General features: G+C 50.4%; 51 protein-coding genes (1 of these 51 cut by a window edge). 44 read left to right on the top strand and 7 right to left on the bottom strand.

The genetic code is table 11. From position 1 onward, the window contains the following. Positions 1-168 precede the first annotated feature (168 nt). The 3 genes from QOL74_RS18470 to QOL74_RS09180 are packed head-to-tail and all read left to right on the top strand — an operon-like array spanning position 169 to position 906. The gene (locus tag QOL74_RS18470; protein ID WP_430383867.1) at positions 169-351 is read left to right on the top strand and encodes an IS3 family transposase; all 183 of its coding nucleotides are present in this window, start codon (positions 169-171) and stop codon (positions 349-351) included. Continuing rightward, the gene (locus tag QOL74_RS09185) at positions 281-508 is read left to right on the top strand and encodes a hypothetical protein (RefSeq protein ID WP_283409165.1); all 228 of its coding nucleotides are present in this window, start codon (positions 281-283) and stop codon (positions 506-508) included. The genes QOL74_RS18470 and QOL74_RS09185 overlap by 71 nt, the downstream gene beginning before the upstream one ends. Beyond that, a complete protein-coding gene (locus QOL74_RS09180) occupies positions 505-906 on the top strand; it encodes an integrase core domain-containing protein (RefSeq protein ID WP_283409164.1) in 402 nt (133 codons plus the stop codon). Before QOL74_RS09185 ends, QOL74_RS09180 begins: the two co-directional genes overlap by 4 nt. Positions 907-1,384: 478 nt before the next feature. Here QOL74_RS09180 and QOL74_RS09175 read toward each other — a convergent pair whose 3' ends face one another. Beyond that, positions 1,385-2,536: a copper amine oxidase N-terminal domain-containing protein gene (locus QOL74_RS09175; RefSeq protein ID WP_283409163.1), complete on the bottom strand. Its 1,152-nt coding sequence runs from the start codon at positions 2,534-2,536 to the stop codon at positions 1,385-1,387. Between the two features lie 484 nt (positions 2,537-3,020). Between QOL74_RS09175 and pyrR the strand changes: the two genes are divergently transcribed. The 3 genes from pyrR to pyrE all read left to right on the top strand — a co-directional run bounded on the left by pyrR (position 3,021) and on the right by pyrE (position 5,176). After that, positions 3,021-3,566: a bifunctional pyr operon transcriptional regulator/uracil phosphoribosyltransferase PyrR gene (gene pyrR / locus QOL74_RS09170; protein WP_283409162.1), complete on the top strand. Its 546-nt coding sequence runs from the start codon at positions 3,021-3,023 to the stop codon at positions 3,564-3,566. Positions 3,567-3,747: 181 nt separating this feature from the next. Then, the gene (pyrF, locus tag QOL74_RS09165) at positions 3,748-4,503 is read left to right on the top strand and encodes an orotidine-5'-phosphate decarboxylase (RefSeq protein ID WP_283409161.1); all 756 of its coding nucleotides are present in this window, start codon (positions 3,748-3,750) and stop codon (positions 4,501-4,503) included. A gap of 46 nt (positions 4,504-4,549) precedes the next feature. Further along, complete coding sequence (gene pyrE, locus QOL74_RS09160; RefSeq protein WP_283409160.1) at positions 4,550-5,176, top strand: orotate phosphoribosyltransferase; 627 nt, start codon at positions 4,550-4,552, stop codon at positions 5,174-5,176. 234 nt (positions 5,177-5,410) lie between these two features. Here the strand turns inward: pyrE and QOL74_RS09155 are convergent, their stop codons facing one another. Then, complete coding sequence (locus QOL74_RS09155; RefSeq protein WP_283409159.1) at positions 5,411-6,340, bottom strand: LysR substrate-binding domain-containing protein; 930 nt, start codon at positions 6,338-6,340, stop codon at positions 5,411-5,413. Between the two features lie 221 nt (positions 6,341-6,561). On the opposite strand from QOL74_RS09155, the gene QOL74_RS09150 reads away from it, so the two are divergent. The 5 genes from QOL74_RS09150 (at position 6,562) to QOL74_RS09130 (ending at position 12,924) form a co-directional block, all read left to right on the top strand. After that, a complete protein-coding gene (locus QOL74_RS09150; protein WP_283409158.1) occupies positions 6,562-7,539 on the top strand; it encodes an ABC transporter ATP-binding protein in 978 nt (325 codons plus the stop codon). A 52-nt stretch (positions 7,540-7,591) separates the two neighbouring features. Then, a complete protein-coding gene (locus QOL74_RS09145) occupies positions 7,592-8,677 on the top strand; it encodes an ABC transporter substrate-binding protein (protein ID WP_283409157.1) in 1,086 nt (361 codons plus the stop codon). Between the two features lie 129 nt (positions 8,678-8,806). Beyond that, positions 8,807-10,465, top strand: coding sequence for an ABC transporter permease (locus tag QOL74_RS09140; protein ID WP_283409156.1), 1,659 nt, complete (start codon positions 8,807-8,809; stop codon positions 10,463-10,465). Between the two features lie 5 nt (positions 10,466-10,470). Further along, positions 10,471-11,730 carry an MBL fold metallo-hydrolase gene (locus QOL74_RS09135; protein ID WP_283409155.1) on the top strand — a complete coding sequence of 420 codons (1,260 nt, stop codon included), beginning with the start codon at positions 10,471-10,473 and terminating at the stop codon, positions 11,728-11,730. A 345-nt stretch (positions 11,731-12,075) separates the two neighbouring features. Continuing rightward, on the top strand, positions 12,076-12,924 hold the full coding sequence (locus QOL74_RS09130; RefSeq protein WP_283409154.1) for a right-handed parallel beta-helix repeat-containing protein: 849 nt from the start codon (positions 12,076-12,078) through the stop codon (positions 12,922-12,924). 318 nt (positions 12,925-13,242) lie between these two features. Here QOL74_RS09130 and QOL74_RS09125 read toward each other — a convergent pair whose 3' ends face one another. Further along, positions 13,243-14,307 carry an Rpn family recombination-promoting nuclease/putative transposase gene (locus QOL74_RS09125; protein WP_283409153.1) on the bottom strand — a complete coding sequence of 355 codons (1,065 nt, stop codon included), beginning with the start codon at positions 14,305-14,307 and terminating at the stop codon, positions 13,243-13,245. 638 nt (positions 14,308-14,945) lie between these two features. Here QOL74_RS09125 and QOL74_RS09120 point away from each other — a divergent pair. Further along, on the top strand, positions 14,946-15,935 hold the full coding sequence (locus QOL74_RS09120) for a hypothetical protein (protein WP_283409152.1): 990 nt from the start codon (positions 14,946-14,948) through the stop codon (positions 15,933-15,935). Continuing rightward, positions 15,928-16,575, top strand: coding sequence for a response regulator (locus QOL74_RS09115; RefSeq protein ID WP_283409151.1), 648 nt, complete (start codon positions 15,928-15,930; stop codon positions 16,573-16,575). The genes QOL74_RS09120 and QOL74_RS09115 overlap by 8 nt, the downstream gene beginning before the upstream one ends. Positions 16,576-16,625: 50 nt before the next feature. Here the strand turns inward: QOL74_RS09115 and QOL74_RS09110 are convergent, their stop codons facing one another. Continuing rightward, positions 16,626-18,380, bottom strand: coding sequence for a sensor histidine kinase (locus QOL74_RS09110; protein WP_283409150.1), 1,755 nt, complete (start codon positions 18,378-18,380; stop codon positions 16,626-16,628). Positions 18,381-18,739: 359 nt separating this feature from the next. Here QOL74_RS09110 and QOL74_RS09105 point away from each other — a divergent pair, with 359 nt between their 5' ends. From QOL74_RS09105 to QOL74_RS09075, 7 genes are all read left to right on the top strand, one after another. Next, the gene (locus QOL74_RS09105; RefSeq protein WP_283409149.1) at positions 18,740-19,117 is read left to right on the top strand and encodes a hypothetical protein; all 378 of its coding nucleotides are present in this window, start codon (positions 18,740-18,742) and stop codon (positions 19,115-19,117) included. 395 nt (positions 19,118-19,512) lie between these two features. Further along, positions 19,513-20,274, top strand: a complete 762-nt coding sequence (locus QOL74_RS09100; protein WP_283409148.1) for a hypothetical protein — start codon at positions 19,513-19,515, stop codon at positions 20,272-20,274. Positions 20,275-20,491: 217 nt separating this feature from the next. Next, the gene (locus QOL74_RS09095) at positions 20,492-20,851 is read left to right on the top strand and encodes a DUF4870 domain-containing protein (protein ID WP_283409147.1); all 360 of its coding nucleotides are present in this window, start codon (positions 20,492-20,494) and stop codon (positions 20,849-20,851) included. Positions 20,852-20,975: 124 nt separating this feature from the next. Further along, positions 20,976-22,247 (top strand): copper amine oxidase N-terminal domain-containing protein, encoded by a 1,272-nt coding sequence (locus QOL74_RS09090; protein ID WP_283409146.1) that lies wholly within the window; start codon positions 20,976-20,978, stop codon positions 22,245-22,247. Between the two features lie 191 nt (positions 22,248-22,438). After that, positions 22,439-22,918, top strand: a complete 480-nt coding sequence (locus tag QOL74_RS09085; protein WP_283409145.1) for a COG2426 family protein — start codon at positions 22,439-22,441, stop codon at positions 22,916-22,918. A gap of 268 nt (positions 22,919-23,186) precedes the next feature. Next, entirely contained in the window at positions 23,187-24,077 is an 891-nt protein-coding gene (gene galU, locus QOL74_RS09080) for a UTP--glucose-1-phosphate uridylyltransferase GalU (RefSeq protein ID WP_283409144.1), read from the top strand. Between the two features lie 71 nt (positions 24,078-24,148). Then, a complete protein-coding gene (locus tag QOL74_RS09075; RefSeq protein WP_283409143.1) occupies positions 24,149-25,894 on the top strand; it encodes an ArnT family glycosyltransferase in 1,746 nt (581 codons plus the stop codon). 161 nt (positions 25,895-26,055) lie between these two features. Here the strand turns inward: QOL74_RS09075 and QOL74_RS09070 are convergent, their stop codons facing one another. The 3 genes from QOL74_RS09070 to QOL74_RS09060 form a co-directional block, all read right to left on the bottom strand. Continuing rightward, positions 26,056-28,596 carry an S-layer homology domain-containing protein gene (locus QOL74_RS09070; protein ID WP_283409142.1) on the bottom strand — a complete coding sequence of 847 codons (2,541 nt, stop codon included), beginning with the start codon at positions 28,594-28,596 and terminating at the stop codon, positions 26,056-26,058. Between the two features lie 57 nt (positions 28,597-28,653). Further along, positions 28,654-28,914, bottom strand: coding sequence for a DUF2442 domain-containing protein (locus tag QOL74_RS09065; protein WP_283409141.1), 261 nt, complete (start codon positions 28,912-28,914; stop codon positions 28,654-28,656). Positions 28,915-28,980: 66 nt separating this feature from the next. Then, positions 28,981-31,440 (bottom strand): LuxR C-terminal-related transcriptional regulator, encoded by a 2,460-nt coding sequence (locus QOL74_RS09060; RefSeq protein ID WP_283409140.1) that lies wholly within the window; start codon positions 31,438-31,440, stop codon positions 28,981-28,983. A gap of 406 nt (positions 31,441-31,846) precedes the next feature. On the opposite strand from QOL74_RS09060, the gene QOL74_RS09055 reads away from it, so the two are divergent. The 24 genes from QOL74_RS09055 to fsa form a co-directional block, all read left to right on the top strand. Beyond that, complete coding sequence (locus QOL74_RS09055) at positions 31,847-32,851, top strand: glycosyltransferase family 2 protein (RefSeq protein WP_283409139.1); 1,005 nt, start codon at positions 31,847-31,849, stop codon at positions 32,849-32,851. Beyond that, complete coding sequence (locus QOL74_RS09050) at positions 32,848-33,246, top strand: GtrA family protein (RefSeq protein ID WP_283409138.1); 399 nt, start codon at positions 32,848-32,850, stop codon at positions 33,244-33,246. The genes QOL74_RS09055 and QOL74_RS09050 overlap by 4 nt, the downstream gene beginning before the upstream one ends. A 164-nt stretch (positions 33,247-33,410) precedes the next feature. After that, complete coding sequence (locus tag QOL74_RS09045; protein WP_283409137.1) at positions 33,411-34,904, top strand: sensor histidine kinase; 1,494 nt, start codon at positions 33,411-33,413, stop codon at positions 34,902-34,904. A gap of 5 nt (positions 34,905-34,909) precedes the next feature. Next, the gene (locus QOL74_RS09040) at positions 34,910-35,602 is read left to right on the top strand and encodes a response regulator (protein ID WP_283409136.1); all 693 of its coding nucleotides are present in this window, start codon (positions 34,910-34,912) and stop codon (positions 35,600-35,602) included. Positions 35,603-35,751: 149 nt separating this feature from the next. Continuing rightward, complete coding sequence (locus QOL74_RS09035) at positions 35,752-36,198, top strand: NAD-binding protein (protein ID WP_283409135.1); 447 nt, start codon at positions 35,752-35,754, stop codon at positions 36,196-36,198. Positions 36,199-36,293: 95 nt separating this feature from the next. Next, positions 36,294-36,944, top strand: coding sequence for a potassium channel family protein (locus tag QOL74_RS09030; protein ID WP_430383864.1), 651 nt, complete (start codon positions 36,294-36,296; stop codon positions 36,942-36,944). Between the two features lie 38 nt (positions 36,945-36,982). Further along, a complete protein-coding gene (locus QOL74_RS09025; RefSeq protein WP_283409133.1) occupies positions 36,983-38,839 on the top strand; it encodes a sensor histidine kinase in 1,857 nt (618 codons plus the stop codon). Between the two features lie 24 nt (positions 38,840-38,863). Next, positions 38,864-39,238, top strand: a complete 375-nt coding sequence (locus QOL74_RS09020) for a response regulator (RefSeq protein ID WP_283409132.1) — start codon at positions 38,864-38,866, stop codon at positions 39,236-39,238. Then, positions 39,235-39,924 (top strand): sigma-54-dependent transcriptional regulator, encoded by a 690-nt coding sequence (locus QOL74_RS09015; RefSeq protein WP_283409131.1) that lies wholly within the window; start codon positions 39,235-39,237, stop codon positions 39,922-39,924. The genes QOL74_RS09020 and QOL74_RS09015 overlap by 4 nt, the downstream gene beginning before the upstream one ends. Further along, positions 39,914-40,342, top strand: coding sequence for a potassium channel family protein (locus tag QOL74_RS09010; protein WP_283409130.1), 429 nt, complete (start codon positions 39,914-39,916; stop codon positions 40,340-40,342). The genes QOL74_RS09015 and QOL74_RS09010 overlap by 11 nt, the downstream gene beginning before the upstream one ends. Continuing rightward, a complete protein-coding gene (locus QOL74_RS09005; RefSeq protein ID WP_283409129.1) occupies positions 40,339-41,004 on the top strand; it encodes a potassium channel family protein in 666 nt (221 codons plus the stop codon). The genes QOL74_RS09010 and QOL74_RS09005 overlap by 4 nt, the downstream gene beginning before the upstream one ends. A gap of 1 nt (position 41,005) precedes the next feature. After that, positions 41,006-42,490: a TrkH family potassium uptake protein gene (locus QOL74_RS09000; RefSeq protein WP_283409128.1), complete on the top strand. Its 1,485-nt coding sequence runs from the start codon at positions 41,006-41,008 to the stop codon at positions 42,488-42,490. 313 nt (positions 42,491-42,803) lie between these two features. Further along, positions 42,804-44,051, top strand: a complete 1,248-nt coding sequence (hisZ, locus tag QOL74_RS08995) for an ATP phosphoribosyltransferase regulatory subunit (RefSeq protein ID WP_283409127.1) — start codon at positions 42,804-42,806, stop codon at positions 44,049-44,051. Then, the gene (gene hisG, locus QOL74_RS08990) at positions 44,048-44,683 is read left to right on the top strand and encodes an ATP phosphoribosyltransferase (RefSeq protein WP_283409126.1); all 636 of its coding nucleotides are present in this window, start codon (positions 44,048-44,050) and stop codon (positions 44,681-44,683) included. The genes hisZ and hisG overlap by 4 nt, the downstream gene beginning before the upstream one ends. Before the next feature lie 138 nt (positions 44,684-44,821). After that, positions 44,822-46,132, top strand: a complete 1,311-nt coding sequence (hisD, locus tag QOL74_RS08985) for a histidinol dehydrogenase (RefSeq protein ID WP_283409125.1) — start codon at positions 44,822-44,824, stop codon at positions 46,130-46,132. 41 nt (positions 46,133-46,173) lie between these two features. Beyond that, positions 46,174-47,331 (top strand): histidinol-phosphate transaminase, encoded by a 1,158-nt coding sequence (gene hisC, locus QOL74_RS08980; protein ID WP_283409124.1) that lies wholly within the window; start codon positions 46,174-46,176, stop codon positions 47,329-47,331. A gap of 41 nt (positions 47,332-47,372) precedes the next feature. Further along, entirely contained in the window at positions 47,373-47,966 is a 594-nt protein-coding gene (gene hisB, locus QOL74_RS08975; protein ID WP_283409123.1) for an imidazoleglycerol-phosphate dehydratase HisB, read from the top strand. Between the two features lie 100 nt (positions 47,967-48,066). Then, positions 48,067-48,675 (top strand): imidazole glycerol phosphate synthase subunit HisH, encoded by a 609-nt coding sequence (gene hisH, locus QOL74_RS08970; RefSeq protein ID WP_283409122.1) that lies wholly within the window; start codon positions 48,067-48,069, stop codon positions 48,673-48,675. Further along, on the top strand, positions 48,669-49,385 hold the full coding sequence (gene hisA / locus QOL74_RS08965; RefSeq protein WP_283409121.1) for a 1-(5-phosphoribosyl)-5-[(5-phosphoribosylamino)methylideneamino]imidazole-4-carboxamide isomerase: 717 nt from the start codon (positions 48,669-48,671) through the stop codon (positions 49,383-49,385). The genes hisH and hisA overlap by 7 nt, the downstream gene beginning before the upstream one ends. After that, complete coding sequence (gene hisF, locus QOL74_RS08960) at positions 49,382-50,140, top strand: imidazole glycerol phosphate synthase subunit HisF (RefSeq protein ID WP_283409120.1); 759 nt, start codon at positions 49,382-49,384, stop codon at positions 50,138-50,140. Before hisA ends, hisF begins: the two co-directional genes overlap by 4 nt. 28 nt (positions 50,141-50,168) lie before the next feature. Beyond that, complete coding sequence (gene hisIE / locus QOL74_RS08955; RefSeq protein ID WP_488153923.1) at positions 50,169-50,855, top strand: bifunctional phosphoribosyl-AMP cyclohydrolase/phosphoribosyl-ATP diphosphatase HisIE; 687 nt, start codon at positions 50,169-50,171, stop codon at positions 50,853-50,855. A gap of 249 nt (positions 50,856-51,104) precedes the next feature. Then, positions 51,105-52,511 carry a sodium-dependent transporter gene (locus QOL74_RS08950; protein ID WP_283409118.1) on the top strand — a complete coding sequence of 469 codons (1,407 nt, stop codon included), beginning with the start codon at positions 51,105-51,107 and terminating at the stop codon, positions 52,509-52,511. Between the two features lie 431 nt (positions 52,512-52,942). Next, a complete protein-coding gene (gene kce / locus QOL74_RS08945; RefSeq protein ID WP_283409117.1) occupies positions 52,943-53,758 on the top strand; it encodes a 3-keto-5-aminohexanoate cleavage enzyme in 816 nt (271 codons plus the stop codon). 36 nt (positions 53,759-53,794) lie between these two features. Beyond that, positions 53,795-54,434 carry the 5' portion of a fructose-6-phosphate aldolase gene (gene fsa / locus QOL74_RS08940; protein WP_283409116.1) on the top strand. It continues 5 nt past the right edge of the window, so the window shows 640 of its 645 coding nt (coding positions 1-640); its start codon is at positions 53,795-53,797; its stop codon lies beyond the right edge, outside the window.

Genomic DNA, 54,434 nt, shown 5'->3' with positions numbered 1-54,434 from the left:
CATGAGCATACTGAACGACTAACAAAAGGTTTCTACACCCTTGTAGAAGAGACTTCCAGGAAACGCCCTCTTTCTGTTAGCAGTGTGCTCAAACTTCTAGGCGTTTCAACATCAGGCTACTATCAATTTCGAAATAGAAAGCCATCAGATCAGGAACGGCGGAAAAAAATGATCCAAGCAAAAATCGTCCAGATCTACAATGAATCCTACCAAGTATATGGTGCTCCTAAAATCACTGAAATGCTCATAAAGCAAGGAATACACGTGGCAGAAAAATTACATGAGAGAAGAAGGCATTCGTGCCATTTGGGTATCACCCTATCGACAAACCACCATCGATCCAGACTTTGACAACCAGTTGAAAAACATACTGAAGCGAAACTTCACACCAGCAGCACCCAACACCGTATGGGTAACAGACATCACCTATTGCTATACCACCAGCGGCTTTGTGTACCTCACCTCTGTCATGGATCTATTTTCAAGAAAATCATCGGATGGCATGTGACAGATCATTTAAGAACAGAAGGCGTCCTGGTTGCTGTTCAAAAAGCGAAACAGCATCGAAGCACCGACAGCCCCACTATCATTCACAGCGACAGAGGTTGCCAGGATGTCTCGAAGGCATACCTTGAAGCCACCCCAGCCAAAAGCTTTATACGGAGCTATTCCAACAAAGCCACCCCCTGGGACAACGCTCCCATCGAATCATTTCATGCCCTTATTAAACGCGAGTGGCTCAACAGGTACATCATCAAAAATGCAGCGCATGCCCACGAATTGATTTTCCGATATATAGAAACATTCTACAATACCACACGAATCCACAGTCATTGTGAGATGAACTCACCCCATGACTACGAAAAGCAGGCAAAAGAACGGTTTATGCCGCCGAAAGCTTCTTGACAGCGAGTGGCGGCATGATAGGCTGGCCGCCAGGCATCACTTCCCCCGAAGCGCTTTTCTTCTCTGACCAAAGGGGATGCCTTCGATGCCAGCATTCATGCCACCAGAGGCTCGCTGTCAAGAAGACCGTGGAATAAAAAGTGATTTGACTCAGAAAAACTCATTTTTAGTTGTCCTTTTTCTTGACTGAAGACCACTCAGTGCCAAAACGTTATCCACACTTATTGTACGTATGCTGTTTCCTATACCACAAAGAAACCGCCTGCGGTTTTGAGTCAGTTAACTCACCGCAGGCGGTATTATTCTGATAGATCTGCAAGCAGGATTCTTTTCTCGCTGGTTTTGATTGATAGCTGGTATTTCTACTTAATATGTCTATTTTTCGTTTTTTCTTGTTCACCATTCCCTATCAACTATTCACTGCAGTCTTAGCGTATGGTTTCTATACACTATTCCCTATTAACTATTCCCTGCAGTTCTAGTGCATAATCTCCTGATTATCAATGACAATCTGGTTTTCAAACACATAGGCGTTGTTCATGGGAATCACATCCCTGAAAAAAGTGAGGGGCACAAAAGTACGGCCTTCCCGCAGTGCCGGTGGTGTTCCCAGTCGAATGGGAGAATCCTGGCTCATATCCACATAAGCGTCAGCGCCAATGGTGAGAGAATAACTGTCAGAAAGAGTGATGGTGCGGGTTTCAGCCAGCCAGTGCACCCGGTAGCCCAGGGCCTCAGCAATGGTTTTAAGGGGAACCATCACCACGCGATTGTCGGTGGCCCAGGCGGCGGGAGCATCGGGAAGAATGGTATTTTCCACCACCAGATCCATGCCATCAAGGGCAGGCATCCAGTCGGGCTCATGGGTGATGGGACGGGAAGATGCATTGCCATTTTCTTCCGGCTTTGCAGGTTCATTTTCGTGTTCATCTTCTCCGTCAATCTCATCGGTGGCTTCATTTTCATCATTTTCATCCTCGGTAACATCAGCATCATTCAGTTCTGCCGACAGTACCACCACGCGCTGGGGGCGTGTTTGAGCGGGAATACTGCGGGTGGAGGTGCTGTATTCCACTGCCAGGGTATGACCGGTCAGGGGCTCCGCAAAAGGCTGGCCGTCAGGGGTTTCCACCCGGGTGTCTTCGGTGATTACCAGCATCAGGGTTTCGGTGGCATCCACCAGATCGCTGCCAAATTCTCCAACAAACAGGTGGGTGTCTCCTGGGTTCACTGCCAGGGCCACAATGGGATACTGGGGCGGATAGATGAGAATCATGGGAGCGTTCAGGTCATAAAAGCCGGTGACGGTGTCGCCGGGTTCGGGAGCTTCATCACTGAAGAGGAACGTATCGGCGGTGATGGTGAACCAGGTGGGGCTCTCTTCGTCCTCCAAAAGAATGTAATAGGCATTGGGGAGTGACTGCATGGGCCGTATTTCTGCCACGGTGCCGGTAATAGAGCCAAAGGCGGGAACAGGCTCTTTCTGCCTGAGAGCGGCAAAACCGTCGCCGGGCAGGTTCTCTCCGAAGGCGGTTAAGGCGCCAAGGGGCAACAGCAGGGCCAGTGCCAGTAAAACGGCCAGGGGTTGAAGCGATTTTTTTCGGTGCTGAAGATTGGAAATCAAAAACATGTGAATAGCTCCTTTCCATATGATCGCAAGGATGACATTTCGTGTTGAAATCAATGTAAATTGCGATGATGATTGGGGTGGTGTTGTATTTCACCCGACACTCTCTAAGACGGGGCATCAAAGGAAAAAGTTGCATCATTTATCATTTAATGACTTTCTTTCTGCATTATTTCTGCATTCTTCCCGGCAGAAAGTTTGAAAAGAATGGTTCAAAGAAACTGTTCGGGAGAGGACTCCAATGCAGGCAAGTCATGGAAGTACTGGCGGAGCGGGGGACAACCTTGGACATCCTTGACACCAGAAGTGAACCCTGATAGAATGAGGTAGTTTATCTTTTAAAGTGATTCCGTGAGATCACAAAAGAGCCATCATTGCATTGGCTGGCAGGCTTGCCTGGCAGCACCGGAAAAGTGTTTCCCGGAATAAGATGACAACGGCTTGCCTCACGGTAAGTCGTTTTTTTATGGCAAAGGAGGAAGCGTTAATGGAATGGCAGACGAAGTCGGTGATTTTGGATGGCGAAAAAATAGGGCGCTCTTTGACGCGAATGGCCCATGAGATTATTGAAAAAAACCGGGGGATTGAAGAAGTGGTACTGGTGGGCATTCATACCCGGGGGGTACCCCTGGCCCGGCGTCTGCAGGAAAAAATAAGCCAAATCGAAGGCGTCACCGTTCCTCTGGGAGAGTTGGATATCACCTTTTACCGGGATGATCTTACCACCCGTTCAGACATGCCGGTGGTGAAACCCGCTGAACTACCCTTCTCCATCACGGGTAAGGTGGTGGTGCTGGTGGATGATGTGCTGTATACCGGCCGCACCATTCGGGCCGCCATGGATGCCCTCATGGATTTGGGACGGGCACAGAAAATACAGGCGGCGGTGCTGGTGGACCGGGGGCACCGGGAACTGCCCATTCGGGCAGACTACGTGGGGAAAAATGTGCCCACCTCCCATCAGGAAATGGTCGCTGTTCAGCTGGCAGAAATCGACGGCACCGACCAGGTAACCATTAAAACCGCGCCATAAGGCGATAAAGAACTTCAACGTGCATCCCTTTAAACCAAGTCCTGTGAGGCTGGAAAGGCGATGGTATGTGACCGGCGATCATCCGGCCCGTGCCCCTTTCAGCCGCAGGAATGCCAACTGCCCGTGAAAGGGGTTTTGTTTATGAAAATGAAGGCGGCAGCGCAGAAAGGAGCATTTATCAATGTCATCAAATGTCATGAATGAACTAACAACAAAACAAAACAGTGCCCGGGAAAAACTAATTGTTGCTTTGGATAAGTCAGAAGCCGGGGAGGTGAACCAGCTGGTGAGCGCCCTGGGAGAAGAAATCATCTGGTACAAAGTGGGGATGGAACTGTATTACAATGAAGGCAACGCCATGGTAAAGCGCCTGCTGAATCAGGGAAAACAGGTATTTCTTGACCTGAAGTTTCATGACATTCCCAATACCGTGGGCCAGGCGGCACGGGCTGCCACCCGACTGGGTGTGGGCATGTTCAATGTGCATGCCGGGGGCGGCCGGGAAATGATGCGGCAGGCAGCGCTTTGCAGCCGGGAAGAAGCAGCGCGTTTGGGGCTGAAGCCGCCGGTGGTGCTGGGAGTCACTGTGCTCACCAGCATGAATCAGGAAGCCTTTGAAACTGATCTGGGTTTCACGGGCACCATTGAAGACAAGGTGGTGGCATGGGCAGTGCTGGCTCAGGAAGCCGGGCTGGACGGTGTGGTGGCTTCTGCCCGTGAAGCCGCCCTCATCAGAAAACAGTGTGGCGCCGGTTTTAAAATCGTCACCCCGGGAATACGGCCTGCCGGAAGCGACCTGAACGACCAGGCGCGGGTAATGACACCTGAAATGGCCCTTGATGCCGGGGCAGACTATCTGGTGGTGGGGCGCCCCATCACCGCCGCTCCTCAGCCCGCTGATGCGGCCCGAAGCATTTTACAAACCATGGCCAGGTAAGCAATCCTGATACCATTCACTATTTTGAAACCAGGGAGGCATATTAATGAAAGAACACATGAATCAGAAGCCTATGAATCAACAGCCTGTGAATCAGGAACAAATCAATCAGGAAGCCGTTAAAGCCATCTTTATCGAATCTCAGGCATTGCTGGAAGGGCATTTTCGACTCACCTCCGGCAAACACAGCCGCCAATACGTTCAGTGCGCCCAGGTGCTGAAATATCCCTGGCACACTGAAACCCTGGTAGGTGCTTTAAAAGCAAAGCTGACAGGCACCTGTGATCTGGTGGTGGGACCAGCCATGGGCGGCGTCATTGTGGCCTATGAAATGGGACGTCAGCTGGGGGTACCGGCCCTCTTCACTGAACGGGAAGACGGCAAGATGAAACTGCGCCGGGGATTCACCATCCAACCAGGACAACGGGTATTGGTGGTGGAAGATGTGATCACCACCGGCGGTTCGGTGCAGGAAGCCATTGAATGCGTGCAGGAAGCCGGGGGGATTGTGGAAGCCGCCGCCGTGCTGGTGGACCGCAGCGGCGGCAGTCATGTGCTGCAGGTGCCGGTCACCTCACTGCTTCAACTGACCATCGAAACCTTTGACCCCGAAACCTGCCCCCTCTGCCGGCACAGCCAACCGGTGAAACCGGGAAGCCGTCAACTGACATAACAAAAGTGCCATTTAATCACATCAGACTGGATTTGATTTCTGATGCCCTGGCCAAAGTCCTTTGTCCTCAACCTCTAGCCGCCCTGGGCGGCTTTTTTGTTATAGAAAATAGCATGCGCAAAAAGGCTGTGGATAAAGTTATTTAAGGTTTTGCTTTTCTATCCACTATTCCTTATTACCTATCCACTGAAAACCCGTCGCAGGCAGTTTTGTTCTGGATCAGCGGGTTTGATCTTAGAAGGACTGCCGGCAAACCATTTCGATAAAGGCGTTGAAGGCTGGGCTTCGGGGCATGTGTTTCAGGTACACCAGACAGATAGCGTGTTTTTTAATGGGTTTTGGCAAAGGCCGTGTCACCAGCCGCCGGGCCTTCACTTCCCGTTTCACTGCCGAACTGGACAGCACTGAAATTCCCAGACCTGCCTCCACTGCTTCTTTTAGAGCCTCGGCGGATCCCAGCTCCAATGATCCCTGTAGCAAAAGGTGATGCTCTTTCATCCATTCATCAAAGAGAATTCGAGTGGTGGAAGAAGTGTCGTGAAGAATCAGCGTTTCTTTCTGAAGATCGGCGACAGTGATGACGGGTTTTTGGACCAGCGCATGAGACGGCGGCAGAATCAACATCAGTTCATCTTCAAGAATGCTGATCCCCTCAAGATCAGCATCGTCTATTTTTTGAGCCATCAAAAAAGCCAGGTCCACTTGATTTTCCCTGAGCATTGACAGAATAACCGCACTGGTTTTCACCTTCAGCTGCAAATAGATATCAGGGTGAACGTTTCGAAAGCTGCCAATAAGATGCGGCAGGATATATGCGGCAGGCACATGACTGGAGCCAATGGTCAGCTGCCCGCGAGACAGGTTTTTGAATTGCTGAACATAACGAATGGTCTGATCTGAAAGTGCCGACATTTTCTGGGCGTATACCGCCAGTCCCTTTCCTGCGTCTGTCAGCAGCACCCGCTGATGCACCCGGTGATAAAGTTCCAGCCCGGTTTCTTCCTCCAGCTTTTTCATATGAAAACTGACCGCCGGCTGAGTCATACTCAAATGATCTGCTATTTCCGACAGACGGCACCCTTCTTCAATGAGTGTTAATACGCGCAATCTCACCAAATTCAAACCATTACTCCGTTCTTTTGACCTCGTCATTTCCTCCGGCACGGGTTTCCTCCCTTTCTGCTGATTCTCATCCTTTCTGCTGATTCTCATCTTTTCGCTGAACAAACACACTTTCATCATTCTCGCCAACTTTCTTCTGCATTATAAACAAAATTGATGGGATAGATAAGTTTCTTTACTATTATTTAACGTCTTTTTTACATGGACTTCATATGGAGATAACTTTTCACCGTTACAATGGGTACCACAAAGGAGGTGGCCATGTGAAACTTCTGGTAAAAGATCTCTGCAAATCATATGACGGCAGATTACTTGCCCTGAAACCTTCCAGCTTTGCGATTCATTCCGGTGAGTTCATTTCACTCCTTGGTCCTTCGGGCTGTGGAAAAACCACGTTGCTTCGGCTGTTGGCCGGGCTGGAAACGCCTGACGGCGGATTCATTCAATTTGGCGATCAAGTGGTTTATTCCAGTGAAGCAGCTCATGAACTACCGGCAGAAAAGCGGAATATCGGAATGGTCTTTCAGGATTTTGCCCTCTGGCCACATATGACCGTTTTCGAGAACATCGCTTTTGGGCTGCGCGCCCGCAGGCAAACCACTCATTTAAACGACCAGGTGTACTGGGCATTGGAGAAAGTCCGGTTATCTGGATTCGAGACCCGTTATCCCCGCCAGCTCTCTGGAGGCCAGCAGCAACGGGTTTCTTTTGCCCGGGCTATTGTGACGAAGCCGCAGCTGATTCTTCTGGACGAACCACTCAGTGCGCTGGATGCCATGTTGCGCGATGAACTGCGGGTGGAGTTGGTGAGTATCGTGAAAGAACTGGGACTGACCGCCATTTATGTCACCCACGACCAGAGCGAATCCATGTCCATGTCCGACCGTATTTTTGTCATGAATGCGGGTGCCATTTTACAGAGTGGTGCACCGGAAGATCTGTATAACCGTCCTCAACATTCATTTGTCGCCCATTTTATTGGTAAAAGCAATGAGCTGGAAGATGATCAGCATCAGCTGAAGGGAATGGTGCGGCCTGAAAAGCTGCGCACGCAGCCGCATCATCCTGATGACCTCACCTTTTCCGGCATTGTCAGCCACGTTGCTTTTTTAGGTGATCGTTACGAGGTGTTCGTTCGATTCAAAGACCGTCTCTGGACTTCTTACCTGCCGTTCAGACCCGCTGTGGGCGATGACATCACGCTGTATCTTGCCCCGGGTGATGTTCAGAGCATCCCCTGAAGAAAGCATCTGTGCCATCCACCCGTTACCCCAAACTGAAAGGAGCATTTTTATGACAACAACCAAACGTTTGCTTCTCTGCCTCACTCTTTGCATGGTCCTGTTTTTGGGTGCCTGTGCACCCGCTGCCCCGGCCCCGGTGACTGAACCGGCCACTGACACGCCTGCGCCCGAGGCATCGGCAGAAGCCCCTTCTGACCCTGCGCCTCTGGCAGTACGGGAACCAACCGGCGAACCGCTGGTGGTTTATTCAGCAGGGCCGGGAGGTCTTGCCGAGTCATTGGCCAACGGCTTAACTGCCGCCACCGGCATTGAGGTGGAAATGTTTCAGGGAACCACTGGTGCCGTCATGGGACGCCTGGAGGCTGAAATGGCCAATCCGCTGGCGGATGTGGTGGTGCTGGCTTCCTGGCCATCCGGTATGGACCTGAAAGAGCGGGGGCTTCTCCATCAGTACAATGATGCTGTGAATGCAGATCTGCTTTTTCCCGAACTGAACGACGAATATTTTCTCTTCGGTTACAGTGCTTCAGCCCTGGGGGTTACCTATAACACGCTGCTGGTGGACGTTCCCGGAGAAGATTGGGATGATTATGCCGAAGCCCTGTTTGATGGGGTCGTGTCGATGCCTGACCCAAGTGAATCCGGTTCGGCCCTTGACTTCATTGCCGGTTACATCAGCCATCATCCCGACAATGGCTGGGATCTTTTTGAAGCCTTGAAAAATAACGGGATTCAGGTAGCCGGAGCAAACCGCCCTGCCCTTGATGCGGTGGTCAGCGGTTCAAAAAGTGTGGTACTGGCAGGTGTCGATTACATGGCTTACGGCGACATTGCCAAAGGGGAGCCTCTGGGAATCCACTATCCTGCCGGCGGCACGGTGATCAACCCGCGGCCTGCCATGATTATGGCCTCCTCCAACAACCTGATTGCCGCTGAAATGTTCATTGACTATCTGTTGTCTGACGAAGCGCAGCAAATGGTTGCCGACGTGTATATTCTTCCCGGGCGCTCAGACGTACCCGCCCATCCCGACCGTCCTGGATACGCAGAAATTCCCCAGTTTGATATCGACTGGAACTGGATGGCTGAAAATCAGCAGGCCATCAATGAACAATTCCAGTCAATTATGCGCTGAAACCACCTTGTACCCGGCTTGGTCCATGATGTGATTCATCTCAGGCGGCTCTGGCAAAGGGCCGCCTGATGATTGAACTGATGAAACCACAGATCCCGTTGAATCGTTGTGGTTGACAGGAGTTGACTTATGAAAAAAATGAAGCTGCATCCCCTGCTGGTTTTTGGTCAAATCGCAGCGGTCACCATTCTCCTGCCCATGATTCTGCTGCCATTGCTCATGGTACTGCTCCGCAGCTTTCAGACCGATGGTATCTGGCGGTGGCGAGCTCCGCTGGAAACACTCCTTGATCCAGGTCTTGTGGAGGTGTACCTCAACTCATTGAAACTGGGGTTGTGGGTGGTGGCGGGAGCGACGCTGCTGGCCTTTCCCATGGCCATGATCATGGTCAAAACCCCCCTTCGAAAGCACCGGTGGATGGAAATCGTGTTGCTGGTTCCCTTTATGACACCGCCTTACATTGGTTCCATGGGCTGGATTTTATTTATGCAACCCAGAGGGTTTCTGGACCAGTTTTTTCCTGCCCTGAACTTTTTACAACCTCTGTTTTTTTCTGTTTTTGGAATTGTACTCATTATGAGCCTGCATTTGTTTCCCTTTCTGTACCTGTTGCTGCGAAATGCCCTGACAGAAATCAGCGGGTCGCTGGAGGATGCCGGCGCCATTCATGGGGGCAGTTTTTCATACCGTCTTCGCCGTATCATCCTCCCGCTGCTGGCTTCTCCCTACAGCATGGGAGCGCTGCTGATCTTTGTCAAAACCATTTCTGAGTTTGGCACCCCCGCCACACTGGGCCGACGGGTGGGGTATTACGTGTTGACCACTGAAATTTACCGCTATACCAATTCCTGGCCCATCGATTTTGGCAAAGGTGCCGCCATTGCTTCCCTGCTACTGGGAACCAGTCTGTTGATCTGGGCAGTTCAAACCGTGTTATCCAGCCGATATGCGGTTCAGATTGTCAGCGGCAGAAACCGGGATGCCCGCGTTTATTTAACCGGTTTTCGCCAGTGGCCGGCGTGGCTGTTCATCTTTTCTGCACTGACCCTTTCGGTGGGTGTACCTTATTTTTCCATTGTTGCCACGTCACTGATGAATCTGCGGGGCTATGGCCTGCAGTTGAATAATCTGACAGTTTCCCACTATCAGGCGATCTTGACATGGGGATCATCCGGTTTAGAGGCAATGTTAACCAGCTTTCGACTGTCGGCCATTTCTGCAACGCTTTCGCTGGTCATCGGCACGTTTATCGCGCTGGTGGTGGTGCCTTCCAGGGGTTTTCGGAAGGGTTTCATTGATGCTTCAAGCATTCTTTCCAATACAGTCCCCTCCATTGTCATCATCGTTGGAATGATTCTGTTCTGGAATTCACCCTGGATGCCGCTGACGATTTACAATACCAATGCCATGCTGGTGCTGACTTACACAGTGCTGTTTCTCCCCTTTACCGTGCAGTATGTGAAATCCAGCCGGGAGCAAATTGATGCAACCCTCTTTCAGGCAGCCCGGGTGAGTGGTGCACGGCCGTTTTACCTGTTTCGGCAGATTCTCTTCCCGCTGATTCGACCGGGCATGGTTGCCGGTTGGCTCATGACATTCATCATTTCTGTTCGGGAGCTGATTGCTTCTCTCATGGTGCGGCCGCCAGGACTTCAAACCACCGCCACCTTTATTTTCAGGGAGTTTGAGCAGGGCAACGCATCTCTGGGAATGGCAATGGCGGTTCTCACCGTGGGGTTAACCCTGTTGGTGATGACATTGGTACAGATGATTCAACGGAAAGTGTGATGTGAATGAAGCTTAAAATTTGTGGTGGTGTCAAAGAATATGGCCGCGCCTGTTTTCTGGTGGAAACCGCTGCCCATTCCCTGCTGCTGGATGCCGGCGTGATGAAAGGGAACGGGGTGTCCGGGCATCAGCGGTGGCCCTTGCTGACACCCGATGAAATCAAAGCCTTATCCGGTGTTTTCATTACCCATGCCCACGAGGATCATACCGGGGCACTCCCCCGTCTTTTTGATCAGGGATTTCGAGGGGATCTCTATGGGACTCAGCTAACAGAGCGCTATCTGTTGAAATCCGGCCTTCTTTCCCAGGAAGTGATGAATCGTCACTGGCGCTCTTTGGAAATGATTTCCGGCGATCAACACCAGGTGTGTTTCCATTCTTTTTTGGTGTCATGGGGTGCTAACGGCCATATGCCCGGCTCTGTCTGGTACACGTTGAAGGATTCCCTTCACGGGAAGAAGCTTTTTTACAGCGGTGATTTTTCCTGCGACTCATTGCTGATGCGCTACCAGCTGCCTGCCTGCCGTTCTTATGATATGGCCATAATTGATGCCGCTTATGGACTGGATGCCTTTGAACAAAAAAACCAGCTGCGGTTGATGATGCAGCTGATTGATGACAAGCTGGCCCAGGGGGGAAGGGTCTTGTTACCCGTTCCATTACAAGGCCGGGGAATGGATTTGCTGGCCTTGTTGTTGAGTCAGATTCACCGACGCCGGTATACCCTTGCCATTGATGCACGCCTTGAAAAAACGCTGCAGGAAAGTCTGCAGTATCCGGAGTGGCTGCGCAGAAATCGCATCGTGGATGCTCAGCATCCAGCAACGGCAAGCCACTACCTTGACAGGTGTCTTGCAGAAGGGTCGCTGTGTTTATTTGATGACAACCCGCCCTTCAGAATCCCTGATACGCCTACGGTGATGCTTTCTGCTCACGGCATGATGGAAGATGACCTTTCCCAGTGCATATTTCAACAATTAACCGGCAAAGACCTGGTGCTTCTCACCGGCAATCAGGCCCGAAACACCTTTGGATATCGGTTGTTGAACCAGACAGAGACATCTTTGCAAGGCAACGCACCAAGCACCAGATATATTCGATACAATGTGCATCTTGACATTTACCAGGCTGCGGCTTTGGCGACAAAGCTTCAGGCGAAAAAATGGCTGCCCTTTCATCAGAAAAATCGCTTTGAGCTGCCCATCACCCACCACATGCATGAAACGCTGTTGGATCCAAATGTGGGCGATGTGATTCGCATTTAGCCGTGAACGGTTGCCATCCTGAAATACAACAGATTTCATCAGGTGGATGAGCCGGTGGCGAAAGACATTTCTGCACCCATCTTTCGTTTGTCCACTAATGAGACGCTTCCTGTTCATTAGTGCATAACAGGTCTGGAGACTCTTTCTGACGATGAATCCGGTGAAGCAATTCAAAAAGCTCCCTAAAATGCAACCACTTTCCGTAATTGTGAATGAAAAGGGTTCAACAATTGTGAATGAAAAGGGTTCAACCGCCATCGGTTTTAAATGTCTCAAAGAGATCATTCGAAGGCGTGTGTGCTAAAATGGTCCTGCTTTCAGGGTCAAAACCAGGGAGGAATGCACGTGAATAAGAACATGAAACGCATCATATCCATGGTAGTTGTCATGGGATTCGTCATTGGATTACTGGTGGGTGGTACACAGGTGTTTGCAGAAGCCAAAGTACCGCCGGGCCAGGCGCGAAAAGAGGCCGTCAGCCAGTTGCAGCAACAGGCAGCCACACAACAACAGGAACAAGAGAATGAGAATGATGAAAAGTTCAGAGAGTATGGTCCGGGGGGCGGTCTTCCTCCGGGACTTCGGGGAAAAGGAACGCCGCCGGGTCTGCTGAAGCAGGGCTTCACACTGCCGCCGGGGCTGATGGAAAAAGAAGAGCTGCCGCCGGGAATTCAAATGCGCTTCAGTGAAACGTTGCAGTGGCAGCATCATTGGGGGCCGGAGGGCGAACCGGGTGAAGACTATACAGTGGCAGAGGCTGTCAGTCAGACAACGCTGATGCAGGCACTGGCAGATGAAAAAATTGACGTCATCAAACTGACAGAGGGGATCGTATTGTCAGAACCGTTGGTGGTGAACCGGGAAGTGTGGCTGGATGGCAACGGACAAGCGTTGGTGGCCGGCGCAGACTACGACGGTTGGATGATACGCGTGGAGGCAGCGGGCGTTCTTTATATGAAAAATGCAGTACTGGATGGATTTGGTGAGGAAGAGGAGCATCTCGCAGGACTTATCAAAGTGGCCATTGAAGGTATTGCCAATTTCACAGGCAACGATTTTCGAAACGCCCCTTTGGGGATTTTGGTTCTGGTGGAAACAGAAGAAGACTGGAATGAAGTGGATCATGCTGCCATCCTGAAATACAACAGATTTCATCAGGTGGATGAGCCGGTGGCGTATGAACTGGTTCCCTGAAACTGAACTCAAAAACAGCACTCAAAAACTGAACTCAAAAAATGAGGCACATTTTTTTTAAAAAAGTCCCCCAAAAAAATCAGGGGGCACGAATAGTATATCGAAAACCTCACAAGGGGACTTCCGTCCAATAGGCGTTCTTTATCTCGACAGGTGCCATCAGTGCACCTGTCCCTTTTTTGTGCGTCCGGCGGGACAATTGTTCTGGCCCAAATTCATTGACTTTAACCATGCATGTCGTCTAAAAAAACCCCTGTCCCAGTAGGGAAAGGGGCCTTGTAAACGTCCTCTAATCATAGGCTGCAGTATCACCGAAGCTCAGTGCAGCCACTTTTTTACATCTTCCACGCTCTGGTACTCAAAAATGTCCAGGAGCATCATGTCAAGGGTGGCGGCGTCCAGCTTCCTGATTTTGTCTTTCATGTCATCCGGCAGTACATGAAAACGCTTCATTAGCTGCTTGATGAGAGCGTCTGCCTTCCCTTCCAGTGTGCCTTCCAGCTTGCCTTCCAGCTTGCCTTCCAGCTTGCCTTCCAGCTTGCCTTCCAGCTTGCCTTCTCGTTTCCCCTCCATTCGAAACTCTTCCCGCAATAGATCCAGTGTGGATTTCATGATTTCACTTCCTTTCCCATAGATGCCCTTCAGTTGAAGGGCGGCTTCTTCTACTTGTGCCCGGCTCAGGGGTCTTCCCTCCCGAAGCAGGTAATGAAGGAGGGTTTTGAAACAGTCCATGGCATCCTGCTGGTCTTCCAGGTGGCGCAGGTACTCACCGGCCCGGAGGATCACGCTTCGGGCGTCCCGGCCTGCGGTTCCCCGCTGGAACACGCTCTGGAAGGCGATGGTCATGATGAGGAATCGGGTGCTGCCTTTCATGTCTGCCTCGCTGTACTCCGTCAGGTCGAAGAAGGGGTATTCATAGTCGGGTACGTACTTTTTCACTGCTTCCGGCAGGTTCGGGTAGCCGGGGATCATGTCCCCCAGTCGAGTGCCCACATTCCACCGATCGGCACCGCAGTAGATGACCAGGGGAATGATGAGGGGCAGTTCCTTTTCTCCCTGCTTGATAACAGTCTGCCAGATGTCGGCCATGTATTTCATCAACTGAAAGAGGATGTCTTTTTCCACATAGCTTTTGTGTTCAAAGAGGAAGTAGAGGTAGCCTTCCTGTCCGTCGATGCGGACGCTGTAAAGCATGTCGGAATGGCTTTCCCTCAGGTTTTTATTAATGAACCGGTCTTTTTCAGGCCGGAGGCTGTTAAGGTCCAGGAGACTCAGGAGTTCTTCCGGCAGGTAATGGGTCAGAAAGCTTTGGGCCACGTCCACCCGGGAGAAGTTCTCCTTGAAGTACTTGTCATGGGGGTTCCTGATGGTGCTGTCGGCCATGGAGTCACGTCCTTTCCGCTGATTTCATTATAGCATTTTTGGGGCGGCAGGTCAGCACCACAAAGTCAGGATTAGGGTATCTGTGCCATCAAGTGAGGGAGGGCCGGAATGTCAGCACTGTCAAGTCAAGGGGCTGGGGTCTCATCTTGACATGGGGGGGCAGATTCTACATGGGTGACTGACTTAAAGGCTATCATCGCCTGGCTGCCACTGCCTACTGCTAAATAGATTTATCAATGGGTGATTCTTTTTTCTCGTGCATGTAGATAACCTGTGGAAAACCCCGGATGGCTGTGGAAAAAGCATTGAAAAGGGGGCATTAAGGAGCGATAAGGGGGAAGGCTGTTGACAAATGTGTGGAAAAGACAGGAGAGCCTGTGGAAAAGAAGCAATAACTGGGGATAAAGGTGGAAATATGGTGGATAAGCTGTGGAAACCATGGCAGGAAGACGGCGGATTGTGATAAAATGAACCAACCATCAGGTTGTGTCGGTTAAATAGCTTGTGTCGCTGCTCCTTGAGGATGTGTCGTTGGTTTTTGAAGATATTGTGATAATCCTTGAGGATGCTGCGCTGATCTTTGCGTGATTCTTTGCAGTGGCAGCAGAGCAAAAGCGGGGAAAGAAGGGAGAAGATTCATGTATACCATGACTTCATTTGTCGGGGCCGTTGCGGGTATGATTCCCCTTATTGGGTTGATTTGGCTCAACTTTCACTGGAACCACCGGTATGGAAGCTCCCCGTGGCTGGGTTGGTTTCACATAGGTTCAGCAGGGCTGGTGATGGCCTTGATGATGTATTTGATGATCATTGCCATGCTGGAGTTGCCCATGCGGGTCATGCATCAACACATACAGCAGGTTTCCCTGGCAGTGGCGGTGGTGGCTTATGGTGGTGCTGGCCGCTTGTTTTGGAGGAATAGACGGGCAGATAAGCAGGAGACAGAAGCAGCCCCTTCTCTCAAAGAGGTGTTTCAGGCCCTGGAAGATCAGGCCTATATATATGACAGCCAATTTCAACTGGTGGCTGTCACCAGGGGAGAGATGGCGTCTCTGGCCGCAAACACGGTGGCGCAGCTAAAGGATTACCTGAAGCAGTTTGCTTCAGAAATGTCAGATGCCCAGCAAGAAACTCTGGAAGCCTTCTTTCGTCATCACCACCGCCATGAGTCACCGGCTCATTTCAAGCTGATGGTTCCCAGTCTTAAAAGCTATGTGATCCTTTCCAAGGTTTTTGATGAAGAGGAAGACTGGGTGGGAACGGTGATGCTGATGCATCAGGCAGAGGATGAAATACAGCTGATTCACCTGATACAGACCCAAAACCACCAACGCCAGGAGCTGAACAGCAGGCTGGCGGCTTCCCTTAAAAAGCTGGAGCAGTTTGGCTATGAAGAAGAAAAAGACCGGCTCCTCAGGGAAATCAATCAGAACATTGTGGAAGGCATTAACCAATACATTCAGGAGATCCAAGAGATCCAAGAGATTCAGGGGCAGCACCAGATGACCATGAAGGACAAACAAAACCAGACGGCTGCTGTCAGCCAGGGGGTGGGCCAGCTCTATAAAGAGCTGCGCCAGGTGGTGCGGAAAATGATGACGAGAGAGAAGGTGGCCAGAAATGATTAAGGTGCTGTTGGCTGACGATCAAGTGCTGTTCCTGACCATGCTGGAAGAAATGGTGCGTGCCGACAATCGCTTTCAATTGGTGGCATGTGCGGGAAATGGTCGGGAAGCCGTTGAAATGACGGCGGTTCACCGACCGGAAGTGGTGCTGCTGGACATTCGCATGCCCGAAATGGACGGACTGGCGGCTCTGCGGGAAATCAAGGCAGCCCATGGGGATGTGAAGGTGATGATGCTCACCACCTTTGAAGACCCTTTCAGCATCAACGAGGCCCTTCTGGCAGGGGCAGACGGCTATCTGCTGAAAAACATGAAGCCTGCAGTGCTGTTGGCGTCCATCTTTTGCGTTGCCAACGACATCATGGTGGTGCACCGGGAAATCTATGAAACCGGGTTCAAGCTGGAAGGCCAGCATGGTGGTGAATCAAAGCTGCAAATGGAAATTGAAGGGGTTCAGTTCTGCAAAACGGAAATTCAGATTCTCAAATATGTGGCTGCAGGAAAAACCAACAGGGAAATTGCCAAAGCCTTGAGCTACAGCGAAGGCACCATTAAAAACCGGGTGTCTCAGTTGCTGTCAAAAACCGGGCTCAGTGACCGCACGCAAATTTCTGTGTATGCTTTAAAAAATCGTCTGATTTAACAGACGCAATTTACTGACAATCTGTTGTCCTATACCTGCCGGCATCGGGTTTACAGTTGGGCGGCAGACATCCTGGGGTTGACAGGGACCGCCTCCTTCACTGGTATGCTGGCATGAATATGAAACCCGCTTCCCGGAGCGGCGCCGAAGGTAACCTGACCTCCCAGACGGGCCAGGCGGGTGCGCATTCCAGAGAGGCCCACGCTTTCTTCAATCACCGGGCAGCCCCGGCCATTATCAATGGCATAAATTTCCAGTTCTTCTGGATGATATCGTAAGAAAAGATGCAAGGTAGAGGCTTGGCCATGCTTTACCGCATTGGTGACAGCCTCCTGACAGAGCCGGTAAACGGCTTCATTTTGCAAAGGGTTCAGAGGATAGGGGTTGCCGTGGCAGTTCACATCCAGAGAAAGAGCACTGCTCTCCAGGCTCATGATGGCTTCAACCAGGTTGGGAATGTCGGCGCTGGTGCTGCCAGCCAGAGAATGATGCAAATCAGAAAGGCTGTTGAGCAGCAGTTCCCTGGCCTGGTGAAGCTTTTCATCAACTCCTGCCGGGGATTCCTCCAACAGGGCCAGCTCCAGCGTTCCCATGACAACGGTGAGGCTGTGGCCTACAATATCATGCACATTTTGAGAAACAGCGGCGCGGGCACGAAACATGGCCAGCGCCTTTTCTTTTTCCATTAAGGCCATCAGCTCCTGGTGGATACTGTCCAGCATTTCCCGGGAGGCCTCCAGGCTTTGCTGTAGTTGTGTCATTTCCCGAATATCAATGAACGACAGCACCTGGCTGCCCGCTGCCAGGGAGGCCATCCGCCACTTATACACCGACTGCTGCCAGGGCGTCACCAGTGAAGGTTGATTTTCTGGGGGCTGGGTAATGAAGGCTGTGAGAGCTGTCTGGTGATGGGGAGCGCTCTCTCCAAAAAGGTGATCTGGCAGGGCGCTCAGGTGCATGGCGGGGTGCAGCCAGGGAAAAGTTTCTTCAGCCAGCCAGTTCATGTCAAGAATTTGCTGCTGATCATCAACCACAATAATGCCCTGATCAATGTGCTGGTAAAGATGGCGGTAGGAGAGGGGCACGATATCCAGAAAATTGTATTTGATGGCGGGAATGGCAAAAAGGGTCATAGACAGGGCCATGGCAATGGGCGTGACATCAAAGGGGCGAAAGGGAAAAATCCAGGGAATGTCGGTGAACTTAAAGGTAATGTAGTAAAAGTTCACAAAAAGGGGCACGATGGCCAGCATGGAAAACAGCCGGCTGATGACCCGCTTTTTTCGGTGAAAGCTGGGTTCAAAGGAGCGGCGCACCAGTAGGATCATGCCTGCAACAATGTACAGGTAGAGAATGATCTGACTGGGCAGGAAAAAAAGGCCAAACCGGGTGCGTTCATAAGTGAAGACCCGGTAGAACTGCATGTGCCAGGGGTTGGTCACCACCAGCAGAAAACTGATGATGGGGTGAACCAGCAACGCGGCCATCTTTTTTTTGCCTGGCAGGGGATGACCAGCGTAAAGCAGGGCGAAAAGGAGAATGGCAAATCCCAAAAACTGCACCCCGAAATACTGCACCACCACACAGAGCCATCGCAGGGGGACGTTGGGAGTCACCGTTTTTAACACTTTGGAGACTGTCCACAGGAGTAACAGCCCCAGAATGGACAGATAGGCCAATAAAAGAGGTGATTTTTTTGACCTGTAGTAAAAATAAAAGGCTACCAGCAACATGACCACAGAGGCAATCAGGTTGGATGACAAAATAGTATATTTTCCAAAGGCTTGAGCAGGGGTAAAGGTCATGATTCACCTCGAGACAGTCATGAATTATCAGAGAATGTGGGAACATTGCTGACGATTCATGACTATTTTTGTGCCGAAAAGCACTTCCGGCATGACTGTTAAAAGGGTCATAATAGTAACCAAATTATAATACAAAAAATCTGAAAATGACAGCGTGGCAATAAAAGTCAGCCAACAATGAAGCTGTTCACCCAGAATAAAGCTGCCCACCCGGAATGAAGCTGTCCAACCAGTTCGAGTGGCGTATTGGCCATCAGGGAACAGTGACTTCCTCAAACGGCGAAGAAGGATGCTATCGATGACAAGGGGCTAAGGCGGGGAGTTCATGCAAAGAAACGGGGAGGGGTGATCCTGTCATCATGAGTACATTTCATATTAAAAAAAATCCATCAGGACGCTTCTACTTTGTTTTTCACGGTCACGAAAGCTCCCGGGATGACACGGCATTCAGCATTGCCTCCAAAAGCTACACCGACCGGGCCCAGCTGGAAGAGAGCATTGTGCAGCTCCGTAAGTTCAGTGATCTGTCAGAAATCATTGTCAAGGATCAATGTCTCCAATACCCTTGCTTTGCTGTGAGAGAAGACGAGCAGCACCGTTTCTATTTTCATGTGTTTGGGCTGAAGGGAGATTTGGTCATGACCAGCCAGCCATTTTCAAGCTGGGAAGTGTGCCTTGAAGGCGTTCAAATCATTAAGAAAAAAGCCAGAGAATCAAAAGTTTTGGATCTGACATGAAGGGCCAGATATGAAGACCATATGTGAAGGAGCAGGCATGAAAGACCTGGTATCAGGTGAAGAAAACCAGAGAGAGCGAGCAACATCCATTTCGCAAAAGTAGTTTTCATAAGTTGAGAAAACAAGTGGAGGATAGGAGGTGAGGGAGATCTGACAAATGGAAGCGATGATTCATTTACAGAAGTCATCGAACAAGAAATCGTGTTGCAGTTTTCGAATAAGAAATCGAGTTGATGTCATCGAATAAGAAATTGCGTTGACGTCTTTGCAAAAAGAGTTCGCATGACTGGATGAGAGAAGGTATGAAGGAATCAAATGAAAGAATCAAAATAAGGAATCAAAAAATGGAATTAATGCGAAATTAAGATTGATACGAAACTAAGGAGGTTTTCATCATGTTCAACCGAAAAGGCAACAAACAATGGCAGTACCTGATGGCAGTAGTGCTGGCAGTAACCCTGGTGCTGACAGGTTGCGGTGGCTCCCAGTCGTCGCAGCCGACAGCACCACAGGGAGAACAGACAAAGGAGATTGCACCGGAAGCCGCCACTGAAGGAGCTGCCGGCCAACAGTCCAGCAATCAGGAAGCTGCACCGGCCACAGGTGGTGACGACAGGGACAGTGTGATTGCCAGCCTGTCAGCCAAAGCCTTCCCCACAGAAATGAGCTATGAAATGACCTATGGGAGTGAGGGCGAAACCATAACCAGTAACATTTGGGTCAAAGGCGACAAAAGTCGGGTGGAAGGCACCAACCCCATGGAAGGAAGCTTTCTTATCATCGAAGACGGCACGTACTCTTATATCCTCCAGCCGGATGAGATGACAGGTATACGCATGGAATATGAAGATGATGATTTCTATGACGATGACGATGATTACTTCGATGACGACTTGATTGACGGAGAGTATGACTGGGAGGGAATGATCTTTAAAGGGGTGGAATCTCTCAATGGAGTGCGCACCTATGTGTTTCACGATACTGGTGACAACATGACCCTGTGGGTACATGCAGACTATGGTTTCCCCATTCGCATGGAAGGAAATGAAGATGGTTATGAATACTATATGGAAATCACCAACCTGAAAGTTGGTGGCATCTCTGACGCTCTCTTTGTGGTACCCGATGGCTATGACATCATGGAGCTTGGCTGGTAAGCAGCAGGAGGCAAACAGGAGAACAGGCACCAGGTAAAGGCTGATTTCAAAGATTAACGACAAATGAATGGCTGCGAATCATAGATGTTAACCCGAAAGACTAATCGCAACTGCGAATCACAGATGCTCATGATGCATAAAAATGCCAAAGGCTTGCAAAAGTCGCTCACCACAGATTTAATCAACAGACAATGATATGAGAGAAAGGATGAATCAAATGAACGAAGAAAGCAACAATACAACTATCATGCCCAAATCATCCCTGGGGATGGACGAGAATGTGGCAGCCCTGTTAGCCCACGTGTTTGGCATTGTCTCAGGCATTCTCTTTTTAGTGCTGGAAAAAGAGAGTCGGTTTGTGAAATTTCACGCCATGCAAGCCATTTTACTCACCATTGTCAGTATGGTGGTCTACACTGTGCTGGGGCTGATTCCTGTGATCGGTTGGATTGTGGGGCTCTTTATGCCACTGGTTTTCCTGGTTGCGTGGATCATACTGTTGGTCAAAGCCTACAAACATGAATGGTTTAAGCTGCCGGTGATTGGTGATATTGCCGAAAAACAGGCAAAAGTGTAACTCATTATCCTGTTATCCTGTAAAAACATCAGCTTGATGAATCATCAGTTTGCGAAACATCAGCATGCTGAATCGGTTGAGAAAAGAAGAACATACTAAACCGTAAGAACGAGGAGGAAAAATATTGAATAGAAACTGGTTTAAGAAGGGTTTGACAGGGTTCGTTCTCATGGCACTCATCCTGATGGCCATGACGCTTTCCGCATCGGCGGACACCCAGGCCATTGAAGGGCTGTGGGTGCGAAATGATGGGCAGGTTCTTCACATTACAGGAGATGAAGGGTTTTTTCACGAAATCAACAACTCGGCTTGGAGCAACTATCCTGTGACAGTGGGAGATCAACAATTGCGAAATATTGTCAGCAACGGTGAGAACGAGTGGACCCTTGATTCACTGGGGTATTTTCAGCAGGCAGGGAACCGTCGCGTGGCATGGTCAGAAACAGCCACACTCACCCTTCGGGAAGATGGCCAGTCAATGGTGATCAACTCCATCACTGTCCATCCTTTTACTGAGAAAACTCAAAGAGGCACCGCCATCTACCAGCGCCTGGGCGACGCACCGGCACCGGTGGAAGAAGCGGAACCCATTCTGCCAGTCATAGAACCCGTTGAAGAAGAACCAGAACTGGCCCAACCCGTTATTGAACCTGTGGAGGAGGAAACGGCACAGCCGGTTCAGCCCGTCACGGAGCCAGGTGACAGCAACAATGAAGTCTTTGACTCCGGTGTGCGAATGGGATGGTCCCGTGCCGCCAATGCGTTGGGATACCGGGTGTTTCGTTCCACCAGTCGGGATGATCTGGGTATCTCTGTCACTGATTTTTACATCACCGCCACACGGTTTGTGGACGTGAATGTGGCACCGGATACCGAGTACCACTACATCGTGTTGCCGGTGCTGGCAGAAGCAAGACCACTGGAAGGCATTGATGAGCTGCTGGGAGACGCCGTCGCCAAATTCTCCAGAAGAACCGGCACCAAGATCACTCACGTGGGCAGTGAAAAAAGCTTTAATATTTTGCAGCTGGACAACCCCATCATGATTGTCAACGGTGTGAACCAGGAAATCGACCCGGGCCGGGGCACCACCCCCATCGTCATTTCCGGGCGAAGCATGGTGCCCATTCGGGCCATTGTGGAAGCCATGGGTGGCAATGTGGGCTGGGAAGGCAGTGAAAGCAAAATCAGTCTGAACGCACGGGGACAGTCGGTGGAAATGTGGCTCAACGGAAAAGAAGTGCGACGCAACGGAGCCTCTGCCCAAATGGATGTGGCACCTGTTTCCCAGGGCGGGCGCACCTTTGTACCCGTACGGTTTGCATCAGAAAACCTGGACGCCAAAGCCGACTGGATCAACAGCACCCGCGAAATTGTCATTGTGTACACCAAATAATCTGTCTGAAGCGCCAATCTCCGGGTTGGCGCTTTTCAGTACTTTTAAGTAGAAAATCCTGAAAAAGCATGATACAATGAGCCTGGAACTGTATCATGTTCATCGATTAATCAAACCGCGGGACTCCACCGGCGGCTTTTTCACTGAAAAGAAACAACCTACCAACAGAAGAACGGAGCGCTGAACCTCACATGGAACATCTATTCACATGGATACGGAATGAATTTCTGGTTTTTTTCATGGCGGCCCTGCCCATCATTGAACTGCGGGGGGCCATTCCCTTTGGCCTCTCTCTGGGCTTTTCCCCCTGGCACGCATTTTTCATCAGCCTGGCAGGCAGCCTGCTGCCGGTACCCTTTATTGTTTTTGGAATCCGACCTGTTTTTGACATGCTATCGCGGCTGCATCCCCTGCTGGACCGGTTGATCCACGGCCTTACCAGCCGTACCATGGCCAAGGGAGAACGGGCCCGGCGATTTGGCTTCATCGGACTGATTTTTCTGGTGGCCATTCCCCTGCCTGGCACCGGTGTCTGGACGGGCTCACTGGCGGCGGTGCTGCTGAACCTGCGATTCAAGCTGGCTTTTCCCGCCATTTTCATCGGCAACGTGATTGCAGGTCTGCTGGTACTCTCCGGCAGTACCGGATTACTTCGGTTGTTTCAATCATAGAGACAAGAGACACTTCAGAGATAAGAGACACTTCTTTTTAAGCATGTCGGGGAAGACAAGGGAGTTCCTGTCAGCAGGGATCATCACCGAAAGCAGAGGTGTCACAACCTTAATAACTGCGACAACTGTGACAGATGTCACAAGTGTTACAAGGTTTCTCAAAAAGGGTAGCCATTGGATATGAGTCAGTTGCCGCCAGAATTTCTGAGAGTCAAGTGAAGTCAACAGGCAGGCAGCGTTAAACAGAACCCATAAGGAGTGAAGCGCCATGATTGTTAAAAAAGCCATTATACCGGCAGCGGGTCTGGGCACCCGATTTCTGCCGGCCACCAAGGCCCAGCCCAAGGAAATGCTTCCCATTGTGGATAAACCCACCCTGCAGTATATCATTGAAGAAGCGGTGGCTTCCGGTATTGAGGAAATTCTAATCATCACCGGCCGCAACAAACAGTCCATTGAGGATCATTTTGACAAGTCCATTGAACTGGAGCTGGAGCTGGAAAAAAAGGGGAAGGATGAACTCCTAAAAACCGTGCAGCAGATCTCTGAAATGGTGAATATCCATTACATTCGCCAGAAAGAACCCAAGGGGCTGGGGCACGCCATTTACTGCGCCAGAAGCTTCATAGGCAATGAACCCTTTGCCGTGCTGCTGGGAGATGACATCGTCGATGCAAAAACCCCCTGCCTGGCCCAGATGATTCAAATCTACAACGAGTACAAGACCACCGTATTGGGCGTGCAGGAAGTGCCCGAATCTGAGGTGGACAAATACGGCATTATCGAAGGCAAGTGGATTGAAGACCGGGTGTACAAGGTGAAAGACCTGGTGGAAAAACCCGCAGTGGATGAAGCTCCCACCAATGTGGCCATTTTGGGCCGCTACATTATCAGTCCTCAGATTTTTCCCATTCTGGAAAACACCCAACCGGGCAAAGGCGGCGAAATTCAACTGACAGATGCCCTGCGCACCCTGGTACGTCAGGAAGCCATGTATGCCTATATCTTTGAAGGCACCCGGTATGATGTGGGAGACAAATTGGGATTCCTCCAGGCCACAGTGGAATTTGCCCTGAAGCGGGAAGACCTGAAGGAACCCTTTATGAAATACCTGAAAAAACTGACCCAGGAACAGGGCTTCTGCGATATTGAAGCATAATATATGAAGCATGACATATCAAGTATGATTCGCATGTGATGAAACAGGCACTTTTCGATGGAGGCAATCCCATGAAAACCAGCAAAAGCGTTGACGGGCAGCAGCAGGCTCTCCGACCCATTCAGCACAAACATCTTCAGAATAACCCCTTTCAATGGCTGGACCGTTGGCCGGTGACCCCCGTGGTGACCGGTGCTTTTGCGTTTTTTGTCAGTCTCATCATTATACTGGGGATTTTTGAACGGGGGCCCTTGCTGCTGGAATACCCCGCCACCCTGTTTCTCTTCTGGTCGCTGTTCACGGCGGCGGCTTTTACGCTGCTCTTTTGGGGCATTGAAAAGATATCCTGGCTCCACCGGCCCTTTGTGTTTCCAGTGCTGGTGACCGGGCTGGCGGCGGCTCCCCGGTTTGTGTGGATGCGGCTGGTGGAAACCACCCCCCTCTGGGATTTTGCCCGTTACCTGAACTATGCCCGATCCATTGTGGGAGGCGATCCCGGGGCCATTGCCCAGATTCGGGGGGTCTTTCCCCACCTTACCGGCTATCCTCTGGTACTGTCCTGGGTGATGCAGATTTTCGGCACAGAAACGGCAGTGGCCCGGTGGTTTAATTTCTTTTGTACCCTTATGACAGTGCTCCTTCTATATGAACTGGGAAAACGGGCTTTCTCTCCCCGGGTGGGCCGGGGGGCGGCCCTCCTGTTTGCCCTGTGGCCGGGGCAGATTTATTACAGCAATGTGCTGGGGGCAGAGCATCTGTTCACCATGGTGCTCATGGGCGTGTTGCTTCTTTTCGTCATGGCCATCCATCATGAATCGGGGGCAGGGTTGGCGCCCAAAGCGTGGACACTGGCCCTGGCTGCAGGGACACTCCTCTCGCTGGCCCATGTGGTGCGGCCGGTGGCATCTTTGCTGTTTCCCGCCTTTTTGCTTTATTTATGCCTGAAACCCTTTGATGGAGAGTTGCAGGGCCGAGGCATACGTGGCATACAACATTTGGAAAATGGGCGTCCCGACACGTTTGAAAGCCATCTTGCATCGGATGATGTATTGGACGATGTTCAGGAGGAGGCCGCTGCCGAAAGGCCAGTGAATTCGAAAAGGAACCCGCGGCCCGTCTGGCAGCAGATTCTTCTGAGACGGGGAGCCGTGCTGGCGCTGTTGTTGGCCGGTTTTCTACTGACCCTCACCACCCTCAACGCCATTTATGAACCCCGGGTGCTGGTGCCCCTGGGAAAAACCGGTGCCGGCTTCAACCTTTATGTGGGAACCAACCAGGCCTCCCGGGGCATGTGGAGTGCCGATGACTGGGCCATTATTGAGGAATATAATTATGACTTTGACCGCATTCATGAAGAAGCCTGGCGTCGGGGAATGGAACGTATTCAGGAAGATTACCGGGATTTCTGGTTGTTGGTGGAGCGAAAATTCGCCATTCAGTGGGCGGTTTCCGATTATGGGTTTTACTGGGGGATGCTGGAGCTGGACCGGGTAACGGCAGTGAGTCTGTGGGCGGAAGAATACCGACAGGAACTGCAGGTACTTTCCCAGGTGCACTACTTAAACCTCATGTGGCTTACCCTGGCGGGGCTGTGGCTCACCCGGCAGCGCCGGCAGGCCACCTTCAACGCCTTCATTGCCATTTTATTCTTCGGCTTCATTGCCATGCATGTGCTCATTGAAGTGCAGTCACGGTATCACCACAGCCTGGTGCCCCTCTTCATGCTTTCCGCTGCTTATGGGGGCGGGCTGCTTCTTGACCGCATGTCCAGTCAGCTGAAAGAACAGGCTGTCGGCAAGCAAGCTTCCGTCAAATAAACGAAACCCACTACAAAGGAGGCTTATGCCAAGATTCACATAAGCCTCCTTCTGGGTCAAAGCACACGTTCAAACGTGTTTTTAATCATGCGATTCAATAGAAAGATGATACTAACACGCTTAGAAATTGGATTTGCATAAACCAACAGGCGATTGCAGCGTTATTTGAGTGCTTTACAAATAACGGTTGCTGCTTCTGCGCGGGTGGCAATTCCTGAAGGTCTAAAGGTGTTATCAAGATAGCCGCTCATTAGATTATTGTGGGTAGCGGCAATTACCCAATTGGTTGCCCATGTGTTGATATCAGCGCGATCACTGAAGGTTAGTTCTCCAATGGCTGCGGTCAGTTTAGCCGCTTTCACTATCATTACAGCCATCTGTTCACGGGTTATCAAGTCATCAGGGCCGAATTCCTGACCATTATACCCCTGAACAATGCCATGGGCTGTTGCTATAGCAATATAATCTTTTGCCCAGTGGTCAGTGGTATCGTCAAATAAAATTTCGTGTTCTCCCTTTAAATGAAAGGCTTTAACTAAAATGGTGACAAATTCTGAACGGGTTATGTGGTTTTCTGGCCTGAAGGTGTTGTCAGGATAACCGCCTACAGCATTCATGTTCACTAGACAATTGATGCTTTCTTCAGCCCAGTGATGGTTAATATCAGTCAATACCGGCACTTCAATATCAGTCGGTACCGGCACGTTAGTGTCAGGCAGTATGGGGTTTGCGGGTAAAATTGCCTTTTTCTCAACTGTTATAACAGCAAAGTAGCCGGTTTTTTGGGTTTCACCGCTTACGGTTCCTTTCTTTTCATCAACCATAACATGATCAAGCTCTATCCATTCATGAAGCTTTTCGTCATAACGATAAATGGAGAGAGTGCTTTTTTCAAGATCTACTGCTGATTGGTTAAACGGCAGCGTGGCTATGACAGGTTTGAGAAAGTTACCAGGAGGGTTGACTGTTAACTTAATGATCTTGCCAAGTATAAAGCTGCTGTCTGGTGCAGCAAATTTATCGCTGCCAAAGACTTCTATCGCTCCTCTGCATTGAGCATTTACTGCCTTGGGAGGAATATCAAATTTTGCCCCAAACGCTTCAAGTATTGAACCATTTGGGGAAATTAAATGCCCTGGAAGGCTTCCGCTTTGATCATTGCTACTTTCGCCTTGGTTATTACTGTCACCACTGGTCACGGGGAATACGGCTGTGACGACTCCTGAATCAACTGCATTCGTCACTTGTTCTGCTCCCGAAACGGTAAAGAAATTTTCAGATACACCTGTTAAAGTATAGCCTGCTTTTGGTGTTAAGATAATAGTTGCAGTGTATACAGTACTGGATTTAAAAGGGTTATCTGCCGGATTCCATGTAACGATTCCAGTATACTGTTGGGTTTCAGGAATACTGGTTACCGGAATCTGGTTTTTTATGGGTACGGTGACCCCTGGAATTGCCATGAGATCTGCAATGTGGGCTTCATTGGTCAGGCTAAATGGTAAACTGCCTACCCCATAGACACTGGCCGTAACGCTGTAGGTGCCTATTGTGCTGTTGGCTGTTGCATTTACACTGGCAAGGCCGCCTACTCCAATGGCAGTGGGATTAAGGTCAAAGGTGCAGCCTGCTCCTGATGAGGGGGCAGTGAAAACTGCTTTACCCCCTTCAACCGGTGCTAAAGGATCATTGGATACGATGGTTAATGCTAAAGGCGCAGTAAACTCTGTATTAATGAATGCTGCTTGGGGGGTGCCGGTATGCGAGCCAAACGTAAAACCCTGGGATTCGAAAGCGCCGATGTCATAAAGACCCACACGGTCTAAACCTCTGGCGTCTGTAGACGGGGCACCTGTAGAGGTGCCGGCATCAATGGCCGGACTGCCGGGCAGAAGGGGAATTGTTTTTACTGGTCCGCCGTAATCTCCCAGTGTCCCCAGCAGGGGATCCACATCCATATTGTCGCTGCCTCCATATCCTCCTTCTATGATACTGTTTTTGACTGTAGCTGTTGAACCGCCGGAACGTATACTGCCGCCGGAATTATTCCATATGATGCAGTTTGTAATGGTGGGATTGGAGGCATTCAGCCAAATTGTACCCAAATTAGCAGCAGACGAATTATTGCTGAAGGTGCAGTTGGTAATGGTTGGGTGGGAACTCACAACATAAATGGCACTACCGTCATTGGTGGCTGAATTGTTGTTAAAGTTGCAGTTGATGATACTAGAGGTGGAACCAAAAATAAAAAGGGCACCACCACTATTAGCAGCTGAATTGTTGTTGAAAGTGCAGTTAATCAAATTCAAATTGCCAGGTCCTTCCATACCAGCTCCACTATCTGCAAAACCATCAGCCAAAGTCAGGTTTTTCAAGGTCAAGTCTCCCGTGAAAGTCGGCTGATACTTTATAACTCTGCAAGCGTTATTGCCACTGATAGTAATCGTGCTATCGCCACCGTCAATGGTCAGCGTCTTATTAATGAAAAGCTCTGATGTAAGTGTAATTGTGCCATTTAGGCCGGATTGAAATAAAATAGTGTCTCCATCAGCAGCGTCTGCGATAGCCTGCCGCAGAGAGCCTGCGCCGCTGTCATTCAAATTCGTAACGGTGAAGCTAATAGCGCTGACTGGCTGAATGCAAGTAAATATGGGCATAATCAAAAATGCGACAATTAGAAAGATTTTTATCCGTAAACGCATTTGGTGATACCTCCTCTTATTTTGATACTATAGTTTAATTCCGTCAGTCTTCATGTTTCAGCTCCTGGTATAATCAGGAATAATTTCTTCGATGTTCAGTGTCACTAGATAAACCCCCTTATTCCATTCCAGATGAGTAGGAAATACATCTAATTGCATCCACACATCCATGTCCTTTAAAGAGCTGAACCGAAGCTGGTTTAATAACTGCTCCATGGAGTATTCTATTTCTTTGCCGTTTTCTAGTATAATGCTTAAGGTGTAATCATGCTTTGGGGTTACGCTTTGAAAAAAAGTATGCACGGACAAAACCTCCATAGAAAAATCCTCCATTAAATATAGAGGATTTTTCTATTTGGCACCATCTACCAAAAAGACGTATTTTTAGGACAATAACTTCATCTCTGCTGCCTTTTGGAGGGCGTCGCTTTTTTTATTAATGTTAAGTTTTCTATAGATGTTTTGGGTGTGTGACTTTATCGTGCCTGTAGATAGAAACATTTTTTCAGCGATCTCTTTACGGCTAAGCCCCTTGGCTATCAGCTTTAATACCTCGATTTCCCGAAGGGAAAGGGGGTGCATATAGACTGATGGCCCAGCAAAAACTGAGGCATATGTAGCACAGAGTTCAATCAGATGGCAGACATAAACCATATCCAGGCAGTCCTCTTTGCTGATATTCTGAAGCAGCGGCAGTAGATTTGCACCGTTTTCTACGAAAGGTGTCACAATGCTATCTGCCTGCCCGATACTTAGCGCGCTGCACAGATGCTCTCTCGCCTTCTTGCTGTCGCCTTGCTTGTAAATGGCAATGGAAAGATGAATGAAGTTATGAATATATCCCAATTGATTGTGAAAAACATCAAAATAGGGACTGAAAGTTTCGCATAAGGCCTCGGCTCTTACCCAGTCCTGTAATAGTATTAATATTTTTCCGTAGACAACATAGGAAAACACCAAGCCCTGAAACAAAAGGGTATTAACGGACATATCCCCATCTGTGATCCAACGGGGGATTTTTTTGATTTCACCAGTACAGGCATAAAAATAGCCTAGACACAGATCGTAGGTATCCAGAAGAATAATCTCTGTGTTGGAATCCACTTCGTCAGCCAGATTACCCAGCAATAGAAGTGCTTCGGAGTACTTGTCTTGAACTATATAGAGGCGAGCAAGAGTCAGTGTAGCACAGACTACCAATGAGGTTTGGCTTTTGGTTTTTGCTTTATAAATGGCCTTGAAAGCGTAATCTTCCACAGCATCAAAGTTCCCAGTTTCCAATGCATATTCTGCTAAGCAGAGAGCGTCAGCACCCATGCCGGCACCCCCTGACAGTTTAGCGTACTTTTCAAAGGAAAGCCCCGACGTTTTTTTGTATGTCCCCGCCTCTTTGTAATAGATAAACGTAAAATGGGGACTGCCAAATGAAAATGGACCCTGATAGTTGGAGATGGTGGAAACACCGCCATCTAAAAGAGTAAGAGCAGTTTCTATATGGGCTATCATAACCTCGGCGTCATTAAATGCAAGAAACATTTTAATCAAATGGATTCCCGCCTGAATTTCCATGGTATGTTTTTGGCCTGGCTTCTTTTCGGGCAGATCTTTTTCAAATTGTTTCAAAAGAGTAAAACCTCTGTTCCCATCGCCCGAAATAACGAAAAGGAGAATGAATTTGAGGTAAGCCATAGGATGTCTGTCTTTCTGTTGCTGCGGGATTGTATCAAAATACTGAAGAAGCATTGGTCTGTCGCTTGCGTTGATATATAATGCAGGCCTTTCCAAGACCTCAAGCAGCGTATCATACGCTGCTCCCTGAACCAAATAACGGAAAGCTTGCGTGTAATCCTGCTTGTCAAGATACCATTTTCCTGCACGATGGTAAATTTCTTTTGTTTCGAAACCACGGCGAAGGGTTTCTTCGTTTAAAAATCGACTAAACACATTATGTATCGTGTAGACACCCGTTGCTGCATCCCACTCTATAAATGCATTTTCCCTATAAAGATTCTTAATGATCGTGTGAATTTTTTTTATCCCCGTAGCCTTTTCAGCTAAATCTACTGTAAAAGTGTCTAGGGTTGCTAAAGCACAAAGGGCTATTTTTGTTTCTTCATCATACAATTCATAAATGGTTGTTTTTATAAGTTCCTGTACGGTCGTTATGTTTTTCAAAGGGATCCCGCTTTTTAGTCCTCTGTAAATTAAGTATAGTGCTGATATCCAACCACCTGCAATGCTTTGGATATGGCAGATGTCTGTCTTTTTCAGCGGGAAATTCATGAGGGAAAAATAACACTGCGTATCTTTATCAGAAAAACGAAAAATATTCGTATCAATATGAATCGCCAAATGCTTTACGATTAGCTCTGGTAGGTTTATTTTAGGCAAGTGACGGCTAATAATAACTAGATGGAAGTTGGGTATTTCGCTTTTGACGATAGCTTCCAAGAGCCGATTGAGTTGGTCGTTTTCAGCATAATGATAGTCATCGAGCACTAGACAATAATCTTCATCGAGAGAATTGGCCATAAGCGTCTCAATCACGCGGGCAGTTTGAATACTGTCCTTGGGGAAACCTAATCCATGCAAATCAGCACCCAGTTTCTTAAAATCCTCAGCTATTTGCTGGGTTAGACGATTCCAAAAACACCCACAGTTAACAGCATCCTCACGAAGGCACAACCACCTATACCGGGCATGGCCTTTTCGGAAAAATTCACGTAAGGCCGTTGTCTTACCATAACCCATGGGTGCAGACACAATAGTGAAAGAGTAGCTAAATATATTTTGAAATATTTCATCTACACGATCCCGTTGCAGTATAATCTGTTTATTGGACATGATGATTCCTCCCAATGAAAGCTTAATGCTATGTATTCCCTAAATATCAATATTTTCCTGCAATTTTTAAAAAATAAAAATCTCAACTTGCACACCATCCTTGAAACCTGTGATGATCTTTCTCAAAATACCAATGTCACAGCTATGGTCTGCAGGTAGCTGCCACTACCCTTGACCCACTTGCAGACGGGCTGCCTGTCAAAAATGGGTGAAAAGGTTTAGTAAAATGCTTAATGGTGTATCTCTCCACTGGACAGAAGCCGACGGTTGCGGTAAGCTGAGAAGGGCAACAACATGAATGTCATTCACAGGTGTTATGAATCGAATCAAGTTGTTGTGAATCAAGTGAACGAAGACTGAAATAAAAAACAGATGGCTGCAGAATACAGCGCAGGGAGCGAAAAACATGACAAAACCCCTGATTTCCATTGTGGTGCCCATGTATAATGAACATGACGTGGCCCGGGAGTGTCACCGGCGCCTCACCCAAATGCTGGAGGACCACCGGGAAACCTTTGCCGGTGAGTTGCTCTATGTCAATGACGGGAGCACTGACGACACTCTTGATATACTGAAAGAACTGGCCGCAACCGATGAGCGGGTACGGGTCATCGGCTTTGCCCGGAATTTTGGTCACCAGATTGCAGTGACTGCCGGCATTCACAAAGCCCGGGGAGAAGCCGTGGCGGTGATCGATGCCGACCTGCAGGACCCGCCGGAGCTGATTCCCCAAATGGTGGTCAAATGGCAGGAAGGCTGGCATGTGGTCTACGGCCAGCGGGAACAGCGGGCTGGGGAAACCTGGTTTAAGCTGGTCACTGCCAAAGGGTTCTACCGCATTCTCAACCGCCTCACCCAGGTGGCCATTCCCATGGATACCGGCGATTTTCGCCTTATGGACCGCCAGGTGGTGGAAGTCTTCAAAAATATGCCGGAGCACAACCGTTTTCTCCGGGGAATGGTGAGCTGGATCGGTTTTCGACAGACCGCCTTCCTTTACCGGCGGGAAGAGCGGTTTGCCGGAGAGTCCAAATACCCCCTTTCCAAAATGCTGCAACTGGCCTTCGACGGCATACTTTCCTTTTCCCATAAACCCGTTTACTGGATTCGCCAGGCAGGGCTGGTGGTGACGGGAGTTGCCAAGGTGTTGCTGCTGGTGTGGGTGATTGCCTGGCTGGCCGGCGGTGATGGCCATCTCTTTTATACCGGGGGGCAAAGCCTGCTGGGGGTGCTGCTGGGCGTAAACCTGCTGGCTTTGGGCATTCTGGGAGAATACCTGGTACGCATTTATGATGAAGTGCGGCGACGGCCCCTTTACACCATTCAGGAAGAATGGCCGGAAGCGGCCCGGCGGCCCGGGCCCCGGGAATGGGAAGCCCGTGCCTTTGGAGAAGGGGAGGAGCTGCCATGAGCCCCCGAATTCGCCACTACACGTCGTACCTGATTTTCGGTGTGGTCACCACGCTGGTGAATCTGCTGATTTATAAGCTTCTCATTGATATGGGCGTGCATTATGCCATCAGTACCACCATTGCCTTCATTGTGGCTGTTTCCGTGGCCTTCTGGACCAACCGGATCTGGGTGTTTCAAAGCCGCAGCCGGGGGATGAAGGCCATTTTTCGCGAAATGACTTCCTTCTTCAGTGTACGCCTGCTCACCTACCTGGTGGATGTGGTCGGCCTGGTGGTGCTCATTGAACTGGTGCATCTGGATGAATTCATCAGTAAACTCTTGGTGAACGGCCTGGTGATTGTACTGAATTATCTTTTGAGCCGCTTTGTGGTCTTCCAGGCCCGGGCAGAGTAATCAGCTGTTAACAATGATTTTCCATGATGAGAGTGAAGACCAAGGGATTTGGCCCGGGCAGCTGATTCCAATCTTGTGTGTTTTTTGTCGAAAAGCTGCCCTTCACCAATCGCTTGATAGACAACCCGTCGCTTGACGAAAGAATCACCAATCGGACAAATGAGATGGATGTACAGGTCGGTGTTTCGTCGGATGGAAGCCTGGTGATACAGGCAGAAGGTAGAAGATGGAAGGTGAAGCCAATGAAGGTGCGTCCGCCGGGGTCATTGTTTCAAAACAGCCTTAAAACCCTGATCACCTTTGTGCTGACCACCGGGTGTGCCGTGTTTGTCAGTTCTCTTGGGGTGGACAAAGAAAGTATGATCATGGTCTTTCTGCTGGGTGTGCTGTTCACCACCGTGTTCACCAGCAGCTATCTGTATGGTATTTTCACCTCTTTTGCCAGCCTGATGATCTTCAATTTCCTTTTCACCGAGCCGCGTTATACGCTGGTGATTTACAGCCGCAATGATATTATCCTGCTGCTTTTTTTTCTTGTCACAGCAGTGGTTTCCGGAATTGTCACTTCCCGGCTGCAGCAACAGATGGAGCTGGCAGCCAGAAATGAACGCACTGCTCAGACGCTTTATCAAATTGCCTCCGGTTTCCTCTCTGTCAGTGGCAATCATTCAATCATCCAGCGGGGCATTTCATACATTCGCACATATGCCGGTTGTGAAAGCAGGGTGACACTCAATCAAGACAGCGGTTTACAGGCAGATTCCCTCTCGTCGGCATCTTCCCGGGAGAGTGCCCGGCCATACAGCCTTGAAAGCGCTGCCGGGCCGCTGGGAACCCTGGAAGTATACCCGCAGCAGCCGATGGAGGAGCAGACAGAGCTCATTATTCAGGCGGTGGCCACCCAGCTGGGGATAGCCCTTGACAGAGAACAGCTATACAACCAACAGGAGAAAACCAGGCTGGCCATGGAAAGCGAACGTCTGCGGGCAGCGCTGCTCCGATCGGTGGCCCATGACCTGAGAAGCCCCCTCACTGCGCTGTTGGGGGCAGGAAGTCTCTTGGCCGATGAGTACCATCATTTGGCAGATGAAGAGCGTCAGCAGCTGGCAAAGGATATCAGCGAAGAAATCATCTGGCTCACCAATCTGGTGGAAAATATCCTGGACATGACACGGATCAATGAATCGCAACTGGTGATCAAAAAGGAAAGTGAAGTGGTGGACGATGTGGTCAGCGAGGCAGTTTCCCATGTGGAACGCTTGCTGCGGGAGCGTCGGTTTTCCGTTTCGCTTCCTGAGGACGTGGTGATGGTACCTATGGATGGCCGGCTGATTGTTCGGGTGCTTATCAATCTACTGGAAAATGCAGTGCTGCACACCCAACCGGCGGCAGAAATCACCCTCACTGTCACTGCCTCAGAAAGAGAACTGGTGGTGACAGTTGCAGATACAGGCGAAGGCATCGATGAGAATCTCCGAGACAGTCTCTTCGACCGGTTTGTCACCCACGACAAAACGGTTTCTGACAGTCGCCGGGGAATGGGGCTGGGCCTTGCCAACTGCAAAGCGCTCGTCGAAGCCCATGGGGGTACCATCGTAGCCGTTCCCAATCATCCCCGGGGATCCCGTTTTGTCTTTACCCTTCCCAGAGGAGTGTGACGACCATGGAAGATAAAACGACCATTTTAATTGTGGAAGATGACAAATACATCTCCAATTTCATCGCTGTTTCCCTGCAAAAGGACGATTACCGGGTACTGGTGGCAGGCAGTGCGGCAGAGGGGCTGTTCATGTTTTCGTCCCATCATCCGGATATTCTGCTGCTGGATCTGGGACTGCCTGACCAGGACGGCCTGGAAGTCATCCGGGAACTGCGCTCTTTTTCCAGGGTGCCCATTCTGGTGATTTCAGCCCGGGGGCAGGAAAAAGAAAAGATAGAGGCGCTGGACAGCGGGGCCAATGACTACATGACGAAACCTTTTCACATGGGAGAGCTCATGGCTCGTATTCGTGTCATCGAAAGGGGCCTGACGCGCATCACCAATCAAACTGTCGAAAGCAGCTTTACCGGCGATAATCTTTCGGTGGATTTTGAAAAGCGCCGTGTCATGGTGGCGGGGCAGGAAATCCACCTCACACCCATTGAGTATAAACTGTTGCATCTGCTGATTGCCAACAAGGGAAAGGTGCTCACCCATAACTATATATTGAAACAGGTGTGGGGGTACGAGTCTTGCGATACCAAGAACGTGCGGGTCTACATGGCCAACCTGCGCCGCAAAATCGAAAAGAACACTGCCAATCCACGTCATATTCTCACAGAAGTGGGCGTGGGTTACCGGTTTGCCGACGAATAACCTGCCGGATCAATAATGGCCTGATTGCCTCCGAAATGATTTCGGAGGTTTTTTGGTGCGCCTTTACAAAAAATTAACATCACAGGAAAAAGGATAACACCACCTTAATACCAAGTCGCGTATCCTCATAGAGGAAGGTGGTGAAACACATGCGTTTCCTTTTGGGATTGACAACCGTGGGATTTATCCTGCTGGGTTACCGGGTAATGCAACAGCTTGACGGTTTTTTTGACCGGCAGGGGTTTGATCTTGATCTGAAAGTGCCGCTGGTTTCCATGGCGCTCATCTACTGGGAGAACCAACCGGTGACCCGGTTTGAATCAATGCTTCAACAAGAGAAGATTCCTTACCGGATTGTCACAGAGCCTCAGATTCCGGAAGACGTGAAACCCATCGCCGTTTTGGCGTTGTCAGAAAATGATCTGAATAACCTGCTGCTCTGTACCACTGCCAAGCACCAGTTTCCCGCTGTTTTGACTGTTGCCCGCTGTAACGACAGTCTGTACCGTCACTTGTTTCAGCAGGGTGGGGTGGATACAGTGCTCGAGGAGTCGCTGCCGGCAGAGGATTTGCTTCATCATGTCATGATTCCTTGAAAAGGAGCAGTGCCCCGGGTGAAGGCATCGTTCCGGAACAAGTTGTTCCAGCGTTATCAAATGACATAAAATTGTTTGAAATGGGGAGAAAAAACATGAAACAGTTTGCGGTGATTGGTTGCGGACGATTTGGCTCAGCAGTGGCCAAAAATCTTTATAAAAACGGATATGATGTGCTGGCCATTGATGAAAATCCGGAAATTGTTCAAAATATTTCCGAATATGTGACCCACAGTGCCAGTCTTGATGTGAAAGACGAGCACGCCCTGCGGGCTGCGGGCATGCGCAACATTGATGTGGCCGTTATTGCCATTGGCTCTGAAATCAAGTCATCCATATTGGCCACTTTGGTGGTGAAAGAACTGGGTGTGAAATATGTGGTGGCCAAGGCACAGGACGAACTTCATGCCAAAGTGCTTTATAAAATCGGTGCAGACCGGGTCATTTTCCCTGAGAGAGACATGGGTGTTCGGCTGGCGTATAATCTGACCTCCACCAATATCCTCGACTACATTGAACTGGCTCCCGACTACAGTATCATGGAAATTGTCACGCCGGAAAAATGGATCGGAAAAACCCTGGAGGAAACCGACGTGCGGGCGAAATTCGGTCTCAGTGTACTGGCCATCAAACATGGAGAGAAAATTACGGTTTCTCCCAACGCCCAGGAAGTGATTCAGCGAGGCGATGTGCTGGTGGTGGTGGGAGTTAACGAAGACCTTCAGCGGGTGCAGGAAAAAGTGTAGCAACCTATTTTAGCAGCAGAGGCTTGGAGGTATGGACCATGTTTAGGAGTATACGTCACAAGATGCTGGCAGCGTTTGCTCTGGTGTTGCTGATTATTGCCTTGACAAGTATTTGGGCGATTGTGAACTTCGGAAATCTCCAGGGAGATATTCAGGATATCATGCAGTCAAACTATCGGAGTGTGGTGGCGGCCCAGCATATGATGGTGGCCCTGGAACGCCAAGACAGTGCACAGCTTTCTTTCCTGTTTTCAAGTGATTCAAATGCTGCTCAGAACCACCGGGAACACGAGCAGGAGTTTGTTCGCTGGCACACCAGGGCCAGGGATAACATCACCGAGCCTGAAGAGCCGGATATGATTGACCAGATAGAAACCCTGTATGGGGAATATATCTTTTCCTTTGAAGAGCTGCGTCAGGTGCAGGAGTATAAAGGGTCCAGTCAGGCTCGACAGTATTATTATCAAGTGACCTTTCCTTTATTTGAATCGATTAAAGAAGCATGTCGCGGTTTACTTGAGTTAAATCAGGAAAAAATGCTGCAGTTACAGACACAGGCAGAAGAACGGGCCTCCCGAGCTATTTTTTCGACATCACTGCTGTCGCTATCAGCAATACTTTCCGGATTGTTTATGGCGCTGTACATCAGTGGACAGGTGAGCAGACCAATTGGAGATCTGATTTTCAAAATGAAACGTGTCGCCGAAGGAGATTATCAGCAACAAATCAGCATACAAGGAGATGATGAAATCGCTGTTCTGGCGACGGAGTTTAATGCGATGAGCGAAAAGTTAAAACGGTATGAGCGAATGAACGTTAATAAAATTATGATGGAAAAGCAGAAAGCCGAAGCCATTGTGGAAAGTATCAGCGATGGCGTCATGGTGACAGACCAGAATCATCATCTCATTCTTATCAATAAAGCAGCTGAACGTTTTTTAGATATACGCGAAAAAGAATCATTGGGCAGGCATTTTCTGGAAGTCATTAATCGAGAAGAGCTTTTTCGAATGATTCAGGAAGTACCGCTGCAACGTGGTGTTGATATGTCGAAAAAGTTCACGGATTTGACCATTGAATCCGAACTATCCGAAGCACCCAGGCATTTTCGAGTGAACATGACACCCATTCGTGATCAACAGGGAACGGACTTGGGTGTGGTGACACTCATACAGGATATCACCAGACTTGTGGAAGTGAACGATTTGAAATCAGAGTTCGTGTCAACAGTTTCACACGAGTTCAGAACACCGTTGACATCAATGACCATGGCAATTGGCTTATTGAAAGATCAGACGGAAAATCAGCAAACACCAGATCAGCAGGAACTATTAAATGCACTGGAAGAAGATACCCAACGGTTAACCAGGCTGGTGACCGAATTACTGGATCTTTCACGGATCGAGTCAGGAAAAGTACAAATGAATCTTGAAGCCTGCCTGGTTGACGAACTGGTAACGTACTCCATGAAACCGCTGTTAGTGCAGTTGAAGGAAAAAAGAATTACTTATACCTGTCAAATAGCTGACCAAATACCTATGGCAAGAGCTGACAAAGCTAAAATTGCTTGGGTTTTGAATAATTTGGTGAGCAATGCCATGCGGTACGTGCCGGATGACGGTACCGGCGTCATTGAAATAAAAGCAAAGGAAGCAGTCAATCATATTATCATCGAAGTGGCCGATAATGGAAAAGGCATTCCGGAGGAGTACCAAAAGGTGATATTTGATAAGTTTTTTCAGGTGCACGACCAACATGAAGTGGGTGGTGGAGCAGGGCTCGGCTTGGCCATTTGTAAAGAAATCGTGAAAGCCCACGGCGGTGAAATATGGGTGGAAAGTGGGCCGGATAAAGGAAGTGTCTTTTATTTTACGCTTCGCATCAGTTCATCATAGCGGATATGGTTGGAGGAGAGATAGGTGACCACGATTATGATCGTCGAAGATGAGAAGAACATACGCATGTCGGTACGCATGCTGTTGCAGAAAAAAGGGTTTTCTGTTATTGAAACGGACAATGGTGTCGATGCTGTGAAGCTGGCGCAAGATAAGTTGCCCCAGTTGATTTTGTTGGACATTCTGATTCCGAAGATGGATGGATATCTGGTATGCGAGGCTATTCGTCAAAATCCATTGACAAAACGGATACCTGTCGTGTTCATGAGTGCCAAAAGCCAGCAGGAAGATCAACGGCGGGCCCGGGAACTGGGAGGAAGCGATTTCATCACAAAACCATTTACTACAACGGATTTACTGGAGTGTATTCAGAAAAACTTGGGAGGGGAAAGACCATGAAGCAACACATTTTAGTGGTTGATGACGAAAAAAACATTCGTATGACACTAACTCAATGCTTGGCTGATGAAGCATACACCATCGATTTGGCGGTGAACGGTGAAGATGCGCTGATTCAGTTGTCGCAGGCTGATTATGATTTGATATTGCTGGATATCAAGATGCCCGGGCTTGATGGCATGGAAGTACTGAAGAAAATTCGGGACCGGGGAATTCAAGTGAACGTGATCATGATGACGGCCTATGGAACTGTGGAGCGGGCTGTGGAAGCTATGAAGCTGGGGGCCATTGACTTCATCAGCAAACCTTTTACGCCTTCGGAAATTCGCAAGCTGGTGCAATCGGTACTTCAACGGCATGTTCTGAAAGAAACGGAGCTAAACCATTTTGAGGAGTATCTGGAATTTGCAAAAAAGTGTTTACTGGAACAGCATTACGAAAAGGCGGAAGAAATCCTGATTAAATCCATTACTCTTAATGTGGAAGCGCCTGAACCTCACAATTTGCTGGGAGTGCTTGCAGAGTACTACCGAGATATACCCCGGGCTCAAAAACATTACCGGGCGGCACTGGCCCTTGACCCCACCTATCGGCCGGCTGACCAGAATTTGGAGCGGACAGTGCAATGGAAATATTCGCAGGCAGGCATGAATCTGGGTGATAGAGATGATACCGATGAAAGATAAGTACATTATCATTGTCGGCTGCGGTCGATTGGGAGCGCATGTGGCTAAAATGTTTACCAGAAGTCGCAACAGTCTTGTAATGATTGACAAGGACGCAACGGCTTTTTCCAGATTATCAGAAGAATACAGCGGATTCACCATTGAAGCAGATGCGGTAGAGCAAGATACACTTCTTAGGGCAAAAATTGACCAAGCTGATGTGCTGGTGGCCACTACAGATGATGACAATACCAATATCATGATAGCTCAGGTAGCCAGGGAAATCCACCATGTGCCTGAGGTGATGCTTCGTATTTACGATCCTTCCAGAGCAAAAATTTACGAAGGCACAGGCATCACAACTATCTGCACCACATTACTGGCGGCAGAAGCCTTCAGCCAGGCGCTTGGCAGCCAGGAAGGAGTGACTGCACCATGAACATTTTCGTGGTGGGAGGGGGCATTAGAACCCACTTTCTGGCAAAATCCATGATATCCAAAGGTCATGAACTGACCCTGATTGAAGAAGAGCCAGAGGTATGTGACAGACTTGCCCGAAATCACCAGGCACTGGTTATTCAGGGCGATGGTACCAGACCCTATCTGCTTCAGGATGCAGGCATCACCCGATGCGACTTGATTCTGGCGCTCACTTCCAAAGATCCAGACAATCTGGTGATCTGCCAACTGGCCTCAAAGGTGTATGGAGTGCCCAAAAGCATGGCGCTGGTCAATGATCCTGCCAATCGGATCATTTTTCAAAAACTGGGAGTTCAGATGGTTGTCAGTACTGTGGAAATAATTACCGATCTCATTGAGCAACGTTTGTTTCTTGATGATATCAGCAACTTGAGCCCCATAGAGGAGGGGAAAGTCAGCTTGATGGAGATTGAACTGAAGGTTGATGACCTTGTGGTGGGAAAGACCATTCAAGCAGCCTCTTTTCCTGCTCAGTCCAATATCGGCTGTGTTCTGAGGGGCCAGGAGGCCATTATTCCCGGTGGAGCCACCCGGTTGGAAGCGGGAGACCGGCTGATTATCATATGTCTGCCCAAATATCAGTCTGAAGTGCTCAAGACAATAAGGGGAAGGTTGACCTGACATGCGCTATCAAGAGGAACTTCGACAGCAGTACTTTCTGGTGATGCATACCTGCGGTACGATCTTAATGGGAGCGGCTTCACTTTTTTTACTGCCAATACTGTTGGTGTTAACCCCGCTGGCTGATTTGGAGGAAGCGGTCATTTTCCTGATCAGTGGGATGGCCACATTTGCTGGAGGGGCGGTGTTGCGAATTTTTTTCGGAAAAAGAACAGAGGCATTGCTGACTTTTAAGGATGGGGGATTGATCGTGGTACTCTCTTGGGTGATGGTGATTCTTTTTTCGGCCATCCCCTTTCTGCTTTCCCGGCAGCTTACTTTCACCCAAGCGATCTTTGAATCGACCAGTGGATGGACCACCACGGGACTTTCGGTGATGAATATAGCAGAAACGCCACCTATTTTTCTTTTATGGCGCAGTCTGATCCAGTTTTTTGGAGGTGCCGGCATTGCGGTGGTCATGCTGACGGCCATTATTGGACCACAGGGAATTGAACTGTACAGCGCTGAAGGGCGGTCGGACCGGCTGTTACCGAATGTGACCAAGTCAGCCAAGATGATCATGATGATCTACAGTGCTTATTGTCTGGCCGGAGTCATGCTCTACCTGGCGGCAGGAATGCCTTGGTTTGATGCTATCAACCATGCCTTTGCCGCTCTTTCTACAGGGGGATTTTCTACTGAAACAGACAGCATTGGTACTTACGGAAGCCTGTCAATTGAACTGGTATCCATTGTACTCATGTTGCTGGGTACCACCAACTTTGCCGCTCATTACGTACTGCTTAGGGGTGGATTCGCTGAGTTTAAAAAAATCACTGAAATTCGTTTCATGACCATCTGGATTTTTGTCAGTATTCCGATTATGGCGTATCTGTTGCTGAAAACCATGTATTTCTCCGTCTCTGACAGTTTTCGGATTGCCATTTTTCAGGCAACAACAGCTATTTCCACCACTGGTTTCTCAACGGTTACTTATGACCAGTGGTCGCCGGGATTGGTGCTGCTGATGGTAGTGTTGATGATCGTAGGTGGCGGAACCGGTTCAACCGCTGGAGGACTGAAGCTCTATCGGGGGGCGGTCTTGCTGAAATCATTGAAGTGGCAGCTTCAAGGTTATTTTTTGCCTCCGAATGCTGTTCGTACAAGACCTGTTTATCGACCTGACGGTCCCTTTTATGTGGATTCCAGGCACATGAATGAACTGCAAACCTTTTTTATTTTATACCTGCTGATTTATCTGGTGGGGGTGATGGTGATGGCAGTGAACGGCATTCCCCTCGCGGATGCCCTCTTTGAGTTTGCTTCCACACTAGGCACGGTAGGACTTTCCATTGGAGTGACTGCGCCGGATTTGCCGCTGATCGTCTTGTGGACTCAGATAGCAGGGATGCTGCTGGGAAGACTGGAGCTGGTAGTAATTTTTATGGTTTTGATAAAAATAGTGAAAGATATTCAATATCATATTTCTCATCAACAGGGTTAATGAAGTAAATAATGTCAATATCAACGTCCCCGAAAACAAGCTTTTAGACCCCTGCCCCTTTGGGGCATTTTTTTACGCTTTTTTCCTTGACAGAAGGGTATCAAACCATTAGAATAGGAAAAAGATTCCTGCTTTACCACTCTATTGCTTTAGCGTATTAAAGCGGCGGGATCAGGAAGATCTTTTACGGGCCGGAGGTTTTTGAATCCGGCCCTGCCATAAGACTACAGCACACCGCCAATTGGCCACGACCTGCAGGGCATTGCCCTTCGATCACCACCAATGGCACATGGCATCAGAAGGAGGAAAAAACGTGAACCAGCGAAAAGTGTTTTTGCCCCAGGGGGTGCAGGATCTGCTCATCGACGACTGCCTGTTGCGACGGGTCATCGAAAACCAGATCATGGAAACCTTCACCCAGTGGGGGTATATGGAAGTCAGCAGCCCTGCGCTGGAATATTATGATTTATTCACCCGGCCGGAGGTGCTGGCAGACGGGGATAAAATGTTCAAGCTCATCGACGCCGACGGCAGAATTCTGGTGCTGCGTCCCGACTGCACCATTCCCATGGCCCGGGTGGTGGCCACCAAAATGCGGGATTTTGTCTACCCGCTGAAGCTTTGCTACGTGGCCGATGTGTTTCGCATTGACCAGGAGCAGGCAGGGAAAAAGCGGGAATTTCGCCAGGCGGGCATTGAGCTCTTCGGTGTCACCACTGCCAAAGGCGATGCCGAAGTGCTGGTGACTGCCATTGAAACCCTGAAAGGCATTGGTCTCCAGCATGTCACTGTGGAGCTGGGATCGGTGAAGTACCTGAAAGCCCTGTTTCGGCAGCTGGGATTAACGGCAGACCAGCAGGCGGCAGTGGTGGCCCTGCTGGAGGAAAAAAATGTCACCGGTCTTCAGGAACTGGCCCGGGATTACGGCATCAACGGCGGCTACGGCGCGCTGCTCACCCGGCTGCCTCGTCTTTTTGGCACCCTGGAGGAAGTGCAGGCAGCCCTGGCTCAACATCCCCAAACACCGGAAATGACAGAAGCTCTGGAAGAACTGCAGGCCACCATTGAACTGGTGGCAGACTATGGGCTTGACCAGTACCTGGGCATTGACCTGGGCATGGTGAACCAGCTGGATTATTATACCGGCATCATCTTCAAGGGTTTCACCCGGGATCTGGGCACAGTGCTTCTCAGCGGCGGCCGCTATGACGCGCTGCTGGGCAATTTTGGCATGGACTGCCCCGCCACAGGCTTTGCCCTGGTGATTCACAAAATTACCAAGGCTCTGAAAATTCAGGAGCAGCTTCAGGTGCCCAAGCGGCGTCATGTGCTGGTGCTGGCCTGTGACACTCCCCGGGGAACCGTGGGGGAGGCAGTGGGCCAACTGCGGCAACAGGACGACATCGTGGAATTCTGCCTGCTGAAAACCGCCGATGACATTCGGGCGTATATGAAAAAACGCCAGGTGGATGAGCTGGTGCGCATCCACCCCGACGGCAGGGTGGAAAGCATTGACCCTGCCCGCCTCACCGATGCCATGATGAAGGAAGTGACCCAATGAATGAAAATCCCCGCATGGCCCTCACCAAGGGCCGTCTGGAAAAAGATACCGTGAACCTGCTGGAAGCCGCCGGTCTTGACATGGAGCCGGTGCGCAAGCCCTCCCGCAAGCTGATTCTTCAGGTGCCCCAGTTTCCCCTGGATCTGATTCTGCTGAAAGGCCCCGATGTGGCCACCTATGTGGAATACGGCGTGGCCGACCTGGGAGTGGTGGGGAAAGACGTGCTCTTGGAAGATCCCAAACCGGTGTACGAAGTGCTGGACCTGGGCTTTGGCCGCTGCCGCATGGCAGTGGCAGGGCCGCCGGAAATGGCGGCCACCCCTAAAAAACACCTGCGGGTGGCCAGCAAATACCCCCGCATTGCCCGGGATTATTTTGAAGGCCGGGGCCAGTCGGTGGAAATCATTCGCCAGCAGGGCTCCGTTGAACTGGCCCCTCTCATGGGCCTGGCCGATGTGATTGTTGACATCGTGGAAACGGGCAACACGCTGAAGGCCAACGGATTAGTAGTGTTGGAGGAGATTGTTCCCATCAGCGCCCGGCTGGTGGTGAATAAAATCAGTTACAAAACCCGCCGCCATGAAATGAACCGGCTCATTGACATGATGGAAAAACAATTGACAAACCGATAAGGCAATGGCGCATGAACCATCTTCATTCGCCCTCAAGGAATCAAAGAACAGGTATGACAGGATTGACGAGTCAGACAGGCATGACAGGCTGATGGGTGGCCTTCATGAACCCAAATACATGTGGCAAGGATGACGACGATGAGTCAACTACCCGTTAAGCGCTGGGACCCTTCCCGGCGGGAGATTGTGATACAGGAGCTTCGGGACCGGCAGGCAGGCTATGACAGGCAGACAGAAGCGGTTGTCCGGGAGATTATTGCAACCGTGAAGGAAAAGGGAGACGAAGCCCTGCTGGACTACACCGCACGGTTTGACCGGGCTTCTCTGACGCCGGAAACCCTTCGGGTAACGGAAAAAGAAATGGAAACCGCCTGGCGGGCGGTGGATGAACCCTATCGACAGGCCCTGGAGAACGCCTGCCGGCAAATCACTGCCTTCCATCAGAAACAGCGGCAGGAATCCTGGTTCGAAAACCCACAGGAAGGCATTTGGCTGGGTCAGAAAGTCACACCCCTGGATGTGGCAGGGGTGTACGTGCCAGGAGGCAAGGCGGCCTACCCTTCCTCCGTTTTGATGAATGTGGTGCCTGCACGGGTGGCGGGGGTTTCCCGCATTGTGATGGCCACCCCCCCTGGCCCTGACGGTACCATTGCCCCGGTGATTCTTGCTGCAGCCCGGGTGGCAGGGGTGACAGAGATTTACAAAATGGGCGGCGCACAGGCGGTGGCAGCACTGGCCTATGGCACCGCCACTATTCCCCGGGTGGATAAAATCACCGGCCCGGGAAACCAGTACGTGGCCATGGCCAAGCAACTGGTATACGGCCAGGTGGACATCGACATGATCGCCGGCCCCAGCGAGATTCTGGTGATTGCCGACGAGACAGCCAATGCAGCTTTTGTGGCGGCAGACATGCTCTCTCAGGCAGAGCATGATGAAATGGCCTCTGCTGTGTGCATCACCACCAGCCAGGCGCTGGGGGAAGCAGTGGCCCAGGAGCTGGAAAAGCAGGTGGCCCAACTGGACAGAGAAGCCATTGCCCGGGAATCCCTAGAGCGTTTTGGAGGCATCTGGGTAACAGCAACCCTGGCAGAGGCGGCGGCCCTGGCCAACGACCTGGCACCGGAGCATCTGGAACTCTGCGTAGCCAATCCCTTTGAACTGGTACCGGCCATCCGCCATGCAGGGGCGATTTTTCTGGGGCACTACTCACCGGAACCCCTGGGGGACTACCTGGCCGGCCCCAATCACGTGCTGCCCACAGGAGGCACCGCACGATTCGCTTCCCCCCTCACCGTGGAGGATTTTGTGAAAAAGAGCAGTCTCATCTATTACAGCCGGGAACGCCTGGCTGAAGCGGCGGATGACATCATGCTTCTTGCAGAACGGGAAGGCTTTCAGGCCCACAAGCAGGCGGTGGCCATTCGCATGAAACCTGAAATAGGTTAATATCTGAACCATTAATGAAACTGGAAAGTGGCGGTGAAGTCATGATGAAAAATACAACCGATCAACAGACACAGGCAGCAAAACAACTGTTTTCAATGCTGAAGAAAAGTGTACGCACCCTCAACCCCTATCATGTTGAACCGGATATGCCCCGCATTAAGCTGGATGCCAACGAAAACAACTGGCTGGCCGGCCGGTTTCAGCCAATTCTGAAAGAACGGCTGGAAAACCTGCCCATTCACCAGTACCCAGACTCAGACTGCCTGGCCCTGCGGGAAAAACTGGCTGCCCTCCACGGGGTGGGGCAGGAGCAGGTGATCACCGGTGTGGGCTCCGATCAGATCATCAGCTGGTTGATTCAGGCCTTTGTGGAGGCAGGAGACCAGGTGCTGGTCATGGACCCCACCTTCTCCATGTATGAAATCGACACCCTCATGGCCGGTGGTGAACCTGTGCGGGTGCCCCTGGGAGAAGGGTTTGTCTTTCAGCCGGAACCTTTTCTGGAAAAAGCCCGGGATACAATGCCCAAGGTGGTGTTTTTAACCAATCCCAACAACCCCACCGGCGGTGTGATTGCTCCGGAGGTACTGCGTCCCCTGCTGGCATCCCTCTCTACGCTAAACTGCGTCATCGCTGTGGATGAAGCCTACTATGAGTTTTATGGGGAGACGGTGGCCGACCTCATCGATATTTACCCCCAGCTCATTGTGCTGCGCACCCTGTCAAAGGCCTATGGGCTGGCAGGGGTCCGGGCCGGTTATGCCCTGGCTTCTGAAGCCATGATGGACGCTCTGTGCCGGGTGAAGCCCCCTTATCACATGAGCGGGTTGGATCAAATGGCAGCCCTCATCTGTCTGGAAGAGGCAGAAGCCCTGCAGCCGGTGCTGCAGGAAGTGATTCGGTGGCGGGAAACCATCGAAAAAGAAATGCAGGCCCTGGCCTTTCAGGTGGGCCCTGACCGCCTTCGGATATTTCCTTCACAGGCCAATTTCCTGCTGATTCGCACACCCCTGGCTGCAAAAATTGACCAGCGGCTGCGGGAAAACGGCATCGTGGTGAGGGGTTACGGGGAGTCGGGGGCGCTGGCCAATTGTCTGCGCATCACTGTGGGAACAGACAATGAAAATGAAGAACTGCTGGAAGTGATTCGTGACGTTTTTCGTGCTTCCGCCGAAAAGCCAGCGGCAACAGCAGATTAGGCAGGGAAGAACAGATCAGATTTGAGTAAGGAGGGCATCAGATGGGAGTTAAGCGAATCGCAGCCGTTAATCGGCGCACTGCTGAAACGGATATCGGCGTAAAAGTGAATGTGGACGGCACGGGAAAAAGTGACATTGCCACGGGCGTGGGTTTTTTTGACCACATGCTGCATCAAGTGGCCCGTCACGGCCTGATGGACTTAGCCATTCGGGCTGAGGGAGATGTTCATGTGGATGATCATCACACGGTGGAGGATGTGGGCATTGTACTGGGGCAGACCCTGGCTGAGGCTGTGGGAGAAAAAACGGGCATGGTGCGGTATGCATCGGTGTATACCCCCATGGACGAAGCGCTGTCGCGGGTAATCCTGGATTTTTCAGGACGGCCTTTCCTTCATTTTGATGTGAACTATACCGCTCACACCGTTGGCGATTTTGATGTGCAGCTGGTGGAAGAATTTTTCAGGGCAGTGGCGGTACATGGAGGTATCACCCTTCACATGACCACCCTTTACGGGAAAAACGATCATCATATCATTGAAACCCTTTTTAAAGCCTTTGGCCGGGCTGTTGATCAGGCCACCCGGATTGATAAGCGAATTCAGGGACCCATGAGCACCAAGGAAAGCTTATAAAGGAAGCCCTTTGCCTTCTTGGGGAAGGGGACGTAACAATCATCATGACAGTGGTGAAAATGAAAAAACAGCCTGTGAGAAAGGAAAGGGTGATAACAGTATGATCGGAATTGTGGACTACGGCATGGGTAACCTGCGCAGTGTGGAAAAAGCCTTCCAACTCATGGGTTTTGAAGCGCTGGTGAGTGATAACCCTGAGATGCTCAACAAAGTGTCGGGTCTGGTGATCCCCGGCGTGGGGGCCTTTCCCGATGCCATGACATATTTGAAGGAACGGGGGTTCATTGACCCCCTGAAAGCTTATGCCGCATCAGGCAAGCCGCTGCTGGGCATTTGTCTGGGCATGCAGGTTCTCTTCGAAGAAGGCTTTGAAGGTGACCGGTGCGAAGGATTGGGGCTGCTAAAAGGCTCCATTGAACGGATTCCTGCCGGTGTGAAAATCCCTCATATGGGTTGGAATCAGTTGTCCATTCTCCAGAATTCCCCCCTTCTCAGGGGCACCCGGGACGGCGATTATGTATATTTCGTGCACTCTTACTTCGCCAATGGCTGCGACGCCGGTGAAATGATGGCGGTTACTGATTATGGCATCATGCTGCCGGCGATGGTGCAGCGTGGCAACATTTACGGTCTCCAGTTCCACCCGGAAAAGAGCAGTGACGTGGGCCTGAACATGATCAAAAACTTCGGGGAGCTGAGCCAATGCTGATTTATCCTGCCATTGACATTAAAGATGGAAAATGCGTACGCCTCACCCAGGGGATCAAAACGGCTGAAACCGTTTATTTTCAGGAACCCTGGAAAGTGGCACAACGTTTTGAGGACGCCGGAGCCCAGCGGCTTCATGTGATTGATCTGGACGGTGCCTTTGAAGGAGAGTCCCGGAACCTGGCGGCCATTCGAAAGATCATTGAAACGGTGAAAATACCACTGCAGACCGGCGGTGGCATTCGCAGCCTGGAACGCCTGGAACAGCTGTTTGACATTGGGGTGTGGCGGTGCATTCTGGGCACCAAAGCCCTGGAAGACCCCCACATGCTTCAACAGGCACTGGAGCGCTACGGCGACGGTATGGTGGTGTCAGTGGACGCCAAAAATGGCTTGGTGGCCGTTGACGGATGGACCCGGGTAGGTACCCGTGAAGCCATGGATTTTGCCCGGGAACTGGAAGCCATGGGGCTGAAAACCCTGGTCTACACTGATATTTCCCGGGACGGCATGATGAAGGGTCCCAACCTGCAGGCGATTGAAAAGCTTCGAAAAGCGGTTTCTCTGGAAATCATTGCTTCCGGCGGCGTCTCCTGCCTGCAGGACCTGCTGAATCTGCGGGAACTGGGGGTGGAGGGAGCCATTGTTGGGAAAGCACTGTATGAAGGGGCGGTTACCCTTCAGCAAATGGAGGAGGCGATGAAAGCATGATTACCAAGCGAATCATTCCCTGCCTGGATGTGAACAAAGGCCGGGTGGTGAAAGGTGTTAATTTTGTGAACCTGGTGGATGCCGGCGATCCGGTGGCCGTGGCCAGGGCCTATAACCTGCAGGGGGCAGACGAACTGGTCTTTCTTGATATCACTGCCTCCAACGAAGAGCGGGACATCATTCTGAACGTGGTGAGCCGTACGGCCGATGAAGTGTTCATCCCCCTCACGGTGGGAGGCGGCATTCGATCGGTGGAAGATTTTCGCCAGGTGCTCAAGGCGGGAGCCGACAAGGTTTCCATCAACTCAGCAGCAGTGAAAGAGCCCCAGCTGATCACCGACTGCGCCTGGCGGTTTGGCAGCCAGGCAGTGGTGCTGGCCATGGATGTGAAACGTCAGGCCGGGGGCGGCTACCATGTGTATATCAACGGTGGCCGAGTGGACACGGGGAAAGAAGCGGTGGCCTGGGCGCTGGAAGGGGAACAGCGGGGCGCAGGAGAAATACTCCTCACCAGCATGGACCGGGACGGCACCAAGGCGGGGTATGACCTGGAAATCACCCGGCTCATCAGCGAAGCCGTGAACATTCCGGTGATCGCCTCCGGCGGTGCCGGCAATATGAAAGACTTCGCCGAAGCATTTACCGAGGGCAAGGCTGATGCGGCCCTGGCGGCTTCGCTGTTCCACTTTAAGGAAATAGAAATTCCTGAACTGAAACAGTTTCTCAAACAGCGAAAGATTCCTGTCAGATTGTAATCAAAAAAGAGGAGGCAGTCCCGTGAAAATGGACTTGGAAACACTGACCTACAACGACCAGGGATTGATTCCCGCCATTGTGCAGGAAGCCGGCACTGGTGAAGTGCTGATGATGGCTTATATGAACCGGGAATCCCTGGAAAAAACCCTGGAAACGGGAGAAACCTGGTTCTACAGCCGCAGCCGGCAGCAACTGTGGCACAAGGGGGAAACCTCGGGCCATGTGCAGCAGGTGCAGCGGGTGCAGGTGGACTGCGATGAAGACACCCTGCTGGTGACGGTGACGCAGACCGGTGCCGCCTGCCATACGGGCGAAAAAAGCTGTTTTTATCGGGATCTTGATGGCAGTGAAGCAGCGGCAGCATCTTCATCAGAGAGAGATGAGCCTGACGAGAAAGCGCAGGCAGCAGAGAAGCTGCCGGCCAGTGAAGATGCATCCATTATCAGGCAGATTGTGGATACCCTGGCCCACAGGCGCCGTTATCCCAAAGAAGGCTCCTATACCAATTATCTTTTTGACAAAGGTATCGACAAAATTCTGAAAAAAGTGGGAGAAGAATCGGCAGAAATCATTATTGCCGCCAAAAATCCTGACAAAGAGGAACTGGTTTACGAGATCAGTGACCTGGTGTATCATGTGCTGGTGCTCATGAATGAAAGACAGGTGACGGTGGAAGAAGTGCTGAAAGAGTTAGGTAACCGACACGGTCGATAAAATTGTCTAATTTTTGACAATTGCGAATAGTGATTGTCACACCCCTCTGAATATGATATAATCTTAAAAAATGTCAACGTTTTCGCACAAAAGCCCCGTCATGGGGTTTCTGCGCGTCAACAGAAAAAAATGGCGATGAGCACCAATCGGGTGATTAAAGCCAGGGGGGTGGGGTAAGAAAAGCACTGACACTAAAGTGTCAAGAAAATTCAGTGATCTTGATGATGACAAAATCAAAGGAGGGAGCTTATGAATCAATCAAGAGAAAACTGGGGATCCCGGATGGGGTTTATCATGGCTGCTGCCGGCTCGGCGGTGGGTCTTGGTAATATCTGGCGTTTTCCCTACATGGCCGGAGCCAATGGAGGTAGTGCATTTATTCTGATTTATCTGGTGTTTGTCTTTATCATCGGTCTCAGTGTCATGATCGCAGAATTTGCCGTTGGTCGCCGTACCAGCCTGGCTGCAGTGGGTGCTTACAAGCATTACAGCAAACGCTGGACCTTTGCAGGGGTTCTCGGTGTGGTCTCAGCCTTCTTCATCATGGGATTCTATCCTGTTGTTGGCGGTTGGGCCCTGGCATATGTGTTTAAATCCCTGACAGGTCTCCTGTCAAATGCAGGGGCTATTGGAGACACCTTTGGCGCATTTATCACCAATCCGATGGAGCCACTGGTGTGGATGATTATTTTCCTGCTGATGAACGTGGTGATTGTTGCCAAGGGGATTTCCGGCGGTATTGAAAAAGCCGGTAAAGTGCTGATGCCCACCCTGTTTGTCCTGTTGATTCTCATTGCCGTTCGAAGTGTCACCTTGCCAGGAGCCAGTGCGGGTCTTGCGTTCTTATTCCAACCCGATTTTTCCGAAGTGACGGGGCAAACCTTCCTGGCAGCGCTGGGGCAGGCCTTCTTCTCCCTTAGCTTGGGGATGGGTTGCATGATCACTTATGGTTCTTACCTGAGTAAAGAAGAAAAACTTCCCAATAACGCATTAATCGTTACAGCCCTTGATACCGGGGTGGCCCTGCTGGCAGGGATCGCCATCTTCCCGGCCCTCTTTGCCTTCGGTATGGAACCGGCAGCCGGTCCTGGCCTGGTATTCGTAGTGGTTCCCAGCATCTTCGCTCAGATGGGCGGTATTGGCACACTGTTTGCGGCCATCTTCTTTGTGGCCCTGACGGTGGCAGCACTGACTTCTTCAGTTTCCCTGATGGAAGTAGTGGCAGCCTACCTTATCGACCAGAAGCAAATGGATCGTAAAAAAGCGGTTTACTCCACCGGCTTTATCATGGTCATCACCGGGATTCTTTCATCCCTGTCTCTGGGCGTGATGAGTGGATTTACCATTCTGGGTGTTGGTGTCTTTGACTTCTTCGATATCCTCACCGACAAGATCTTCCTTGCCATTGGCGGTATGCTGCTGGCCATCTTTGTTGGCTGGGTCGTGAAGAAAGAAGATCTGCGGGACGAACTGACCAATGGCGGTGCTGTTCCCTTCGGTCTTTTCGATATTTGGTACAATGTGGTAAAATATGTAATTCCTCTTGCTGTTGCAGTCGTGGCAGTTCTGGGAATTTTGGACATCGCTCAGACTGGTTTGATGCTCTTTGGTCTGGCAGTGATTCTGGTACTGGGAATCTTCTCTCACAAGCTGTAGTTTCCAGGCTGTACATTTCAACACATAAACAAGCCCTTCCTTCGGGAGGGGCTTTTAGGTTGAAGACGAAGGGTGTTGGCCCGGCCAGCTGATTCCAAATTTCCAAGGCTGTCCTTTACCAAATCCCTTGTCTTCATCTTATTTTGCCTACAGTCTGAGCCTCTCCTTCGGGAGGGGCTTTTTTTCCGGGTTCAAGGGGATGCTGCAGTTCCATGAAAACAGATACTGCAGCTGTCGGTTAGCTGTTGTGTGGTGGTTAAAATGTTGCTGATGAAAGATCAGGTATTTAGAAGGGCTGTACTTTCAAAAACGATGGAAGACTGATATAATGGTAACGATGCAACAGAACGAACGGAAAATGGCCCCCTTTAGGGGGCTGCAGATTGGAAAGACAGACCAAATGCTGAACCCATTTTGAGAGGAGCGATTTCATGCAAAAATTAATCATCACAGCCGCTTTGACCGGGGCCGAAGTGACCCGGGAACAACAGCCCACCTTACCGGTAACTCCGGATGAGATTGCTGCCGCGGCAAAGGAATGCTGTGATGCCGGCGCATCCATTGTTCATGTTCATGCCCGTGATGCTGCCGGTGAACCCACCCAGGATATTGCCGTTTATCGGGAGATCAAAGAAAAAATTGAAGCCTGCTGCAATGTGATTTTTCAGCCCTCCACAGGTGGCGCTGTGTGGCACAGTCCTGAAGAACGGCTGCAACCGGTGGAACTGAAACCGGAAATGTCCACCCTCAGCTGCGGTACCTGCAATTTTGGGGGAGACGTCTTCATGAATACAGAAAGTTACATGGAAAAATTTGCTGCCCGCATGAAGGAGCTGGGTGTGAAACCGGAACTGGAAATTTTTGAGCGGGGCATGATTGAAAACGCCCTGAAACTGGCCAAAAAAGGCCTGGTGGAAGCGCCGCTCCATTTTGATTTTGTGCTGGGTGTACCGGGAGCCTGTCCGGCCACGCCAGAAGATCTGCTGCTGATGAAAAACGCCATTCCCGCCGGGTCCACCTGGACGGTGGCAGGCATTGGTCGTCATGAACTGAGTCTTGGCACCATGGCCATTTTGCTGGGCGGTCATGTGCGGGTTGGATTCGAAGACAACATTTTCTATTCCAAAGGTGTTCTGGCCACCTCCAATGCCCAATTGGTGGCACGAATGGTACGACTGGCGAAGGAACTTGGCCGTGAAGTGGCCACTCCTGATGAAGCACGGGAAATATTGGGTATTAAAAAATAAGAACAGCTTTTTCTGAGATTTGGAAGGAGATAGATCATGAAACTTTTTATTGATACGGCCAACTTGGACGAAATACGGGAAATCAACAGCTGGGGAGTATTGGCAGGCGTGACCACCAATCCTTCGCTCATTGCAAAGGAAAAGCGTGATTTTAAAGCCACGGTGACGGAAATTGCCGGTCTGGTGGATGGCCCCATCAGTGCAGAAGTGGTCAGCCTGACTTCTGAAGAAATGGTGGCAGAGGCCATGCCCCTGACAGCCATTCATCCCAACATTGTGATTAAGGTACCCATGACAGCAGAAGGCCTTAAGGCCACCAGCATGTTTCGTGAAAAGGGTATTAAAACCAATGTCACCCTGGTGTTCTCTGCGGCCCAGGCGCTGTTGGCCGCCAAAGCCGGCGCTGCCTATGTGAGCCCCTTTTTGGGTCGCCTGGACGACATTGGTCACGACGGAATGGACCTGATTCGGGAGATTGTCACCATCTTTGATGCCCATCTCATTGAAACAGAAATTATTGCTGCCAGCATTCGCAGGGTGACCCATGTCACTGAGGCAGCGGCTGCCGGCGCTCACATTTCCACCATCCCCTACAGCGTTTTTCAGCAAATGGTGAAGCATCCCCTGACAGATGCAGGCATTGAGCGGTTTCTAAAAGACTGGGAATCTGCGGTGA

This window comes from Anoxynatronum buryatiense (assembly GCF_900182905.1).
In the GTDB taxonomy this organism is placed as follows: domain Bacteria; phylum Bacillota; class Clostridia; order Peptostreptococcales; family Tindalliaceae; genus Anoxynatronum; species Anoxynatronum buryatiense.
This window is presented reverse-complemented; position numbering and strand designations above follow the sequence as displayed.

Excerpts from the sequence above, each read along its gene's own strand:
- QOL74_RS09030 (WP_430383864.1), top strand. The coding sequence starts at position 36,294 with ATGAAACAGTTTGCGGTGATTGGTTGCGGACGATTTGGCTCAGCAGTG.
- QOL74_RS08950 (WP_283409118.1), top strand. The coding sequence starts at position 51,105 with ATGAATCAATCAAGAGAAAACTGGGGATCCCGGATGGGGTTTATCATG.
- QOL74_RS09005 (WP_283409129.1), top strand. The coding sequence starts at position 40,339 with ATGAACATTTTCGTGGTGGGAGGGGGCATTAGAACCCACTTTCTGGCA.
- QOL74_RS09100 (WP_283409148.1), top strand. The coding sequence starts at position 19,513 with ATGTTCAACCGAAAAGGCAACAAACAATGGCAGTACCTGATGGCAGTA.
- QOL74_RS09105 (WP_283409149.1), top strand. The coding sequence starts at position 18,740 with ATGAGTACATTTCATATTAAAAAAAATCCATCAGGACGCTTCTACTTT.
- pyrE (WP_283409160.1), top strand. The coding sequence starts at position 4,550 with ATGAAAGAACACATGAATCAGAAGCCTATGAATCAACAGCCTGTGAAT.
- QOL74_RS09120 (WP_283409152.1), top strand. The coding sequence starts at position 14,946 with ATGTATACCATGACTTCATTTGTCGGGGCCGTTGCGGGTATGATTCCC.
- QOL74_RS09075 (WP_283409143.1), top strand. The coding sequence starts at position 24,149 with ATGAAAACCAGCAAAAGCGTTGACGGGCAGCAGCAGGCTCTCCGACCC.
- QOL74_RS09065 (WP_283409141.1), bottom strand. The coding sequence starts at position 28,914 with ATGGAGGTTTTGTCCGTGCATACTTTTTTTCAAAGCGTAACCCCAAAG.
- pyrF (WP_283409161.1), top strand. The coding sequence starts at position 3,748 with ATGTCATCAAATGTCATGAATGAACTAACAACAAAACAAAACAGTGCC.
- hisG (WP_283409126.1), top strand. The coding sequence starts at position 44,048 with ATGAATGAAAATCCCCGCATGGCCCTCACCAAGGGCCGTCTGGAAAAA.
- QOL74_RS09085 (WP_283409145.1), top strand. The coding sequence starts at position 22,439 with ATGGAACATCTATTCACATGGATACGGAATGAATTTCTGGTTTTTTTC.
- hisA (WP_283409121.1), top strand. The coding sequence starts at position 48,669 with ATGCTGATTTATCCTGCCATTGACATTAAAGATGGAAAATGCGTACGC.
- hisH (WP_283409122.1), top strand. The coding sequence starts at position 48,067 with ATGATCGGAATTGTGGACTACGGCATGGGTAACCTGCGCAGTGTGGAA.
- QOL74_RS09125 (WP_283409153.1), bottom strand. The coding sequence starts at position 14,307 with ATGGCCGACAGCACCATCAGGAACCCCCATGACAAGTACTTCAAGGAG.
- QOL74_RS09070 (WP_283409142.1), bottom strand. The coding sequence starts at position 28,596 with ATGCGTTTACGGATAAAAATCTTTCTAATTGTCGCATTTTTGATTATG.
- QOL74_RS09115 (WP_283409151.1), top strand. The coding sequence starts at position 15,928 with ATGATTAAGGTGCTGTTGGCTGACGATCAAGTGCTGTTCCTGACCATG.
- QOL74_RS09015 (WP_283409131.1), top strand. The coding sequence starts at position 39,235 with ATGAAGCAACACATTTTAGTGGTTGATGACGAAAAAAACATTCGTATG.
- QOL74_RS09040 (WP_283409136.1), top strand. The coding sequence starts at position 34,910 with ATGGAAGATAAAACGACCATTTTAATTGTGGAAGATGACAAATACATC.
- QOL74_RS09135 (WP_283409155.1), top strand. The coding sequence starts at position 10,471 with ATGAAGCTTAAAATTTGTGGTGGTGTCAAAGAATATGGCCGCGCCTGT.
- pyrR (WP_283409162.1), top strand. The coding sequence starts at position 3,021 with ATGGAATGGCAGACGAAGTCGGTGATTTTGGATGGCGAAAAAATAGGG.
- hisF (WP_283409120.1), top strand. The coding sequence starts at position 49,382 with ATGATTACCAAGCGAATCATTCCCTGCCTGGATGTGAACAAAGGCCGG.
- hisIE (WP_488153923.1), top strand. The coding sequence starts at position 50,169 with ATGGACTTGGAAACACTGACCTACAACGACCAGGGATTGATTCCCGCC.
- QOL74_RS09045 (WP_283409137.1), top strand. The coding sequence starts at position 33,411 with ATGGATGTACAGGTCGGTGTTTCGTCGGATGGAAGCCTGGTGATACAG.
- galU (WP_283409144.1), top strand. The coding sequence starts at position 23,187 with ATGATTGTTAAAAAAGCCATTATACCGGCAGCGGGTCTGGGCACCCGA.
- QOL74_RS09025 (WP_283409133.1), top strand. The coding sequence starts at position 36,983 with ATGTTTAGGAGTATACGTCACAAGATGCTGGCAGCGTTTGCTCTGGTG.
- QOL74_RS09010 (WP_283409130.1), top strand. The coding sequence starts at position 39,914 with ATGAAAGATAAGTACATTATCATTGTCGGCTGCGGTCGATTGGGAGCG.
- QOL74_RS09035 (WP_283409135.1), top strand. The coding sequence starts at position 35,752 with ATGCGTTTCCTTTTGGGATTGACAACCGTGGGATTTATCCTGCTGGGT.
- QOL74_RS09095 (WP_283409147.1), top strand. The coding sequence starts at position 20,492 with ATGAACGAAGAAAGCAACAATACAACTATCATGCCCAAATCATCCCTG.
- QOL74_RS09060 (WP_283409140.1), bottom strand. The coding sequence starts at position 31,440 with ATGTCCAATAAACAGATTATACTGCAACGGGATCGTGTAGATGAAATA.
- QOL74_RS18470 (WP_430383867.1), top strand. The coding sequence starts at position 169 with ATGATCCAAGCAAAAATCGTCCAGATCTACAATGAATCCTACCAAGTA.
- QOL74_RS09175 (WP_283409163.1), bottom strand. The coding sequence starts at position 2,536 with ATGTTTTTGATTTCCAATCTTCAGCACCGAAAAAAATCGCTTCAACCC.
- QOL74_RS09000 (WP_283409128.1), top strand. The coding sequence starts at position 41,006 with ATGCGCTATCAAGAGGAACTTCGACAGCAGTACTTTCTGGTGATGCAT.
- hisB (WP_283409123.1), top strand. The coding sequence starts at position 47,373 with ATGGGAGTTAAGCGAATCGCAGCCGTTAATCGGCGCACTGCTGAAACG.
- kce (WP_283409117.1), top strand. The coding sequence starts at position 52,943 with ATGCAAAAATTAATCATCACAGCCGCTTTGACCGGGGCCGAAGTGACC.
- QOL74_RS09140 (WP_283409156.1), top strand. The coding sequence starts at position 8,807 with ATGAAAAAAATGAAGCTGCATCCCCTGCTGGTTTTTGGTCAAATCGCA.
- QOL74_RS09050 (WP_283409138.1), top strand. The coding sequence starts at position 32,848 with ATGAGCCCCCGAATTCGCCACTACACGTCGTACCTGATTTTCGGTGTG.
- QOL74_RS09185 (WP_283409165.1), top strand. The coding sequence starts at position 281 with ATGAGAGAAGAAGGCATTCGTGCCATTTGGGTATCACCCTATCGACAA.
- QOL74_RS09055 (WP_283409139.1), top strand. The coding sequence starts at position 31,847 with ATGACAAAACCCCTGATTTCCATTGTGGTGCCCATGTATAATGAACAT.
- QOL74_RS09145 (WP_283409157.1), top strand. The coding sequence starts at position 7,592 with ATGACAACAACCAAACGTTTGCTTCTCTGCCTCACTCTTTGCATGGTC.
- QOL74_RS09110 (WP_283409150.1), bottom strand. The coding sequence starts at position 18,380 with ATGACCTTTACCCCTGCTCAAGCCTTTGGAAAATATACTATTTTGTCA.
- hisC (WP_283409124.1), top strand. The coding sequence starts at position 46,174 with ATGATGAAAAATACAACCGATCAACAGACACAGGCAGCAAAACAACTG.
- hisD (WP_283409125.1), top strand. The coding sequence starts at position 44,822 with ATGAGTCAACTACCCGTTAAGCGCTGGGACCCTTCCCGGCGGGAGATT.